Annotated in this window: 54 protein-coding genes and 2 tRNA genes (2 of these 56 cut by a window edge); all 56 read right to left on the bottom strand. The window is 32.1% G+C overall.

The genetic code is table 11. The annotated features are described in order from the left end of the window. Positions 1-449: the start of a UDP-glucose/GDP-mannose dehydrogenase family protein gene (locus N3D17_01770; protein MCX8082116.1), read on the bottom strand. 874 nt of this gene lie to the left of the window's left edge; only the first 449 of its 1323 coding nucleotides appear in the window; it begins with the start codon at positions 447-449; the stop codon falls past the left edge of the window. Between the two features lie 61 nt (positions 450-510). After that, positions 511-1548 (bottom strand): SDR family NAD(P)-dependent oxidoreductase, encoded by a 1038-nt coding sequence (locus N3D17_01765; GenBank protein ID MCX8082115.1) that lies wholly within the window; start codon positions 1546-1548, stop codon positions 511-513. Further along, a complete protein-coding gene (locus tag N3D17_01760; GenBank protein MCX8082114.1) occupies positions 1545-3056 on the bottom strand; it encodes a glycosyltransferase family 39 protein in 1512 nt (503 codons plus the stop codon). Before N3D17_01760 ends, N3D17_01765 begins: the two co-directional genes overlap by 4 nt. After that, the gene (locus N3D17_01755) at positions 3041-3796 is read right to left on the bottom strand and encodes a class I SAM-dependent methyltransferase (GenBank protein MCX8082113.1); all 756 of its coding nucleotides are present in this window, start codon (positions 3794-3796) and stop codon (positions 3041-3043) included. Before N3D17_01755 ends, N3D17_01760 begins: the two co-directional genes overlap by 16 nt. Next, on the bottom strand, positions 3793-4509 hold the full coding sequence (locus N3D17_01750) for a glycosyltransferase family 2 protein (GenBank protein MCX8082112.1): 717 nt from the start codon (positions 4507-4509) through the stop codon (positions 3793-3795). Before N3D17_01750 ends, N3D17_01755 begins: the two co-directional genes overlap by 4 nt. Positions 4510-4722: 213 nt before the next feature. Next, on the bottom strand, positions 4723-4980 hold the full coding sequence (locus N3D17_01745) for a type II toxin-antitoxin system HicB family antitoxin (GenBank protein MCX8082111.1): 258 nt from the start codon (positions 4978-4980) through the stop codon (positions 4723-4725). A gap of 5 nt (positions 4981-4985) precedes the next feature. Continuing rightward, on the bottom strand, positions 4986-6182 hold the full coding sequence (locus N3D17_01740; GenBank protein ID MCX8082110.1) for a glycosyltransferase family 39 protein: 1197 nt from the start codon (positions 6180-6182) through the stop codon (positions 4986-4988). Beyond that, positions 6149-6793, bottom strand: coding sequence for a polysaccharide deacetylase family protein (locus tag N3D17_01735; GenBank protein ID MCX8082109.1), 645 nt, complete (start codon positions 6791-6793; stop codon positions 6149-6151). The genes N3D17_01740 and N3D17_01735 overlap by 34 nt, the downstream gene beginning before the upstream one ends. Then, entirely contained in the window at positions 6794-7513 is a 720-nt protein-coding gene (locus N3D17_01730; GenBank protein MCX8082108.1) for a glycosyltransferase family 2 protein, read from the bottom strand. It abuts the gene before it with no gap. After that, positions 7494-8057, bottom strand: coding sequence for an acyltransferase (locus N3D17_01725; GenBank protein MCX8082107.1), 564 nt, complete (start codon positions 8055-8057; stop codon positions 7494-7496). Before N3D17_01725 ends, N3D17_01730 begins: the two co-directional genes overlap by 20 nt. After that, positions 8050-8775: a glycosyltransferase gene (locus N3D17_01720; GenBank protein ID MCX8082106.1), complete on the bottom strand. Its 726-nt coding sequence runs from the start codon at positions 8773-8775 to the stop codon at positions 8050-8052. The genes N3D17_01725 and N3D17_01720 overlap by 8 nt, the downstream gene beginning before the upstream one ends. Further along, positions 8759-9925, bottom strand: coding sequence for a dTDP-4-amino-4,6-dideoxygalactose transaminase (gene rffA / locus N3D17_01715; GenBank protein MCX8082105.1), 1167 nt, complete (start codon positions 9923-9925; stop codon positions 8759-8761). Before rffA ends, N3D17_01720 begins: the two co-directional genes overlap by 17 nt. Before the next feature lie 37 nt (positions 9926-9962). Next, positions 9963-11717 (bottom strand): glycosyltransferase family 39 protein, encoded by a 1755-nt coding sequence (locus N3D17_01710; protein ID MCX8082104.1) that lies wholly within the window; start codon positions 11715-11717, stop codon positions 9963-9965. Next, positions 11701-12930 (bottom strand): glycosyltransferase family 39 protein, encoded by a 1230-nt coding sequence (locus tag N3D17_01705; GenBank protein MCX8082103.1) that lies wholly within the window; start codon positions 12928-12930, stop codon positions 11701-11703. Before N3D17_01705 ends, N3D17_01710 begins: the two co-directional genes overlap by 17 nt. Positions 12931-12941: 11 nt before the next feature. Continuing rightward, a complete protein-coding gene (locus N3D17_01700; GenBank protein MCX8082102.1) occupies positions 12942-14663 on the bottom strand; it encodes a glycosyltransferase family 39 protein in 1722 nt (573 codons plus the stop codon). Continuing rightward, the gene (locus N3D17_01695; GenBank protein ID MCX8082101.1) at positions 14660-15346 is read right to left on the bottom strand and encodes a glycosyltransferase family 2 protein; all 687 of its coding nucleotides are present in this window, start codon (positions 15344-15346) and stop codon (positions 14660-14662) included. Before N3D17_01695 ends, N3D17_01700 begins: the two co-directional genes overlap by 4 nt. Further along, a complete protein-coding gene (asnB, locus tag N3D17_01690) occupies positions 15343-17247 on the bottom strand; it encodes an asparagine synthase (glutamine-hydrolyzing) (GenBank protein MCX8082100.1) in 1905 nt (634 codons plus the stop codon). The genes N3D17_01695 and asnB overlap by 4 nt, the downstream gene beginning before the upstream one ends. Before the next feature lie 70 nt (positions 17248-17317). Beyond that, on the bottom strand, positions 17318-18412 hold the full coding sequence (locus tag N3D17_01685) for a glycosyltransferase (GenBank protein ID MCX8082099.1): 1095 nt from the start codon (positions 18410-18412) through the stop codon (positions 17318-17320). Beyond that, positions 18412-19557 carry a glycosyltransferase family 4 protein gene (locus tag N3D17_01680; GenBank protein ID MCX8082098.1) on the bottom strand — a complete coding sequence of 382 codons (1146 nt, stop codon included), beginning with the start codon at positions 19555-19557 and terminating at the stop codon, positions 18412-18414. Before N3D17_01680 ends, N3D17_01685 begins: the two co-directional genes overlap by 1 nt. After that, on the bottom strand, positions 19554-20537 hold the full coding sequence (locus N3D17_01675; GenBank protein MCX8082097.1) for a GDP-mannose 4,6-dehydratase: 984 nt from the start codon (positions 20535-20537) through the stop codon (positions 19554-19556). The genes N3D17_01680 and N3D17_01675 overlap by 4 nt, the downstream gene beginning before the upstream one ends. Positions 20538-20549: 12 nt before the next feature. Next, entirely contained in the window at positions 20550-21275 is a 726-nt protein-coding gene (locus tag N3D17_01670; protein MCX8082096.1) for a glycosyltransferase, read from the bottom strand. After that, a complete protein-coding gene (locus N3D17_01665; GenBank protein MCX8082095.1) occupies positions 21268-21765 on the bottom strand; it encodes a hypothetical protein in 498 nt (165 codons plus the stop codon). The genes N3D17_01670 and N3D17_01665 overlap by 8 nt, the downstream gene beginning before the upstream one ends. A 145-nt stretch (positions 21766-21910) precedes the next feature. Further along, positions 21911-22831 carry a GDP-L-fucose synthase gene (locus N3D17_01660; protein MCX8082094.1) on the bottom strand — a complete coding sequence of 307 codons (921 nt, stop codon included), beginning with the start codon at positions 22829-22831 and terminating at the stop codon, positions 21911-21913. Beyond that, entirely contained in the window at positions 22828-24021 is a 1194-nt protein-coding gene (locus tag N3D17_01655) for a DegT/DnrJ/EryC1/StrS family aminotransferase (protein ID MCX8082093.1), read from the bottom strand. The genes N3D17_01660 and N3D17_01655 overlap by 4 nt, the downstream gene beginning before the upstream one ends. After that, entirely contained in the window at positions 24018-25487 is a 1470-nt protein-coding gene (locus N3D17_01650; protein ID MCX8082092.1) for a B12-binding domain-containing radical SAM protein, read from the bottom strand. Before N3D17_01650 ends, N3D17_01655 begins: the two co-directional genes overlap by 4 nt. 2 nt (positions 25488-25489) lie before the next feature. Beyond that, positions 25490-26437, bottom strand: a complete 948-nt coding sequence (locus tag N3D17_01645) for an NAD(P)-dependent oxidoreductase (protein MCX8082091.1) — start codon at positions 26435-26437, stop codon at positions 25490-25492. After that, positions 26430-27938, bottom strand: coding sequence for a hypothetical protein (locus N3D17_01640; protein MCX8082090.1), 1509 nt, complete (start codon positions 27936-27938; stop codon positions 26430-26432). The genes N3D17_01645 and N3D17_01640 overlap by 8 nt, the downstream gene beginning before the upstream one ends. Next, positions 27919-28854, bottom strand: a complete 936-nt coding sequence (locus N3D17_01635) for a glycosyltransferase family 2 protein (protein MCX8082089.1) — start codon at positions 28852-28854, stop codon at positions 27919-27921. The genes N3D17_01640 and N3D17_01635 overlap by 20 nt, the downstream gene beginning before the upstream one ends. Beyond that, positions 28836-29771 carry a 1-deoxy-D-xylulose-5-phosphate synthase gene (locus tag N3D17_01630; protein ID MCX8082088.1) on the bottom strand — a complete coding sequence of 312 codons (936 nt, stop codon included), beginning with the start codon at positions 29769-29771 and terminating at the stop codon, positions 28836-28838. The genes N3D17_01635 and N3D17_01630 overlap by 19 nt, the downstream gene beginning before the upstream one ends. Position 29772: 1 nt before the next feature. Beyond that, positions 29773-30606 (bottom strand): transketolase, encoded by an 834-nt coding sequence (locus N3D17_01625; protein MCX8082087.1) that lies wholly within the window; start codon positions 30604-30606, stop codon positions 29773-29775. A 12-nt stretch (positions 30607-30618) separates the two neighbouring features. Next, positions 30619-31599 carry a kinase gene (locus tag N3D17_01620; GenBank protein MCX8082086.1) on the bottom strand — a complete coding sequence of 327 codons (981 nt, stop codon included), beginning with the start codon at positions 31597-31599 and terminating at the stop codon, positions 30619-30621. A gap of 9 nt (positions 31600-31608) precedes the next feature. Next, entirely contained in the window at positions 31609-33144 is a 1536-nt protein-coding gene (locus tag N3D17_01615) for a hypothetical protein (GenBank protein ID MCX8082085.1), read from the bottom strand. A gap of 125 nt (positions 33145-33269) precedes the next feature. Next, complete coding sequence (locus N3D17_01610) at positions 33270-34535, bottom strand: ABC transporter ATP-binding protein (protein ID MCX8082084.1); 1266 nt, start codon at positions 34533-34535, stop codon at positions 33270-33272. A 6-nt stretch (positions 34536-34541) separates the two neighbouring features. Then, positions 34542-35369: an ABC transporter permease gene (locus tag N3D17_01605; GenBank protein MCX8082083.1), complete on the bottom strand. Its 828-nt coding sequence runs from the start codon at positions 35367-35369 to the stop codon at positions 34542-34544. Between the two features lie 51 nt (positions 35370-35420). Next, positions 35421-35894, bottom strand: coding sequence for a hypothetical protein (locus N3D17_01600; GenBank protein MCX8082082.1), 474 nt, complete (start codon positions 35892-35894; stop codon positions 35421-35423). 101 nt (positions 35895-35995) lie between these two features. Continuing rightward, entirely contained in the window at positions 35996-36313 is a 318-nt protein-coding gene (locus N3D17_01595; protein ID MCX8082081.1) for a nucleotidyltransferase domain-containing protein, read from the bottom strand. Further along, a complete protein-coding gene (locus N3D17_01590; GenBank protein MCX8082080.1) occupies positions 36291-36680 on the bottom strand; it encodes a HEPN domain-containing protein in 390 nt (129 codons plus the stop codon). The genes N3D17_01595 and N3D17_01590 overlap by 23 nt, the downstream gene beginning before the upstream one ends. Before the next feature lie 203 nt (positions 36681-36883). After that, positions 36884-38428, bottom strand: coding sequence for a glycosyltransferase family 39 protein (locus N3D17_01585; GenBank protein MCX8082079.1), 1545 nt, complete (start codon positions 38426-38428; stop codon positions 36884-36886). Beyond that, complete coding sequence (locus N3D17_01580; GenBank protein MCX8082078.1) at positions 38391-39374, bottom strand: GDP-mannose 4,6-dehydratase; 984 nt, start codon at positions 39372-39374, stop codon at positions 38391-38393. Before N3D17_01580 ends, N3D17_01585 begins: the two co-directional genes overlap by 38 nt. Positions 39375-39624: 250 nt before the next feature. Beyond that, on the bottom strand, positions 39625-40554 hold the full coding sequence (locus tag N3D17_01575) for a ribose-phosphate pyrophosphokinase (protein MCX8082077.1): 930 nt from the start codon (positions 40552-40554) through the stop codon (positions 39625-39627). Then, positions 40551-41300: a sugar phosphate nucleotidyltransferase gene (locus tag N3D17_01570; protein MCX8082076.1), complete on the bottom strand. Its 750-nt coding sequence runs from the start codon at positions 41298-41300 to the stop codon at positions 40551-40553. Before N3D17_01570 ends, N3D17_01575 begins: the two co-directional genes overlap by 4 nt. A gap of 35 nt (positions 41301-41335) precedes the next feature. Continuing rightward, positions 41336-41406: transfer RNA gene (locus N3D17_01565), tRNA-Gln, on the bottom strand. 63 nt (positions 41407-41469) lie between these two features. Continuing rightward, entirely contained in the window at positions 41470-43023 is a 1554-nt protein-coding gene (locus N3D17_01560) for a GspE/PulE family protein (GenBank protein ID MCX8082075.1), read from the bottom strand. Beyond that, complete coding sequence (locus tag N3D17_01555) at positions 43001-44599, bottom strand: hypothetical protein (protein MCX8082074.1); 1599 nt, start codon at positions 44597-44599, stop codon at positions 43001-43003. Before N3D17_01555 ends, N3D17_01560 begins: the two co-directional genes overlap by 23 nt. 11 nt (positions 44600-44610) lie before the next feature. Continuing rightward, positions 44611-45669: a HEAT repeat domain-containing protein gene (locus N3D17_01550; GenBank protein ID MCX8082073.1), complete on the bottom strand. Its 1059-nt coding sequence runs from the start codon at positions 45667-45669 to the stop codon at positions 44611-44613. 80 nt (positions 45670-45749) lie between these two features. Beyond that, a complete protein-coding gene (locus N3D17_01545) occupies positions 45750-47636 on the bottom strand; it encodes a hypothetical protein (protein MCX8082072.1) in 1887 nt (628 codons plus the stop codon). A 58-nt stretch (positions 47637-47694) separates the two neighbouring features. Beyond that, a complete protein-coding gene (locus tag N3D17_01540; protein MCX8082071.1) occupies positions 47695-49245 on the bottom strand; it encodes a hypothetical protein in 1551 nt (516 codons plus the stop codon). Positions 49246-49249: 4 nt separating this feature from the next. After that, positions 49250-50005, bottom strand: coding sequence for an Amuc_1100 family pilus-like protein (locus tag N3D17_01535; GenBank protein ID MCX8082070.1), 756 nt, complete (start codon positions 50003-50005; stop codon positions 49250-49252). Continuing rightward, on the bottom strand, positions 50002-51726 hold the full coding sequence (gene pilM / locus N3D17_01530) for a pilus assembly protein PilM (GenBank protein ID MCX8082069.1): 1725 nt from the start codon (positions 51724-51726) through the stop codon (positions 50002-50004). The genes N3D17_01535 and pilM overlap by 4 nt, the downstream gene beginning before the upstream one ends. Before the next feature lie 31 nt (positions 51727-51757). Further along, positions 51758-51829 (bottom strand) — tRNA-Met (locus tag N3D17_01525). Positions 51830-51865: 36 nt separating this feature from the next. Then, the gene (locus tag N3D17_01520) at positions 51866-52174 is read right to left on the bottom strand and encodes a cell division protein ZapA (GenBank protein ID MCX8082068.1); all 309 of its coding nucleotides are present in this window, start codon (positions 52172-52174) and stop codon (positions 51866-51868) included. Then, positions 52161-54158, bottom strand: coding sequence for a phenylalanine--tRNA ligase subunit beta (gene pheT / locus N3D17_01515; GenBank protein MCX8082067.1), 1998 nt, complete (start codon positions 54156-54158; stop codon positions 52161-52163). Before pheT ends, N3D17_01520 begins: the two co-directional genes overlap by 14 nt. 51 nt (positions 54159-54209) lie before the next feature. Next, on the bottom strand, positions 54210-55235 hold the full coding sequence (pheS, locus tag N3D17_01510; protein MCX8082066.1) for a phenylalanine--tRNA ligase subunit alpha: 1026 nt from the start codon (positions 55233-55235) through the stop codon (positions 54210-54212). Continuing rightward, a complete protein-coding gene (gene nadD / locus N3D17_01505) occupies positions 55192-55833 on the bottom strand; it encodes a nicotinate-nucleotide adenylyltransferase (protein ID MCX8082065.1) in 642 nt (213 codons plus the stop codon). Before nadD ends, pheS begins: the two co-directional genes overlap by 44 nt. After that, positions 55808-57064, bottom strand: coding sequence for a glutamate-5-semialdehyde dehydrogenase (locus N3D17_01500; protein ID MCX8082064.1), 1257 nt, complete (start codon positions 57062-57064; stop codon positions 55808-55810). Before N3D17_01500 ends, nadD begins: the two co-directional genes overlap by 26 nt. Positions 57065-57085: 21 nt before the next feature. Beyond that, on the bottom strand, positions 57086-57671 hold the 3' portion of the coding sequence (gene proB, locus N3D17_01495) for a glutamate 5-kinase (GenBank protein ID MCX8082063.1). Its footprint extends 218 nt past the window's final position; only the last 586 of its 804 coding nucleotides appear in the window; its start codon lies beyond the right edge, outside the window; the stop codon is at positions 57086-57088.

The following is a 57671-nucleotide window of genomic DNA, read 5'->3' as shown; positions in this document are numbered from 1 at the left end:
GTAGGAGACATGAGTTCAAGAGTCCTTTTTACCCACTCTCCTGTAAGAACAGGTACAGTACTTTTTTCAACAATCAATCTATAAATGTTATCTTTAGAGATTTTTTTTATTTTAGTGAGTGCTTTTGCGATTTCAATAGTAACATTTTCCACATACGAAAGGTCCGCTCCACCATCAGGTGTTGAAGGAGTTCCAACTGCAATAAAAATTACTTCACTTTTTTCAGTGAGTTCTGCTACAGAACCAGTTAGTGTTAATCTTCCATTTTTTAGAGTTTCTTTTACAATATCCTCAAGTCCTGGTTCATAAAAAGGAATGTCAAAGTTTTTAATTCTCTTTATTTTTTCTATATCATTGTCTGCACATATAACATTATGGCTAATTTTAGCAAAACAGGCAGCAGTTACAAGCCCTACATGTCCTGCCCCTATTACTCCTATGCTTCTCATTTTATATCTACCCTCTCTTTATTATCCTTCTCTTTTTGAGGAAGAGGATAATTGTGAAGGTTTATTTATTAATCGCTTTTATCAGTTCTATATTTTCTTGTGCCCATCCAATTAAATTTTTTATCCCTTCCTTTACTGATATTCTTGGTTGCCAGTGTACATGTTTTATCAGTTTTGTATTATCACTTATGAAAATTTTCTGATCACCAGGTCGCCAAGAGAAAAACTTATAATCAATATCTTTTCGTAGTTCTTTTGATAAGAACTCTATAAGTTCAAGAAGTGAAAAAGTATTTTTTATCCCTCCGCCTATGTTATATATCTCACCTTTTGTCTTTTCTATATTATTTATTGCAAGCAGATATGCATTTATAAGGTCTCTTATTTCAAGCAGGTCCCTTACCTGTTTCCCATCTCCATAAAGGTTTATTTTTTTATTTAATAAACTTTTTATAACAAAGTGTGCTACCCATCCCTGGTCTTCATTTCCATACTGGTGAGCACCATATATACATGATTGTCTGAACACAATTGTTTTAAGTCCATAGATTCTGTAATAGTCCCTTACATACTGGTCCGCAGTTCCTTTAGAACATCCATAAGGGGAGTGAAAATCAAGGTTTTCGTTCTCTGAAATACCTTTTAGATTTCCAGTAAAAGAATATCTTGTTTTGCATTCTTTCAATTTGATATGTAAAAGTTCACCATATACCTTATTTGTGGAAGCAAATATGAGTATCGCATCAGGAGATTGTTTCCTAATTGCTTCAAGGAGATAAAGAGTACCAGTTGCATTTATTTCAAAGTCCTCTACTGGCTCTTTTACTGAACTTGTAACTGCTACCTGAGCAGCAAGATGATATACTTCATTGCATTTTTTAACTACCTCTTTTATCTTTTTATAATCCCTGATATCGCCTTTTATAAATTGCATATTTTTATATTTCAGGGATTTAAGCCATTCAAGGTTATATTCAACTCCATTTCTTGAAAGGTTATCATATATAACTACAAAATTATCTGTATTTGCTAAAAGATGATTTGCTAAATTAACTCCTATAAATCCTGCTCCACCAGTTATAAGAACCTTTTTCTTCATTTTTTTATAAAATGGTAAACCTCAATAAAATAATATTCTTTTTTCTCTTGTCCTTTTAAAACATCAAGAAAAGAATAGTTTTTTATTAATTTCATCTCTTTTATTTTAACAGATTTTCTCTGTACAAAGAAGTTTTTTATATCTTCATCCCAGTTCTGCTCTTGGCGATTATATTTTAAAATAACCCAGAAGCCGTTATATATTTTATAGATTTTTTCTAACTCATCAGCATTATGTATATCTTTAATTGGTAAATGTCCTTTATAATACCAGTCCCATGGACTATATGGTTCAAAAAATTCAGTAAATCTTGTTTCGCGTCCTTCATTCATTATAATTACTTCGCCTATAGTTTCTTCTCTTGTAATGGTTTCAGTTATCTTCTTATAAGGAATTAATTTGCTTACATCGTGATATTGTAAACTATTGTTGGTGTAATAGTAATAGAGAGAGGGCATTAAGCATAGAAGAAGGAAAAAAGAAAAAAGTATTTTCACTTTTGCTTTTTTAAGACATTCTACTCCGGAAGCAACAATAATAAAGAAAAATGGTTGAAGATGGATAAGATTTTGCGGAATGGTTGCTTTCACAGAGAAGATTAAAATGATTCCGAGTATAATAACAATGGAAGAGAATTTCTGAAGAATATTTTTCTCTTTTCTGAGTCCTATTATAAAAAATATAAAAAATAATAAAATACCTGGTATGACAAACTTAAAATTTAATGGTGATAATGTCTCTCCAAAAAGAAAGTAGAAGAATGTATAGACAATTCTGAGAAAAGGATTTAATATACTGTGAGGGGCTGTTTTTACAAAGGCAATCTGTGAAACTAAAGGTCCTGATAGATAAGGAAGATAAAATAAAAAGATAATAACATATGGAATAATAAACTTTCTAAAAGAAATCTCCTTTCTATAAAGCAATAGAATAATTACCTGTGCTGCTATAATGAGCATTCCATAGTTATGGAGATAAAGAGTAATAATAGAAGATAGTATCCACCATGTAGCATACACATTTTTATTTGTCTTTTTATACCGGATAAATGTAAAAATGGAAAGAAGCGAAAAAAATGTAAGAGTACTGTACGATTTAACTATTTGGGACCATAGGACTTGTGCTGGTGAAAAGATAAAAAGAGAAAGTGGAAGTAAGTAATTTTTTATATCTACTTCTTTCAAAAGTTTATAAAAAATGATTATAGCAAATGCTCCAAAAAGAAAAGGCATAAATCTTAATCCAAACTCGCTATTAGTGAAATGAAATATAATCCTTATAACAGAATAGAATAATGGTGGATGGGCATCATTTTTTATAATCCACCTTATCATATCAGAAAATTCAGGAATTTTACTTAGAGATATTGCTAAAAACTCATCACACCAGAAACTCTTGCAAGATAAACAATATACTCTTAAAATTATTCCAGTTATAATAAGTATATATAACTTCAATGACATTATTTTTTCTGCTGCTTTCTTACAAATTTTTATATTTTTTTCCATAAGTTTATTATACTGATATTTTTTAATTTACTTTTTTTATTAAAAGAAGAAAAGTCATTAATTCTTTTATTTTTCAATAATTTAAAATTAGTAAATAACATTAAAATCAAAGATTTTTCGCTAAAATGGAATACCTGAGCAGGGATATGGAGTAATGACCTGCTTTTTCCTGTAAATGAAAGGATATTGGCAAGAAAAAACAGATATGGTGGATGATAAGGTGTTTTGATTATTAAGTATCCACCAGGTTTCAGAAGTTTAACACAGGTATTTACATAAAATACAGGGTCTTTCAGGTGGGCTATAGCATCAAACATTGTAATTACATCAAAGGAATGTTCAGGTAAATTTAATTCTGGCAGGGGTTTATCATAAACAATATAGCCCTTGCTTCTACAATAATTTATAGCAAAAGGTGCAATATCCTGTCCATATACATCCCATCCTTTCTCTTTTGCAACTTCAAGTAATATGCCAGTGCCACAACCTACATCTAATAGTTTTCCTTTTTTATCAATGTACTTTTCAATCAGTGTAAATAATTTTTCTATATATTGTTTTCGCTCCTTGTAATATCTGATATACCACTGTTGAAAGTATTTTTCACTATATATAATCTCTGGGGTCTCGGGTGCAGGATGGAGAAATGCAACACTACAATCTTTACATCTATATACCTTATACTGTTTTTCTTTCCATATCAACCGTCCCTGATTTTTACACAGCGGACATATTATCATTGGAAAAACCTGTATTTAACCAACACCCATATAGCAACTAAACCATCATACCATCTTATCTTTTTCCCTTCTTTTATCTTTCTGGGTTTATAAGTTATTGGGACCTCATATATTTTATACCCACTTTTCAATACCTTCGCTGTTACTTCAGGACAGAATTCAAAACCCTTGCATTTCAGATTTATTCTTTTTATTATCTCTGTTCTGAACATCTTATAGCATGTAGGTTCATCGGTTATATTAGATCTGTATAAAAAATTTGTAAGGAGAGAAAGTAAACGACCTCCTAAATAGAAAGACAGAGATGATTTTTCTCCCTTACCGAGAACTCTTGAACCATAAATAACATCTGCTCTTTTCTCTTCCATTACCTTTAACATTTTTATCCAATCCATAGGATTATATTCTAAGTCCGCATCCTGTATTACTACAATATCTCCTGTTATATTTTTTAACCCTTCTTTTATAGCAGAACCTTTGCCTTCATTTTTTTCTTTAAAAATAATTTTGAGATGTTCCCTATCTTTATTTAGTTTATTATCAGGGTAAAGAGAATCTTGAGAAAATCGTTGTAAGATTTCTCTCGTTCCGTCAGTACTACCATCATCAACAACTATTATCTCTTTTTCTACAGGAACTTCCTCTACCTTCTTTATTATTTCAAGGATGGTAAATCTTTCATTATAGACCGGAATTATTACTGATAATTTCATTTTATTCAGAGGCTATTCCAGATTTCTATCGTTATCTCTTTATTAATTATTTCCTCTATTTCTGTAAGTATAAATTTGACTTGAGCGATAGAATATTCTTTATTAGAGGGAATTGCTAATCTATAGTTTTTATATATCATAAATTGATGTTTTGCGCCTGAAAAAGGACCTTGAAATCCTAACTTTTTAAGTTTCTGTATAAATTTTTTTCTTTTAATGGGAGATAATTTCTGCATAATCAAGTTCTCTATTCAGGTCTATATTACCTATAACAGGTAAGGGATGTTTCATTTTGAAACCGAGTAATACCCATGCTTCAAGAACGGATTGTAATTTTTCTTCACATTTCCTCAATGTTTTTTCAAAAGCAACAACTCCTTTGCATTCAGGAATTTTCCCCGCATAAGTTCCATCTTCTAATTTTTCATAAACTGCATGTTCCATTGCTTCTTTTATATATTCTGAAATAATAAACTTCACTTTTCCCTCCTTGTAATTACACCTCTATTTATTATACCAAATGTTCCATTAACTAACCAGAAGAAACCATATACTGAAAAGATGATGTAGAATGGCTCAAGAGGTATTCTATATCTAATTGATGCGAGAAAGATAATATGAAAGATAGTAAAAAGAATAATAAGAGAATGGATAAACTGTGCTTTTTTGTTTTTAAAGGTTAGTAAAAATCCTAAAACAAAGAAAGGCATCATAATCCCAAAACTCATTACACTTATTAGAAGGTATAATGGCTTTGTAAATTCAGAAGCATTTGGAATAACATTCCAGAACCTTTTAAATTTATTCTGTAATAGCCACAGGAAGCGAGCAGGATTTTCTTTTATAATATCAATGGTTTTTTTATAATAAGCAACATCCCTTTCTATTTCAGGCAATTTTTCTATTTCTACTGGGAAGTATCTACAGGGACCTCCATTTGAATAAGGGTTGTTACCTTCCCAGAAAACCCTGCCTCCCATTGTTGTTCCAGGTATAAACCTATCAAATACCAGATAATTTCTCAAAATCCAAGGGGATAAAGTAAGTGAGAAGAAAAAAGAAATAAATAAAATTTTTTTTATTTTAATTTTCCACTGTTCTTTGTCACAGAGGAGATGGATAAGAGCGATGGGTAGATACAACTGCATTGTGGGTCTGCAGAGTCCTGCCAATCCCAGAGAAATACCTGCTTTTATCCATGAAGATGTTTTTTCTGTAAGATTTATTAGGTTATAGATAACAAGAAGTACAAGAAAAACAAAAAGCGTTTCTGTAAGTAAAAATCCATTATAAAAGATGAAAAAAGGATATATAACTGATATAATACCTGACCATAAAGCGACCTTTTCAGAAAAGAGTTTTTTTGCTGCGAGATAGGTCAGACATACAGTTATAGAAGAAATAAAGCATTGAAATATACGGATACCAAAAAGATTGAATTTAAGAAAATAAAGAATACTCAGCAATAAAGGATAAAGAGGCGGTCTAAATCCCTTTAACTCTTCACTAACAAAAAAACCATTGCCTGACAGAAAATTCTGGACTATTCTGTAATACTCAAACTCATCCGCAAAATAGACTTCATTCTTAAGTGTGAAAATAAAAGCAATTCGTATCAAAAAAGCCGTAAGAGATAGGACTAATATTTTTTTCCTCTCTGAATAGTTTTCCATATCTTTAATTTGAATATCATAAAATTATTATGGCCATAAATCCCTGTTCGTATAAGTGTATAATTAGTGTTCTTTATTTTTTTACCTTTTGGAGGAGTTACAAAAGCCCCTTTATACCCTGCCTCTTTAACTTTTTCTATAACCTTTTCATTAAGGTCTCCATAAGGATAACAGAAATATAATACCTCTTTACCTGTTTTATCTTCTATTATCTTTTTTGAAAAGGAAAGCTCTTCCCATAAACTTTTTTCATCAAGGAGAGTAAGATGTGGATGTGAAAGGGAGTGTGAGCCAACTATAGTACTGTTATCTGACATTTGACGAACTTCTGCCCAATTTAAAAACCTGTCCCTTTCTAAATCTTTATATCTAGGGAAGATATTATTTGTTCCTATATAGTTTACAGTTAAAAATATTAAAGGTTTGATGTTAAATTTATCTAACAGAGGTATTGCATACCATAGATTATCAGCATATCCGTCATCAAGTGTTATTAGTGGTTTTAATCCCTTTTGTAAAAGATATTCAATCTGTTTCTGAAAATTTTCAGGAGAAACAGTCAAAGCATCATTCTTATAATACGGATTAATCCTGTGATATGCCAGTATCATTTAAAATTTTATCCTCTTAAATCTGTATCCTATAATAAGAAAAATCATCTTCAGTCCTAAGATAAATGCCTTTCTCATACTTCCTGTTACAGATGACTGCCCTACCCTCGGTTTATAGTTTACCGGGATTTCTATAAATTTTGTACCCGACTTTATTACAAGTAAGGTAAGTTCAGGTCCGAAGTGTTGTGTGCCAATTGTAAAATGTTCTTTAATTTTTTCGTAAATATGTCTCTTGATAAGTCGCATAGTACAACCAACATCTGTAAGGGTTGTAGTATTATATAAAAATTCCATAAGTTTACCTACAGCCCAGTTGCCCCATTTCAAGAAAAAGTTCATATTTGCACCTTCCCATATCAGTTCTCTTGTTGTTCTTGTTCCCAGTACATAGTCAAAATCATCACTATAGGCAAGAAGTTTAATTACATCTTTTCCTGAAAATGTACCATCCGGTTCAGAGATTATAAGGTAATCACCGGTTGCTTCTTCCAGCCCTTTCCAGATAGCATATCCATACCCCTGTTTTTTTTCATATACCAGCCGTGCTTTTGTTTTCTTTACTTCTTCATCTGTACCTTCTATGGCATTATTATTTACTACCACTATTTCATCTACAAATCCCGATGCAAAAAAATCCTCTATAGCTTCTTTTATAGAGCCCTTCTCATTATATGTTGGAAATATCACACTTACCTTTCTATTTTTCCACATTATCATCCTCTAATCTCTTTATTAATTTTGCTGGGACACCAGCAACCACAGAGTTGCTTCCTACATCAGAATTGACAACACTTCCTGCGCCTATGAGGGAATTTTTATGAATTTTTACTCCTGGAAGTATAATACTTCCTGTTCCTATAAAAACCCCACTTTCAATAATTACATTTTTTGTAGTTGATGGATAATATTTTTGTAAAGGATGACTTTTATATCCTACATTCATATGTGTAAGTATAGTTACTCTCTCAGCAATTGTTACATTGTCGTATATTGTGATTTGTCCTGCTAAATCCAACATTGTTTCTGCTCCAATAAAACAATTGGAACCTATTTTAAGTCCTTTAAGACCCGTTCTGTAAAGATTGATAAAGGTTATGTTTTCTATAACAGTACCTTGTCCAATTTTTACTCCAAAAAGTTTTAGATATAATACTCGGAGAGGAGATATAAACATCAGATTAAACAATAGAAGACAGAAATTTCCTATTATATATTTCAGTGCTTTTGAGAGTCCAATTTCTTTTATAGCCGGTTTAATCATTAAAAAAACTCCTTCTATAATTTATTAAATTAATTAGATATGTAATACTATCCTTAACTATACAAACAGATGATTTCTTTTTAGGTTGTTTTACAAATAAAACAGGAATAGTTTTAATCTTTAACCCATTTTTCCAGCATAATGCTGCAATCTCTGTATCCCAAAACCAACCATCATTCTTAATTCTATCAAATATTAAAGAGATTTTACTCATTTTGAAGAATTTAAATCCAGCTTCTGTATCTTTGAGTTTAATCTTAAGCATACTTCGTACAAGATAGTTATAACCACGACTAAGAATAAAACGGTGGAGATTAGACAGTGTTACCTTATAATATCTTTCTCCAATTACTACGTCTGTTTTTTCTTTTTCGATTTCATATAAAACATTGAGTATATAATTGATGTCTATTTCTAAATCAACATCTATGAAACCAGCTATTTCATACCGAGCTATTTTAAGTCCATCCATAACACATCTACCTCGTCCCATATTATTTTTATGAAATATAGTTTTAACATTTGGTATAAGTTTCTCTATATTTTTAATCATTTCTACAGTACCATCTGAACTTTTGTCATCAATAAGTATAATTTCCCAAGGATATTTTAAAATATCTAATATGAAAAAAATCTTCATAACATTAGAATACAAATGAGGCATCTCATTATAGCAAGGTATAATAACAGTAATACCTTTTTTATATTCTGTTTTCACAGCACTTTTCTCCTTTGAAAAATTTTTCTATATGATAAACAATATAATCTACATCTTTATATTTCATTTTTGTATTTAATGGCAATCTTATTATAGTACTTGCTACTGACTCTGTTATAGGTAAATCTCCATTTTTATATTTATAAATAGGATTAGTTTTAATATATGGAGAAAGATGTAATGGAAGATAATGGAAGGAAGCTTTTATACCATTCTTGTTTAAGTATATTAATAATTCGCTACGAATTTGCTGATTAGGTACTCTTATTGCAAAAATATGCCAGTTTGTTTCTTCCATTAAATTTTTATTAGGTAAAATTAAAGGTGGAGATAAAGATTGAAGTTTGTTGTACATATATTCAGCAATTTCTTTACGTTTTTTGTTGATTATCTCCAATTTGTTAATTTGTTGTTCTAATAGAACAGCAAGAATATCTGAAAGTAGAAAATTAGAACCTTCTGATATCCATTCATATTTTTCTATTTCTCCTTTAAGAAATTTTGAACGGTTAGTTCCTTTTTCTCTTATTATATCTATTTTTTCAGATAATCCTTCGTTAGAAGTAACAATAGCTCCACCTTCTCCACATACAATATTTTTAGTTTCATGGAAACTAAAACATCCTATATCTCCCCATGTACCTAAATATTTTTCTTTATATTTTGAACCAAATGCATGGGCTGCGTCTTCAATTACTGAAAGATTATATTTTTGAGCGATATTCAATATCTTCTCCATTTTACAGCCTAAGCCGCCGTAATGTACAGGAATAATTACCTTTGTTTTTTCGTTAATTTTGTCTTCAATTAAATCAGGATTTATATTCATAGTATTTATTTCAATATCTACAAAAGCTGGTATTCCACCTTGCCGAATAATTGCAGTTGCGGTAGATACAAATGTAAATGAGCTTGTTATGACTTCATATCCTGGTTGTAATTGTAGGGCATATAACCCAAGTTCTAATGCAGATGTACCTGAAGATGTTAAAAAAACATAAGGGATATTTAAAATTTCTCCTATTTTTTTTTCAACTCTTCTTGTTATTTCACCGTTTCCTCCACCTCCTTTTCCTCTAAGTATATATTTTGTTACCGCAATAATTTCTTTTATTCCCCAATCAGGTTTATTTAAAGGGTATATTTTCATTTTTAAAATTTACAAGTTATTATATTATAATACATAATTATTTATTAGCTTTCCAGATTATTACTATAGGATTAAAATAGCAATAGTCTGGAGGTATAGGTTCATAATTATTAATAAATTCTATGTTAAGTATAGAAGGCGATTTCACAAAAATTTTTAGTTTTTCATAATTGTCTGATAAATAATTTTCTATTTCTCCATATCTGGAAAAGCGCCAGTCAAAGCTGCTGGTTACAAAATATACAGGGATATTTTTTTCAAATTCTTTTTTATTTTCTATTATAGTCACTTTATATTTTGCGAAGGAAAAAGGAGTAGTTCTAAAAGCCACAGGTGGTTCTTTAAGTCCAATACTTGTACCTTCCGGTATATTTTTATTTATCCATTCTCCGGCTATGTATCGGGGATTATCTGTTGTGAATAATTGTAGATGGGCGAGTGTATATAATATTGTATAAAGAAAACAAAAAGCAAAAATGCTTATACTGAAAGGAACAACTTTCTTTATTCTGAAGATTTTTGCTAAACTACCCCCGATAATTAAAGTTATAAAAGGAAGAAAGAATATAAATCGTAAGAGATAGTTTGGATAAGAAGTACCGAAGAGAATAAAACCAATAACAACTGGAGATATGACTAACAATTCTTCTTTCTTGAGTTTCCATAAAGAAATTGCCATACATATTAAAAACAATATCCATAATGGAGTTCCAAGATGCATTTTCAATACCGTAGTTAGATAATAGTAATAATTATATAAGGAAGGTCTATACTGAACATCCATTCTTGTAAATTTATATTCAGCGACAACTTCATTAATAGAAGATAGAAAATAAGGATTGGTAATTAAAAAAACGCCTGTAATTATTAACATAGATAGAAGAAAATTTTTTGTAAACGATAAATTGTTTTTTGATTTATATAAGATAATAGTTAAAGGAATTAAAAGAGAAATGAGTATGCCATAAGGTATTAAGATAGATACCGTCAATCCTGTGAATATACATCCTAAAACAAAATCTTTGTTTTTCCAATTTTTATTTTGTAATGTCTTTAGAAGAAAATATACTGCAAGTAAAATCCAGAACAGTGAAAATACATGAGGTCTTGCAAAATGATTCCAAATTACAATTCCAGGAGTAAAAATAAATAGTAAAGAAGATATAATTCCATGTAATTGTCCTTGTAACCTATATCCAATTAGAAAAATAAGGAAGAATGAACCCAAAGATAACAATATATTTACGATTCTTAATGCGATAAATATTTTCCCTATCTCAGAAGGATTTAATAGGTAGTATCCTATATCTTTTTTTATGTTTAGAATACCAATAAATTTCAATATAGCAAGGTACAGCCCCTCGGAATATATGTAAAACCCTCCATATGCAAAGTATGAGGGATTGAAGTTAAATCGTTTGGGCTCCATTCGTTCTAATGGAATTAAAACCCCTTCATCTGGTATTCCAGTGCGTAATAGATAACTTCTCATCCCGTTTATTATGTTTCTTTCTATAAAAATTTGTTTATTATTATATAAAAATGGAATTTTTTCTTCAGGATTGTAAGTAGGATAATATTCTGCTACTGCAGTTTTAACCATTTCTCTTATTGTCTTACGTTCTCTTATCAACGTTTCTATATTATCCTTTACATTTTTTTCGTTTTCAAAAACAATATCTCTTACTTTTTCCCCAGGTGTTAAAAAGTTTAGACCCATTGAATTTATTAAAATACAGAGAATACTTCCTGCTAATAAATAAACGAAATTAAAATTACATTTCTTTTTCATAGATTTTTTTATTTTTCATCATAATACTTATTTTATATATAGCATAACATCCTATAAATAGAACTATTGGCATTAAAGGTTCACGGTATCTTATAATGGTTTTAAAAAATAGAATGATTGGAAGAGACCAAAAGATAATTATAAGATAAAATAATAAAAAGTTCTTCCATTGTTTTAAAGATAATAAAAATCCCAGTCCAGCAAGTATAAAAATTGGTAGATTGGTAATAAGTGCTATTCTTGTATGGTATGGCTTATAACTTTCTCCCGGTCCTGAAAATGTATGTGGTGTTAACTTCCAGAATCTTAAAAACCTATCTTTCACAAGTTGCCAGTATATATCAGGATGTGTTTTTATAAATCTTAATGCTTCTCTGTAAAAGAATTTATCTGTTTCTATCTCTGAAAGTCCTTTAATTTGTTGAATAATTGGTTCGTTGTAGTATCCTGTAGGGTCCCAATACCCGGATGGTTGATATATTGATTTTTCATTATTGGCTATATAACAGACGATACCTCCTTCCGTTGAAGTTAAAACGAATGTCTTATGAATTCTGTAGTTTCTTAAAACCCATGGAGATACTGTTATAATAGTTGTTACTATATAAAAAAGGAATTTTCTTAACAGTTGTTTTCTGTCTGTTATAATTAGCCAGATAAATACAATGGGTAAAAATACAATGAAAACAGAGCGAGTTAAAATACCTATTCCTGTACATAATCCAGATATTATGAAAAAGAATATATTATTTTTTTTATTCTTGCTTTTAATCAATAGTAGAACTATAAGTAAAAGTACAAATGTCTCTAATGTAACAGGTGCAAGGTATCCAGTCCAGAAGATAGAGGGAGGATAAATAGTATATATAAAGGCACACCATAAGGCCGCTATTTTACTTTCCAAAATTTCTGAGGTGAGAAAAAATAAAAGGATACAACATAATGAACTTAATAAAGCAAGTCCAATCTTTGCGGCAAAATAACTGTGTCCAAATATCTTATATATACATCCAAGAAAAAAAGGAAAAGCAGGTGGACGCCAAGAGTAAAATCTTACGCCATCGGGAAAATAAGGATTGTTAACCCAGTAGCCCTGTCGTGTTGCTAATTTCCAACCGAGTTCATCCCACCAGTCCCCCCATACATCCACAGTATTATTTAATGTAAGAATAAACCCAATCCGAAGGATTAATGCAAAAAAGAAAATTAACATTAATTTTATAACTAGTTTTTTCTTCTCCATATTAAGATTACAGGATTTGGGTGACACCAGTCATAGGGAATATCTTCTGGATGTTTAAATTTAATTCCAAATATAGAAGGTTCTTTTTCAAATTTTCTCAAAATTTCATAATTAGAAAGAGTATCTTTTATTGCTTTTATTCCATGTCCTCTCAACCACTGATATTCACTTACAACAAAATACTCTGGTTTTATTTTCTCAATTTCTTTTTTGTCTGCTGTAATTGAAATATTATATTCAAGAAATCTAAAAGGAGGAGTTCTCCAAGGTGAAGGTGCTTCTAAAAGTCCTATTTTTTCTTTGGGTGAGATATTTTCGTTTATCCACATACCTGCTTCTATACGTGTGTTTTCCATATTAAATAGTTTAACATAAGCACCAGTGTAAAGTGCAGTATATACTCCAACAATTATAAGATAGGATGTAATGATTTTACTAAATCTAACACGAGAGAACAATAAACCTGTATATATTATAAATAAAGGATATAGGAAAATACTGTAATGGACCCATTCTGCTGTTGTAAAGGCAAAATAGAAAAAACCAGGTAATATAATAAATAAAAATATAAAAGATAATCTGTCAGGTTTATGAAACAATCCTGCTATAAATCCTGCTAATAAAGTAATCCATAATAAAGTTCCCATACCATATCTGAGAGTGTTAAAAAGGAATATAGATATGGCACTAAAAGAAATATTTTTATGCCAGTATGTCCTTAAATATTGAAGTTCCTGTAAGAATTCTTTATAGGAAAGGAGCACATATGGATTTGTTAAAAAGAACACAGCAAGGAATATTATGTACGATAAAAAAATGTTCTTTGTTTTCCATACAATACTTTTTCTGGCAAATAAAACGAATAAGATGACAGCCCAGTAGATATACCCATAAGAAAGTAATGTTCCAAATGATAATCCGGAAAATACAGAGGCGATAAATATCCATTTTTCTTTTTCGGATTTATAAAATTTTATCAGAGCATATATAGTAAGTAAAAACCATAGCATTCCATAGGAAAATGGTTTAAGATAATGAGACCACATTACAAAACCAGCAGATGCCCCATAAAATAGAGTCAGTATATAGACGAGGAATTTATTTTTGAATAGTTCTTTGCAGATTAAGAAAAATACCATAATGGAAATTAGAGCACCTATTGCACCACAAAATCTACCCCATATATAAAGTTTTCCTATCTCATATGGATTGAAAAAATAGAATGACATATCTGAAGTAATAGTAATGATTTTTAATTTTGAAAGAAGATAAAATAAAACACCCATTGGATATAGATAGACACCTCCATATTCGTAAAAATGCGGGTTAAAATCAAGATGGGATGGTTTCATTTTACTTAATGCACTTAAGACCGCTTGTTCGTCTGCCCCTGAAGAACGAGTGAGATAACTCCTGCAGGAATTAATAATATCTTTTGAAATGGTTCTTTTTCCATTAAAATCTAATGTTATTTTCTCCCCGAGATTATAATCCTGTTTATACGGAGCACCATAGTATACCTGCATTTCTCTTATTTCCTGGTGTGTTGTTAACATTACAGGCGTAAGTTTTTCTATAGTTTCTTTATTTTCAAAAACCATAGAAGATACTTTTCCACTCGGTGTGCCCCAATTTATTCCAGAGAAATGAAGATATATAAATAGAAGAAGAAAAATACCGAGGAAATATTTTTCTAATTTCATCGTTTAATCCTGTATTTTATAAGATAAAAAATTGCTTTTATTCCATCCTTCCAGTTTATTTTTTTCCCTTCTTTTCTTGGAATATATTTTATAGGAACTTCTTCAATCTTATATCCTTTTTTTAAAATCTTACAGGTTATTTCTGGTTCAATTTCAAAACCATTTGTATGGAGATTTAAGGATAGCAATAATTCTCTCGGGCATAATTTATAGCAGGTTTCCATATCGGTTATCCTGCTCCCAAATAATATATTTGTGAGGTTGGTGAGAAATCTATTAGCCAGAAAGTTTATAAATGGCACTGATTGTTTTTTAAGAAATCTTGAACCATATATAACTTTATACTTGTCGTTAACTAATTTAAAGATAGAAGGTATATCTTCTGGATTAAGTTCTAAATCCGCGTCCTGAAAGATTATATATTCTCCTGTTGCATATTTTAGTCCTTCTCTTATAGCAGCACCTTTACCTTCATTTTTCTCTTTAAAGATTATCTTACAATTAGTAGATTGACACACTGGATTGGAAAATTGGAATTCTTTGAGAAGTGTTCCTGTACCGTCTGTGCTTCCATCATCTATAACTATGATTTCTTTTTCTAATGGAAGAGAAAAAACTTTTTCTAATACAGTAATAATTGTATTTTTTTCATTATATACAGGTATTATTATTGACAGTTTCAAAACGATTCTCCTTCTATAAATATTCTATACCAGAGTTCAAAAACAAGTAAATTCCATAACCGTGCTGTATGGTTTTTCTTCCCTTCTATATGCTGATAAATTATATTTTTTACTGCTTCAGGATTAAAAAAGTTTCTTTTTGCAAAACTATCAGAAAGAAGATACGAACATAGATAATCCTTTAATTCTTTTCTGAACCATTCTCCTATAGGAAGTCCAAACCCCATCTTTTCTCTATTAAGTATCTCTTCTGGTAAAAATCCCTGTAGTTTCTTTTTTAAAATATATTTAGATGTCCATCTTTTGAATTTAATTTCAGGTGGGAAAGAAGCAATTGTTTCAACAAACTGCTGGTCAAGGAAAGGACTTCTTGTTTCAAGTGAATTAGCCATAGAAGCAATGTCCATTTTTACTGTAAGAACATCTGCTAGGTATAAATGAAAGTCAGTATAAATCATTTTTTCAAGCAAATTTAATGTTTTAGTCGCTTCCCAGAAGTTTCTTAAGGGAGATAGGGCATCTGTATTATGTAGTTCTGACTTAAACCAGTTAGAATAAATCTCTTCTTTATGTTCTGAGGCAAAGGAAATAAGCCGTCTTCCATATGCATAGGCGTCTCCATATTTTTCTGTTTCATCCATCCATTTCCATATCCGAAAAAAGGTTGAATCGGGATGTCTATTATACCCATCCAAAAGTGTTTCTATCAACCATTTTTTTATAACAAATGGAATAATAGAAGTACCAAATTGAATATTTTTCATTAAAATCATCTGCCAGTATCTTGTATAACCAGCAAGGTTTTCATCTCCTCCATCTCCATTAAGGGCAACCGTAACATATTTTTTTGTCTCCCTCGCTACATAATAGGTAGGTATCATTGATGTATCAGCAAAAGGTTCATTGTAATGCCAGATGAGCTTCGGGAGTATCTCCATAATATCTGGTCTTACAATAAACTGGTGGTGTTCTGTGGCAAATCTGTCAGCAACAATTTTTGCATATTTCAGTTCATCAAATTGTTTCTCATTAAAACCGATAGAAAATGTCTTAACAGGCCTGCGGGATAGAGAAGACATAATTCCTGTAATTGTAGAAGAATCAATGCCTCCTGAAAGAAACACACCTAAAGGAACATCTGCTATCATCCTTATTTTTGTTGACTCAACAAGTTTTGACCAGAGAAGGTCAGAATACTCATATTCGCTTTTAAGTTTTATCTTTTGATGAAAGTTTATATCCCAGTAATTTTTAATTTCTTTTATTTCTCCATTCTGCCATATAAGATAATGTGCAGAGGGTAATTTTTTAATCTTTTTGAATATCGTACCAGGAGAAGGAACTGCCTGATATGTTAGGAATAAATCAACAGCGAGAGGGTCAATTTCTTTTCTAACAGAAGGATGTAAAAGCAGTGCTTTAATCTCTGAAGCAAATATAAATCCTTCGGGTAATTCGCAATACACAAGTGGTTTTTTACCTATTCTATCTCTCGCAAGAAAAAGTTTTTTCTCTTTACCATCCCATATAGCAAATGCAAACATTCCTCTTAAGTAATTAAGACAATCAATTCCTTTTTCTTCATAAAGATGGAGTATAACCTCACTATCTGATTTACTTCTAAATTTATGCTCTTGTTCTTCCAATAATTTTCTTAACTCCTGAAAGTTATAAATTTCCCCATTACATATCAGAAATATACTTTCATCCTCATTTGATAAGGGTTGTTTTCCTGTGATAAGGTCTATTATTTTAAGTCGTCTGTGTCCTAATCCTATAGTATCTTTTATATAAAAACCACTCTCATCGGGTCCTCTATATTCCATAATGTCTGTCATTTTCTTAAGTAATTCACTATCTACCGAGATATTTTTATTTATTATTCCACATATTGCACACATTTTTTATCCCTTTTCATTATTCATAGTTTCTTCACTTTTAAGAGGATAAAAGCAGGGTAAAAGTGAAATACTATTTATACCCCAATGCCTCTATATACAAGGTTTCATATTCCCTTACCATTCTTTCAAGCGAAAATCTCTCTTTTATTAAATTATACCCTGCCTCTCCCATTTTTTCTTTTACTTCAGGAGTTTTCCAAAGGAATAATATCTTTTCTGCAATATCTTTTACATTATCCTTTACAGGTACCAGGAATCCATTTTTTTCATCTATAATCAGCTCAGCAATTTCAGGTATATTTGTTCCTATTACTGGTTTTTTCAGTGCCATCGCTTCAAGTACTATATTAGGCATTCCCTCAAACAAAGATGGGACAACAATAACATCACATAAAGAGAATATAGAAAGTATGTCTTTTCTATAACCGGTAAACATAACATTTCCAGAAGTTCCATTATCTTTTACAAACTTTTCAAAGGTATTTCTTAAAGGTCCATCTCCGACAAGTACAAACTTAGTTTTGGGGAATATTTTTATTACTTCAGGAACTGCTTTGAGAAGATTGATAAGACCTTTTTGTTCTGTAAATCTTCCTCCTGCTCCAACCCAAAAACCCTCTTTTTTTATTTCAACTCGGGTATTTATATTTCCGAATTCTTTTAAGTCCACTCCATTATAAATCACAGTTATCTTATTTTCAGGTATTTTTTCTGTTTTTTGATAAAATTTTTTCACCGAATTGGAATTTCCCACTACTTTATATGTATATTTAAGTAAAATTCTATCCGTCCATTTGTGATACCACCTTTTCCATATATCTACACACCTTTCAGAAGAGATTATTACAGGAACTCTCCCAATTATACCAGAAATCCGTCCCCAAGTGTTAGAAGTAAACATAAAGGTATGAAGAATATCAGGACTCTCTTTTCTAATTATTGAGATTAAACGGAACAAGAAAAACACATCTATTTTCCACTTCTTTCCTGCTATTATAACATTTGTTTCCTTTTCAAACTCTTCTTTTAACCTTCCACCTCTCAAGGCAATAACTACATGTGAAAACTTTTCTTTATCCATATTCTGGATAAGTTTCAATAACTGTTTTTCTGCCCCTCCTATTTCTAAAGTCCCAATTACATAACATATTTTGATTTTTTTCATTATGTTACCAAACTCTTATAAACCTCTAATGTTTCTTTTGCACATTTTTCCCAACTGAATATTTTACTTCTCTCAAGTCCTTTTTTTATCATTGCTGATTTAATAGTATCATTATTTAAAATTTCTATGATTTTATTACATGCTTCTTCCTTATCATAAGGACTTACAGTGATACCAGCATCAGCAACTATTTCAGGAAGGGAGGACACATTAGAAACTACCACAGGACAGCCACAACTCATTGCTTCAAGGGCAGGAAGACCAAACCCCTCATAAAGAGATAGGAAGAGAAATAGTTCAGCCCCTGCATAAAAATAAGGCATATTTTCAACAGGGATTTCTGTTAAACAAAAAACATCCTGCTCTATTTTTCTGTCTATAGAAATTTTTAAAATATCATTCTTCAAATAATCAGTACCTGCTATAATTACAAGTTTTTCTTCAATTTTCTTTTCTTTCAGCATTTTATAAACATCAAGTAAGAAAGGAAGGTTTTTTCTTTTTATAGATGTCGCTACTGTAAGAATGTACTTTTCAAATGGAAAATGTTTTTTTAAAAATTGTCTTGCTATTTCCTTTTCAATAGGTTTAAAAATAGATGTATTAATTCCTAAATGCGTAACTCTGATTTTATTGTCAGGTATATCATAAACCCTTATAAGGTCATTTTTAGTGGAAAGTGAAGGAGTAATTATAATATCTGCTCTGAGGGCACTATCTTTTATATATTTGTACCATTTATCTTGATAAAATCCTGGGTTTATTTCAAACGATAGGTCATATACTGTATATACTGTCTTTATCTTTTTGAAACAGGGTAAATACCCCCCACAGAATCCATGGTATACAGATATGGGGTTTTTGCTTAAAAAGAGTTCTATTAAAGGAAATTTTATTTTTTGCTCTGTTATTTCTACAATTTTAGAAGGTAAAGGTAGAAATCTAAAGTGAAATTTATCAGAGGTAAGTATTTCCTTTATATGTTTAATTCTGCTGTGATATTTTCTTATAAAATAGCCATAGATTATATATTGATTCTCCGGTGCGACCTTATATAGTGCATCCAAAAATTGAGGTATCAGATAGTAAATTCCTCCTTTTTCCCGTGAAATAAGTCCCATTCCAGCATCAATGCATATATTCATTTTTTCTGAAGTTTCTGTATTTCTTTAAGGTCATTTTCAACCATAAGTTTTACAAGTTCTTTAAATTTTATTTTAGGTTGCCAGCCAATTTCTTTTTTAATCTTTGTTATATCTCCTTTAAGTTCATAAACCTCAGCAGGTCTGAATAAAGAACTATCTATTTCAACATATTTTTCCCAGTTCAGTTCTGCTGTTTCAAAGGCAAGTTCAACAAATTCCTTTACAGAATGTGTTTCTCCTGTTGCTATAACGTAATCTTCTGGTTTGCTTTGCTGAAGCATTATATACATTGCTTCTACATATTCAGGAGCAAATCCCCAATCTCTTTTTGCTTCAAGATTTCCAATCTTTATTTTATCAGTAAGACCAAATTTTATCATTGCAACTCCCCTTGAAATTTTTTTTGTAACAAATTCAAATCCTCTCCTCGGTGATTCATGGTTAAAACATATGCCGCTACAGGCAAATATGTTATAAGCTTCTCTATAATTTTTTGTAAAATAATAGCCAACTACTTTTGAAATTCCATAAGGAGATCTTGGATTAAAAGGAGTACTTTCTTTCTGAGGAGTTTCAAGAACATGTCCGAACATTTCACTGGAGGCAGCAAAATAAAATTTACAATCTGGTTTTCTATTTTTTATAGCAGATAGAATATATGTTGTTCCATTTATATTTGTATTCAATGTGGAAAATTCATCTTCAAATGAGTAACTTACAAAACTCTGAGCGGCAAGATGATAACATTCGTCTGGTTTGACCTGTTCAACTATATTATAAATACTGGCATAACTTTCCATAGAACCACAGTGTAAATATAATTTATCTCTAATGTGTTTTATTCGCCATAATCTATGTTCCGGATCTTCAAAAGCAACTCTTCTTACAATACCATGAACTTCATATCCTTTTTCCAGCAATAATTCTGCAAGATAAGAACCATCCTGACCCGTAATACCTGTTATCAATGCTTTTTTCATAATTTCCCCTTTTTAATATAGTTCATTTTTACAATAATTTCTGATATTACATATATACTGTGCCAATTTTAGAGCGCTATAATGTCTATCTCTTGCGAGAGAAATAAATAGATGATGGTCTTTATATGTATTTCTCGAAAGATATGTTTCATCAGGTGATGATTTATCTGCAAGGTAATGTCTATGTTCAAAAATTACATCAGACATGTAAAAAATTCTGCTATATCCAAGTTTTCTTAGTTTGATAAAAATATCAAATAAATGCGTTTCTATAAGAAATCTCTCATATCCATAATGAGAAAATCCATCCAATATCTCACATACTTTTCTTGAAATTCCTGGGAAAGTAGGATGTTTTTTGCCTTTATGCAGGTCATTTCCATAGATTAGATATATTTCATCCTGAATATCTTTTATACGATTCAGAATTAAAATATCCCAATTTGCGGTTTCAAACACGGCATCGTCATTTATATTTATTAAACAATGTCCTTTTGATTCTTTATAACAGGTATTTAAAACCTTTCCCATTTCCTGGCGAGGTCCAGTAATCTTTTTTAGAGTTATTTCGTTTAATGTAATATCTCTACTCTGTAAATCATCTTCATCAATATATAAAACAATTTCTATATTTTTATAGTCATATGTTGTTTTTATTATGCTTTCAAACAACCTTTTTAATGCCCATACTCTATTTCTTGTAGGTAGTAGTAGAGAAATTTCTGGAATTTTATTCATTGTTTAAAATCTCTATATTTTCTGGATGGACACCACTTCTTATCAGTTTTTCAAATTTTTCGTATGAATTAATAGAGGAAGTGACTAAAACCGCACCATTATAACCACATAGTTCAGAATAATGTTTTACATAATATCCCAAAAATTTTAAGCCACTAACATTGTCATATATTCCCTTAATTTTTATCCCGCTTCTTTTCATAAGCAATATGATTATTTTGGCTGTATCGCTTATGCCCACCAGAGCTACTTCTTTTTCTTTAGAATTTTTCTTTTTATTTATGAAGTTATAGCATTTTTTAATTAAGGACTTGTTATTACAGTAAATAAGTATTGTAGTAAAGATGATGTTTTTGATAAAACGGTAAAGATGCCTTATCAGAAAAAAATAATAGAAGATTTTTTTTAGTTTCTTTAAACCATTTCTTTCTTTACTATCTGTATCTGTTGAACTTATTGTTATGCTATATTTAGTTTTTATATTTCTCATTTTTCTTCTGAAATATGCGGGTATGTCAGACAAAGAAAGAATACCGTGAAGTATAATGCTAAATTTAATATTTTCAAACATTTGTACACTAAAACTATTAATTAAAATAAGAAAAATTCTTATATTCGTTAGCATATTTTTAGAATTATCTCATAAACCATTGTAAAGTTTTCTTTATTCCTTCTTTTATTTGTGTTTTTGGCTTCCATCCTATATTTTTAATCTTTGTTATATCAAGGCATCGCTGTAACATTCCATCAGGTTTAGATATATCAAATACTATTTCCCCTTTATATTTTATTTCCGACTTGATGATATGCGCTATTTCTGATATTGATACAGAAGTTCCTGTTCCGATATTATAAATTTCACCACCTTCCAGGTTTCTCATTAAAAATATACAGGCATCTGCCATGTCATCTACATATAAAAAGTCCCTCGTGGGTTTGCCTGTTCCACCGATTGTTACTGATTTCTCATTATTTCTTTTTGCCTCATAAAACTTTCTAATTAAAGAAGGGATAACATGTGCCTCTTCGTTAAAATGACTTCCTCCGGGACCATAGATATTTCCTGCTATAACAGGGATGAAATTAGAACCGTACTGTCTGTAATAAGAAATACACATTTTGATTCCTGCTATTTTAGCGATAGCATATGGTTCGCTCGTTGGTTCAAGTGCTCCTGTTAAAAGATATTCTTCCTTCATGGGTTGTTTACAGAACTTTGGGTACATACAGGAACATCCTATATAAAGTAGTTTTTTTACCTTATAAAGGAAAGAAGAATGAATGAGATTAGCAGATATAAGAAGATTTTGATATATAAAGTCAGCCGGATATTTCATATTAGCATATATTCCACCTGTTTTCCCAGCACATACAAATACATATTCAGGTCTTTCCTTCTTAAAAAGTTTTTCAACTTCTTTTTGATTTATAAGGTCTAATTCGTTATGTGTTTTTAAAATAAGATTTTTATAGCCGAGAGATTTAAGCCCTCTGGTGATAGCAGAGCCGATGAGTCCTGTATGACCTGCAATATAGATTAAACTGTCTTTTTTCATGATTTTTTACTAATAAAATCCCTGAAGATTTTGATGATATAATCTATTAAACTTTTATCTATATTCTGGTGAATTCCTATATGAATACCATTGTTTCCTATATATTCAGCATTTGGAAAATTACCTTTCTTATAGCCCAAAAATTTGTATCCACTACACTGTGTTGGTATAGAAGAAAAGAGGTCTCTTGTATCTATTCCGTTTTTAGTGAGAAAATCAACGAGTTGGTTCCTGTTAATATCAACCCCCTTTTTAATAATAACAGGGAAAGCATGAGGACCTATCTTTTCATAAGGTTCTTCTTTAATTGTAAAAAAGTAGTCAGAAAATTCTTTAAATCTTTCTATCATAAGATGTAAATTTCGCCTTCTTGCACTCAAAATTTCCTCATATATATCTAAATTACCAAGACCAATTGCTGCTTCAACTTCATTCATTTTTGATGAAAACCCTGCGCGTTCAAAGACAAATCTTATATCTCTACCTTCTTTAAATCTTTTCCTACAGTATGCTTCTGATGTGTTTAATGTACAGACATTACATTTACATGCTCTCCCATGGGACCTTAATGACCTTAAAATTTCAGCAAAATCACTTCTATCAGTTGTTATAATTCCTCCTTCTATTGTTGTTATTATATGTGCTACATATAAACTAAAACCAGCCATATCTCCAAGACATCCTATTTTTCTTCCTTTATATTCTGCTCCATGAGCTTCAGCAGCGTCTTCAATAATAAACAACTTATATTTTTTTGCGATATTGATTATCTTATCCATCTCTGCTGGTTTTCCCATAAGGTGGACAGGTATAATTGCCTTTGTTTTCTTGGTAATGGCACTTTCTATCTTCTCTGGGTCAATATTCAATGTCTCTAATTTTATATCAACAAAGACAGGTGTAAAACCTGCCTGTAAAACAGCATTGGCAGTAGCAATAAAAGAAAGAGCAGGTATTATTACCTCATCGCCTCTCTTTGCTCCAAAGTCATAAAGAACTGCCAGTGCAAGTGCCAGTGCATCTGTGCCAGAACTTACTGCAACTGCTTCTTTTGTTCCTGTAAGTTCGGCGAATTTTTTTTCAAATTCCCTTACATATCTACCACTTGAAACTCTTCCTGTTTTTAATATCTCTTCTATCAATTCTTTTGATTTTTGGGTGATAGATAATGCTCCAAAGGGTACTTTCATTTTATGTGTTTCCTTTCAATCTTATGTTCAAGCATCTGTTTTATATGCTGGACCACTTTGCTACCAAATTTCTCATTTATCATATCCAGATATTCCTTTCTACTGTAATATCTGATAAATGCTTCATCTCTGAATTTTAAAACCTGTTCTCCTGTAAGATATTTCGTTGGTAGTGGTAATGTCTCATAAGAAAGTTGAGCATAACCATCCCATCTGTCAGGTAGTGTTATTCCTTTTTTAATTGCTTCATAGTAGAGCCCAGAACCAGGATAAGCCATAGCTGCATAGAAATTTACATATTCACAGTTCAGTCGCTCTGCCATTTGTAATGTTTCTTCCATTGTTTCAAGGTTATCATCAGGAAGTCCAAATATAAAATTACCTAATACATATATACCGGCATCTTTCGTCATTTTTATTACATTTTCAATTTTATCCTGCTGTATTTTTTTAGAAACCCCTTCCCTAACTTGTTCATTTGCTGATTCAATACCATAACATAGCCAGTTCACACCTGTCTGTTTTAGTTTCCTCAATATGTTTTCATCAACCGTATCAATTCTCGCATAAGCCCATATATTTAGTTTGTATCCTCTTTCAATTATAAGGTCACATATTTTTTCTACCCTCTTTTTGTTTAATACAAATAACTCATCTGCAATTTTAAGATGCCTGATTTTATATTTTTCAACAAGCAGTCCTATCTCATCAACTACCTTTTCACAGGAACGGTATCTTATGCCTGGCTTCTGATTATAAACAGCGTGGATATTGCAATAATTGCAGTGGTATGGACAGCCAAAACTTGTATATATAGCAGCATAAGGGCTCCTGTTTTCAATATCTCCAAAACAGTGCCAGTTGTGTGCCCTATATTTTTCCATAGGTAAAAGGTCCCAGGCAACAAAAGGAAGCATATCAACATCTTTAATCAATTCTGCTGGTTTATTGGCTTTTATTTCTCCGTTTTTTCTATAGAATAGCCCTTCAATCTCATCAATTTTTAAGGACTTATCTTTTAGCATCTTTAGTAATTGTAGAATGGTATAAAACCCTTCTCCGTAAGCAATATAATCTGTTTTTTCTTCCTTTAATGTCTGTTCAGGTAGCGCAGAAGGATGAATACCACTTAATACTATTTTTACATCAGATTTTTTCTTAATATTTTCTATTAGTTTCCTTGTCACAACCATTTTGGGAGTGGATGAAGCAGAAGGATTTGTTCCCATAACCACGATATTTATCAATAATGGAGTATTTTCTAAAATCCTGTCCGCAGTTTCTTCAGGAGATAATTCTTCTGCATCAGCATCAATGATTTTTACAGAAAAACCGAGTTGTCTTATGAAAGAAGCGGTTAGTCCACACCATAAGGGTGGTTCTATACCTGCAAGTGACTGTCCCAATTTTCCATATGTGGCTGAACGGACACCGGGATTGACCAGAATCAAATCAATGTTTTCCATAATCAGATATTTGTAAACTGATTTTTTCTTATAATCTGGTATCCTTTTATAAGTTCTTTTATACCTTCTTCTACAGATACTTCTGCTTTAAAACCGCTCTTTTCTATTTTTTCATTGCTTACAATATAGTTTCTTTTATCAGGGTCTTCTCCTACTTCTGCTTCAACAAAATAAAAGTCAGGTATCTGTTCTTTTATCTTCTGACAGAGTTCAATCTTACTTAAATTTGCATTACTTAATCCAAAATTATATGGCTGGTTTTTCATTTTATCAAAATTTGTTAGACAGTGTAAAAAAACCTTTGCGACATCTCCTATATAAACATAGTTTCTTTTAAAATGCCCCTGAAAAAGGATTAAACTTCTATCTGTTACCGCTCTATAAACAAAGTCATTTACAAGCAAGTCAAGTCGCATCCTTGGGCTTATACCGAAAACAGTGGCTAATCTTAAAGTTATAGAATTCCCGGAGTCAAGAATTGCTTTTTCTGCTTCTACTTTTAATCTACCATATAAAGAAATGGGATTTAGTGGTGTTTCTTCTGTGCAATAAATTCCTTCCTGTCCTATACCATATCCACTATTTGTTGTTGGGAAGATTATAATTTGGTCTTTACTTCTTTCTTTTATGATGGTTTTAATTGCATTGAGGTTCACTTCTTCTGCTGTAATTGGGTTTTTTGCACAGGCAGGTGCACCTGTTATACAGGCAAGTGGGAAAATAATATCCACTCTTCTTATTAATTCTTTCAATAAATTTTTGTCTCTTACATCTCCTCTTATGATTTCAAGATTTTTAAAGTGGCAACAGTCAAGAAGTGACGTCTGATTATACATAAAATTGTCAAGAACTATAATTTCATAACCTTTTTCTAAGAAAAAGGGGACTAAAACAGAACCAATATATCCTGCTCCACCAGTAACTAGAATTTTTATTTTTTTATTATTCATAACTACTCCTTTTCCATATATAACATCCATTTATATTACCTATCAAAATAAAATTTTCATATAGATACTTTGCAATAGCAGGATATTTATCTATAGTGTAATATCCCATATTTAATAAACTTTTATTAGTAACATCTATAAAATATTTTACTTTATTGGATTCAAGGTCGTAAAGAAATAATTGCTCTGCTTCAGGGAACTGTATAATTTTCCGGATATCGTAATAAACAAAACCATTAACCGGTTCTACTGATGAAATAAACCTTGTTCCTGGTTCTCTTTCTGAGAATATATATATTCTCGGATTTAATCCCCAGAGTACTATTTTTTCATTCTGCGGAACATTTTCCTGAATATAATTTATCAATTCAATATCTTTATTTTTTTCATATCTTGCTTCCCATTTTTTTTCTTTTATGAATCTTATCCATTGCTTATGAAAGTCAATACCATTCCAGTGTAAAAGAGATTGGGAAATAGAAAGTAAAATTAAAAGATAAAAATATTTTTTGACTTTACCGAAAGTATATATCTGATGGAAGTTATAAAATCCCTTAACTGATAAGAGAAAAATAAAAGGAATGAGAGGAATATAGTAATGAGGGAAAGGCAAGCCATGCATAATTGCCCATAGTAAAGTAGAGAAGAATAAAAGAACTATATCTATATTTTTTAGAAAAAGGGATTTGTTAAATATTACAGGTATTCCAAACATTAAATATACTGGATTAAACAATAGTAATCTACCTAACATAGCAAGGGTATGATAAATCTTTCTCCATAAAGGGATTGTTTTTGAAATAAAAATGGCATATTTAACATTCCATAACCAGAAGTCAGATAGTAATCCTTTGTGAAACAGATAAAAAATAAAAAAAACAGGTACTATTGAAGAAGCAATAAAAAATATTAGAGGTTTTAATCTTACTTTTGTGTAATAGTATGAAAGAAAACCACAGGATAATATAGAAAATATACTAAATGGTTTGAATAGTAAAGTGCTTCCAGCGATAATTCCTGCTAAAAAAACCAATTTATTTTTATGAGAAAAGTATAAAAGTAAATAAAATGTTATTAGTATAAAAAATGTAAAGAAAGGTTCCCTGCTGCCTGCCATATTCCCGGGGTAAAAACAAGCAAGGAAGAATGGATATAAAAAGGCTATAAAAGCAAATTCTCTTTTTATATCTTTGAGAAGTATTTTATATATCAAAAATGAATTTAATATAATTAAACATAAAAGTGTTAGATGGAGTATTAATGTGTAGTGTGTTGCAGAAATTTTTACCATAAGTAAATAAATCCAGAGTAGGAATGGACCTTTTGGTTCAAAAACATCTTTATATATTAGTTTCCCTTTTGCGAGTTGTATAGCTGATGCGAATAACCCTGCCTCGTCAATAAAGGCAAAATATGAGAAGATATAGGGAATCCATAAGAATAATAAAGCACATAACCATATTGAAAAGAAATAAATTTTTTTATGATGTATCGTTTTCATTGATGTTAATTAAACTTTCAACGATATAATTAGGCCTATTTAGAACCTCTTTCCATATTCTTCCCGTATAAACACCAACAATTCCTATAGAGAAAACTATAATTCCAGACAGGAAAAATATAATCACGAGCCAGAATTCTAAAATATGTAAAATTGACAGGATTAAGAAAATTATTCCAGAAAAAAATAAAATAATTCCAAATATAACGATGTATAACAGAGGTAAAATTGAGAAAGAAGTTAGTCCACTTATAAATTCCATAAATGGTCCCATACTTCTTAAAAAGGGGAAATGTGTTTTACCTTTTACTCTTTTTTCACGGACATAATAAATATAGTCCTGTTTAAATCCAACCCAACCTACTATTCCCCTTACATAAGGGTCTTTTTCTCGTATTTTTAAAATTTCGTTCAGTGCTTTTCTTGATATGAGTTTGAAATTCCCTGCTTCTTGTAATAATTTAACTTCAGAGATAAATCTGATAATTTTATATGCAATCTTTGTAAGAACAATTTTAATTTTACTTTCACCTTCTCGTTTTTTTCTTATTGTATGAACAATATCCATTCCTGCTTCCCATTTTTTAATAAGTTGTGGTATTAATTCTGGAGGGTCCTGTAAGTCAGCATCAAGAGTTATAACAGCATCTCCTCTGGCATAATTAAGCCCTGCAATCAGCCCTTGATTATATCCAAATCTTCTGGAAAGATTTATTATCTTTATTCTTGTATCTTCTTCAGCATATCTCTTTAGAATTTCAAGCGATTTATCAGTAGAAGCGTCATTAACGAAAATTATTTCATACTCATAACCTGTATTTTGTATTGCATTTTTCGTCCTTTTTATAAGGTCTGGGATGTTTTCTTCTTCATTCCTGAATGAGAACACAATGGAAATCAGATTTTTTGTATCCATTTAAGAATTTCCTTTACAATGGTCTTTATATCCAGTCCACATATCTTTTGAATATTCTCCCTTCCACCATACACATAGTAATATCTATCATTTATCCCTATCCTTTTAAGTGGTAGTTTTATGTTATTGTCAGCGAGAAATTCAGCGACCAAACTTCCTATACCACCGGCGAGAAAATGTTCTTCAAGGGTAACAATCCCTTTTATATTTTTAACTATAGAAGATAACAATTTTTCATTTAGAGGTTTTATTCTATACAGGTCAATTACACCAGCAGAGATGTTATGTTTTTTAAGTTCTTCAGAGACATCCATGGCTCTGTGAACCATATTTCCCGTTGCTATGATGTAAATATTTTTACTTTGTTTAAAGACGGTTAATCCATCAGAAAAATTTTCATTTTTAGTATAGATATCAGGTAAAAGTTCTCTGTCCAGTCGGATATAGCACGGGGAAGATAAATGATAGGAAATATCAGCCAATTTACCTGCCATTATACTATCTGTAGAGTTAAAAACTACCATATTGGGTAGTGCCCGCATAATTGTTATATCTTCAGTAGAATGATGAGTGGGACCTGAGTCGTGATAACTAAAACCTGCTCCTACTCCTACGGCAACTACAGGAACATTCATGAGGCTTATACATATTCTGGTTATTTCATAACATCTTGCGGTAACAAAGGGCATAATGGCATAAATAAATGTTTTCTTCCCACTTAAAGCAAGCCCTGTTGCTAAGGTAACCATATTTTGTTCAGCGATGCCAACATTTATAAACTGTTCCTTCAGATTATTTCTGAATTTATCAAGGGCGGGTGCTCCCATATCCGCACTTATTACCATTATATTTTTATCTTTTATTGCAAGTTCATATAATCTACCAAAAAAAGCATCTCGCATTGATATTTTATTCATTTTAAGTTCCTTTTTTTAGTAATTCACATATTGCTAATTCTGCTTCTTTACCTTTCGGTGCTACACCATGCCATAACGGTTTGTTTTCCATAAAACAAACACCTTTTCCTTTTATTGTATTGGCTATAATAACCAGTGGTTTTTGGGTTTTATTTGCCCGTTTATGAACTTTTGAAAGAACGGAAAAAAGCTCTTTAAATGAATGGCCATCAATTACAGCAGTATCCCATCCAAAAGATGCCCATCTTTTATCCAGTGGTTCTAATTTCACGATTTTTTCTGTGAAGTCCATAACACATAGTCCATTTCTGTCAACTATGGCAACTAAATTGTCTAACTTATGATGACTTGCAAACATAGCAGATTCCCAGATAGAGCCTTCATAACACTCTCCATCTCCAAGTAGTGTAAATATCATATGGTCTTTCTTATCCTGTTTGGCTGCTAATGCCATGCCTACTCCTATTCCAAAGCCCTGTCCAAGAGAACCTGCTGTAATTTCTACTCCTGGGATATCATGCTGTAAATGTACTCCGAATTTTCCATCTGCCTTACAAAAATTATCTAGCCATTCTATCGGGAAAAATCCTGTATCAGCTAAAACAGCATATAAAATAGGGCTCGCCTGTCCTTTGCTTAAAATAAATCTATCTCTTTTTTCCCATTCAGGTTCATCTGGTTTGTAATTAAGAATTTTCCCGTGATACAAAGCAACAAGAATTTCCACACAGGAAAAAGAAGAGGTTACATGGCCTGTCCCTGCTTTAATACACATATCAAGCACTTTTTTTCTCATTTCACATGCTTTTATTTCTAACTTTTTTATATCATGCATTTTATCTCCTTATCACTCTTGATATACAATTATTTGACTGCCATAATTTTCAAACCTAAATGGAACAAAAAGTCCACCTATCTCTTCTTTTATTCTTTGGTGTAATTCTGGAGGAGCAAAAAATAGCATAAATCCACCTCCACCTGCTCCTAATAGTTTGCCTCCTATTACTCCTGATTCCCTTGCTTTTTCATATATATTGTCAATATATTCATTAGATATTCTTTTGGTTAGTTCTCTTTTTAACTTCCATGTCTCATCAAGCAATTTCCCAAATTCTTTTATATCTTTTCCACCAGCGAGTATGTTTATTGCCTCATCAACCATCTGTTGAATTATTCTTAATTCATATTTCTTTTTGTCAATACAAGAAATCTGTTCTGCTGCAATTTCTGATGCAATTCTTGAGAATCCTGTAAAATAGAGTAGTAAGTGTCTTTGAAGTTCTTCTTTTCTTTCTGATGGAAGAATAATTGGTTCTACTGTGAAACTATCGTCTGGATGGAAAGATATTTTATTAAGGCCTCCAAATGCTACTGCAACCTGGTCCTGCGAGCCAACATTTTCTTTCAGTATCTCCTGTTCAATATATATCGCTTCTTTTGCTAATTTTTCTTTGGATGCCATAGTCCCTTTTAATGCATAAAGAGCATTCAGAAGTCCAACTGTAAAAGATGAACTTGAACCCAGTCCTGTTCTGGCAGGTAGGTCACCATCATGGTGTATCTCAACCCCTTCATCTATTTTCATGTACTCTAATACTGCCTTTACAGCAGGATGTTTAATCTCACCAATAGATTTAACATTTTCTATTAAAGAATATACAACCCTATGTTTGTGTTCAAAAAATGGAGGAAGATATCTACAACTTATATAGCAATATTTATCTATTGTAGTAGAAAGTACAGACCCTTTATTATTACGGTACCATGCAGGATAATCAGTTCCTCCACCGAAGAAAGATATTCTAAAAGGAGTTCTGCTTATAACCATTATATCCTCTCATAAAATTAAAATGTTCTCTTTTTTTACTCCATAGTTCATTAATTTGCTAATCTCTTTTCTTACTTCCCTTTCGTATCTTTTCCAGTTTACTGTAGGGATATCAAAACTTCCCACTTCTACTTCAGGTGTTATTGCAATGATTGTCTTTCCATTAAAGGTTTCACATTTATCTATCTCTCTTATATTTATTTTGAATTTTTTAGCAATATATTTAATAATTTTCTTTAAGTCCTTGTTCCCTACCACAACTACTGCTGTCTCTTCTTTAAGATTATTATAAAATAAACTAAGGCAGTTTTCTAATATATTTTTGTTATAGGAATAAAAAAAACGTAGAAGAAAAAAATAAAACCATTGAGGTGCTTTATATAACTTTTTTATTAAAGGAACAACAGGGTAAATACTTTTTTTATTCAAATTACTTTCAGCCAAAATTTGTTTTCTATTCTTGTTTATTTCGCCTTGAATTTTTCTCGGAAGAGATTTTATTGCTGGCATGAAGGAGTTTATAAAGAGAAATTTCCAGAACAGAGTATTTATCTTAAAATAGCAATCCTGGTATTTCTTTAAAAAACTATTAAACGAAGGTGTTTTTTTGATATTGTCAGCTCGCCATTCTTCTGCTGGTTTAAATTCTGCTAATAAATTGTCTGTATTCGTTGTTATACCTGTTCTGAGTAATTTTATTGCAGGATTTTCTACAAGGGCTAAAATCCTTCCATTAAAAATAGAAGAAAGTGCTGTTGTTGACATTTCTAGACCATCATTAGGTCCTCTATGGTCTATTTTACTGCCTCCCTGTCCCGGATGCCAGGTGTGGTATAGAAATTCTTCTGTATGCCAGATTTCTCTTTTGCCAGCGTTTTTCAGACGGAATGTCATATCATATACACCACATACATGCCCTAAATAATCAATATGTTCATCAGCACCACCTATATCTATTAAGTCATCTCTTTTTGCACACAGGCAGGCGCCATAATTGAGAAGATGTATAGGGTCAGATAATTCAGATACAGGTGTTTTACCATCCCAGCGGAATACCATTCCTTCAGAAGTAATTTCATCAATAGAAGGATAGTTAAATGGATAAAATTTCCTTTTCTTGTTCCTTATCTCATCTATATGTAAAACAATATTGTCATTTTCATTAAATGTCTTGATTATTGACTCTATAAAAGTGCTTCTTACCATCGCATCGCTGTCAGGAATAACTATAATCTTTCCTCTGCTCACAACAATACCTAAATTAAACATTCTGTGTTTATGATGGCAGAAGTCCTCCGGGGTTTCCATTACTATCCACTGGTCAAGAACAGGTATTCCTTTTTTTAATGAATTATTGAGTTTATCCATAAGTTCTTCGGGGATTCTGCTATAATACTCAATCCATATAATTTCATATCTATCCCTCGGAACAGTTTGTTGATTCAAATAATCCAGAATATGAAAACTATGTCTCACAGACCAATCAATGAGAATAATACTCACTTCCGGGTTTTTCAGATTATAGTTTCTATATATGATTTTCATTGTTCTTTGAGTAGTGTTTATCTTTCATATTAAATGTCAAAAGATATTTCATCAGTTGATGGTTTATTCTTTCCAATTTACATATTGTTGAGGATTTATAAATAAAATTTTCATAGTATTTTTTCTCAGTCAAAAAATCTATTAGGTATTATATAAATCCCATCTCTGGGATTCTGTAGTTCCCAGTTCGTTTCAAATGGTCTGCAGTCCGTTATTTCAAAGTTCATTGCATCTTCCCATATATCAATCTCGTCCCTATCTCCACTTTGAATTCTACCTTTTCTTAAAACAAGTTCTATTCTATAGTTCCCAATTGTCAGGTTTGTCGGTCCTATTTCTATTCTTAGGTTCATTACTTCCGTCTCAAAATATTTATTATGTAATTCTGCGGAAGCACCAGAAAATATCATTATTCCATTTTTGTCATATATCCTGAATACAATATGGTATTTTTCTTCAATTTCACCTTCAAGATGAACAGATAAAATGATTTTTTCATTGTATTTAAATCCTATCCTCGGATTTCCTTCTTCATCAAATAATTCGGTTTTAACAAAGTAGAATTTCTTGTTTCTTATTTCTTCTTTATCTCTTATCCTTAAAGAGGAAATACCTCCATATTTCTGGATAAATGCCTCTTCATATTCTCTTGTAATTTCATCACTATTTCCTGTTTTCTTTATCTCCCCTTTTTCAATCCACATAACTTTATTACACAATCCCCTTACAGCAGACATATTATGACTTACAAAAAGGACGGTTCTTCCTTCTTTTGCTACCTCACCCATTTTACCGAGACATTTTCTCTGAAAGGCAATATCCCCTACTGCTAAGACCTCATCCACAAGTAGAATTTCTGGTTCAAGATAAGCAGCAACTGAAAAGGCAAGTCGGACATACATACCTGCACTGTATCTTTTAACAGGAGTATCAAGAAACTTGCCTATTTCTGCAAATGAAACAATATCATCAAATTTTCTGTCTATTTCTTTTTTCCTCATACCTAATATAGCAGCATTTAGATAGATATTTTCTCTCCCTGTTAATTCAGGATGGAAACCAGTCCCTACTTCCAGGAGTGAACCAACCCTGCCTCTAATTTCAACATAGCCATATGTAGGTTTTGTTATTCTGGATAGAATTTTTAAAAGGGTGGTCTTCCCTGCTCCATTTCTTCCTATTATACCTATAACCTCTCCCTTCATTATTTCCAGTGATACATTTTTCAATGCCCAGATATAGTTAATTTCTCCTTCTCTTTTAAAAGTTTTTTTGAAAGGGGTAGAGATAAACTTTACTATTTCATCTCTCAGTGTTCGGTAAGGCAATTGTTCCCCTATTCTATATCTTTTACTCAAGTTTTCTATCTTAATTGCAATCTCTCTATCCATTTTTCTTTATACAATATCAGCAAATGTATCTTCGGTCTTTTTGAAATATAGCATACCTAAAAGTAGAATAAGCATAACAATTCCAGTAGAAACAGATAGCATCTTCATATCAGGTTTTATACTTCCCAATAATGTCCATCTGAAACCCTCTATTACACCTACCATTGGATTCAGTCCATAAAGTGCTTTCCATTGTTCAGGAACAACAGAAGATGGATAGGCAATAGGAGTAGCAAAGAGCCATAATTGTACAAGGAAATTCATTGCATAACGAACATCACGATATTTCACATTTAGGGCAGATAACCACAACCCTACACCTGTTGCTGTTATAATTGCAAGTAGAAGGAAGAATCCAGCATAGAAAATTTTAAAAGAAGGTACAATCCTATAAAATATCATCATACCTACCAGTATTATAAATGCAATAATGAAGTCAAGAAGATTATGAAGAACTGATGACAGGGGTAATAAAATACGGGGGAAGTATACTTTTGTTATTACCCTTTGATATTCAACAATACTGTTAGTTGCATTTATTAAACTGTTAGAAAAATATGACCATGGGACCAAAGCACTATAAGCAAAGATTGGATATGGAATATTATCTGAAGGGATTTTTGCAAATTTGCCAAAAAATATAGCAAATATAATCATTATAGAAAATGGTTGAATAATTGCCCATGCAATACCTATGGATGTCTGTTTGTACTTCACTTTTATATCTTTCCATATAAGAAATAGAAGTAATTCCCTGTATTGCCAGATTTCTTTTAATGTTTCCCAGCCAAATTTGCTATCTGCTCGTATTCTAATTATCTGTTCTTTATCCATTGTTTAAATTATTTTAAACTATTTAAACTAATTTGTCAAGGGGGGACAGGATTATTTTTTCAGAAAAGACCTTAAGATGTCCATATTTTTAGTAAAGAGTTCTGATTTTTTTAATAGGCCTTCAACTTTTGAGAGCCGGGTAGAATAGTGTTTGTTAAGTTTTTTATCAGATGTTTTAACTGCTTTTTTTATCTCTGCTATTGTTTCCGTAAGAAGACGGTTCCTTTTTGTAAGTCCTGTTTTCAGTTTTTCAAAGATAATACCCTCTATATCTTCATTGGCTGTGTATAAACTTCTTGCATAACCTTTCCGCCATATTTTTTTCACTGCATTCCAGTCCTCTAATGTTTTAAGATTTATACTTATATTGGCTTTGCTTACACCTAATTTTCTACTTATCTCAATTGGTGAGAGTGGTTCAGGTTCTATATAAAGAAGTGCATATATCTGACAGACAGTTCTATTAAGTCCTATACTTTCTCCTAAATTGCCTATGGTTTCTATAAATTTTTCTGTGATGTCCATTATGTTTTTTATCTTTCTTTTGCTTATTCGCCCGTCTTGTCCTGACGGGTTTTAATCATATACCTCACAGTTCAAAAAACTTTTACTATAAATTTTTCTGTTTATAACAAGGAGTAACTTTCCTTAAGAATATCCTTAAAGTTATCTAACTCGTCTGGTTTTGCTACGAGTAAATCAATTCCAATTTCAATCCGTTCTGAAAAAAAATAGAAATATGGTTTCACTCTTTCAATCGGATGTACTTTCTCTGTTTGCGCAATTACAAGAAGGTCTATATCACTTATTCCTGTTTCTTGATTTTTGGCGAGAGAACCAAATATTCTTATATCTTCTATTTCAGAAAATTGTTTTTTTGCCTCTATGGCGATTGTTCTCAATTTTTTTAAAAGTGCCTCTCTATCTATTGATATGCATTTCACAGAATTTAATGATTTTATCTGCCGCATCTATTGCCTCTTTTGCCTGTTTTTCTGTAAAATAATCAGATGGTTTACCTGATGGGAATCCATTTGGATACCTTGGGGGGATATAATATAAATCAAGTAATTTTCCTGCATCTTTTATATTCTCGGATATTTCTATTTTTTCTGATATTAAGTTTAACATTTCTGTTATTGAATGTCCCCATAAGGTTAATCCAATCCTCATACCTATGCTTTTAACAATTTTTTCTGCTGATTGTTGTGAAGTGAAACATACCCATTCATAGTATTTATTTTTAAGGTCTTCCTTTGCTTTTTCAAAATCCCTTTTTCCCTGTTCGTACCAGTCCTTCCATCTGTTCATTTTAATATCCTGCAAAATCTAAGAAATTACGGTGTAAAAGTTCATTTTTTACTTTACATTTTTTTGTTTCTTATGTCAAATTAGGGATATGGATGTATAGGAATGATTTCTTTTCTCTTTCTCCACGAGGAGAGGAAGATAAAAGAATAGTTTCTCTCCATTGAAAGAGAACTGAAAAGTGAGGAGATAATAAAGATAATCTCTTAGTAAGTAGAAGATATATTATTTAGCATATCTTTTGCAGGTGTAAAATCAGGATTTAGTTCCAGTGTCTGTTTTAAAAGATAGACAGCAGTATCTTTATCTCCCCGTATTAAGAATGTATTTGCAAGTAAAAAACTTGCTCTGAAGTCATAAGGAAGTAATTTATAGTATTGAAGTGCTTTTTTATGTGCACTGTATATATTGTTTTGCTGGATGTCATACTGAATATTTTTAATACTTAAGTTAGCAAATCCCTTCCATGATACATCAGGAATTAAAGGACCTGGTTTTGTGTTGAAGAAAAAAGCAAATATACCTGCAATCAGACAAATAATAACCGGTTGTAAAAGTTTTTTCTCTTTCAGTTTTTCAATACACCAGACAATAAGACATCCCGCAGAGATAGAAAAACAACTAACTGCTGGAAGACGGTATCTATCCGTTATAAAAAAAAGAACTACCCATAGAACATTGGAGATGGTAAAGGTGATAAATATAAAATTTTTCTTCCAGTTTCTGAACAGGATAATCAGTCCTGTAAAGCCAAAAGGAACAATAAACCCAAACTTTACAAAAGCAATTTTTAATACGGGTATAATTTTCTCCATTATGTAAACATTAAGATTTTGAGGCCATTCATAACTTGTAAAAAAGAGTCCCATCTTGATGAAAAAAAGTTTCCAGAAGGCAATGGATAAAGGACTTAATAATTCTCCTTTAGGATAATGAAAAAGTCCGAGTGAATCAGCACTGTTGCCTATTTTCCAGTTTATAGGTCCATTTGTACATATCGGGACAAACTTACCACTTACATAGTAATTTCTTATAGTAACAGGAATTATTACTAATGCAGAGATAAATAAAATTAAAGAGAAAATGTATAAAGGTTGCCATTTTGCTTTTATTTTCAGTGGCAAAAAATTTTTTGCAGGGTATAGATAAAGTCCTATAAGAAGAAAAGGAAGAAAGATGGCAATAGTTGGTTTTGAAAGTGCTGCAAGTCCTAAAACCATGCCTGTGAAAATCCATTTTGTAAGAGAAGGTTTTTGTAGAGAATAGTAGATGAGAAATATAAACAGGATATATAAAAAACATATTAATCCATCGCTTAGAATAGCAGAAGCGTATACAATAGAGGTTCTATAAAATGCAACTAAAAATGCGGCAATAATTCCTGCCCATTCATTATAAAGTGTCTTTCCTATATAGTACAACAGAAAGCAGAGAAGAACATCCATAATAAGTTGAATAAGGGATATTATTATAAGGTTCCCCGATGATAAAAGATGATATGCAGCAAGAAAATAAGCATATAATGGAGCCATATAGAAAGGAGCACCATTCACATACCATGGATGTTTTAAAATCTGTTTTGCCCATAAAATAAATGTTTTCTGGTCATAGCCGTCCATAAGCAAAGGGTTAAAGTAAGCGGTATCCTTGAATAAATAGAGATAAATAAATCTTAAAATGAGACCTGCAAGGAGTATTATATAAAGTAAAGTTCTATATGTGTTTTGAGATTTCTGATGCTTTTTTGACATCTTCTATACAGTCCTTAATAATATCTTTTATGTTATACTTAGGAGAAAAACCTGTAATGTTTCTGATTTTTGAAATGTCAGGAACTCTTTTAATCATATCTTCAAAGCCCTTTGAATAAATATCTTGAGGATTAAGAAAGATAACTTCTGAGGAACTACCTGTCATATTTTTTATCATCAAAGCAAGGTCTTTTATAGTTATTTCTTCTTCACTGCCCATATTGAAAACGTCTCCGTATGCTTCTTCTTTTGTTATAAGTTTTAATATCCCTTCTATTATATCTTTTACATGGATGAAGCATCTTGTTTGTTGTCCATCTCCAAAGACAGTTATAGGTAAATTATTTAGTGCCTGTTTTATAAAACGAGGGATAACCATACCATATCTATCACTCTGTCGTGGTCCTACTGTATTAAATAGTCGTACAACTATCACAGGAAGTTTCTTTTCTTCATAAAATGCAAATGCAAGGAACTCGTCTATTGCTTTTGTACAGGCATAACTCCATCTTCTTTTCTTAGTTGTCCCTATAACAATATCTGCTTCTTCTTTGAATGGGACATTTTCATTTTTCCCGTATATTTCGGATGTAGAAGCAAGAAAAATTTTTTTGTTGTATTTTGCACAATATCTTAAAACATTGTATGTGCCTTCCACGTTAATTATCAGTGAATCAACTGGATTTTCCATTACTCTTTTTACACCAACAACTGCAGCAAGATGAAAAATAAAATCAGATTTTTTTATTAATTCTTCTAATAATGCAGAGTTAAGGATGGTGTCTATAAAAAGATGAAGATTACTTTTGTTTAAGATATTTTCCACATTACCAATAGAGCCGGTAGAAAGGTCATCAATAATCGTAACATCTTTACCTGATAAAACAAGTGTTTCTGCAAGATGAGAACCAATAAATCCACAACCACCTGTGATTAGATATTTCATTTTTTCCTCTTTTATATTATAAAAAAAATTTGACAAAAACAAAAATATATTTTTAAATGAAGAAAAATTTGAAGTTAAAGGAGGTGAAAAAAATGGCAAAAAAATGTGCAGCAAAAAAGGCAACAAAAAAAGTTGCTAAGAAATCTGTAAAGAAAGCTGCTAAGAAAAGAAAATGAGAAGGAAGAAGAGAAAATTAAAATGGCGTTCTAAAAAGGCAAATCATCGTAAGAGACCTACAATGGGCTGAAGTTTAGATGAAGAGTGAACTAACAGATGTTTCAAGATGTATTCGTTTAATTGCTTCAGCGAGAAGCCCTGATACAGATAGTTTTACAAAGTGATGTGGTAGTATATCAGTTGCAATGGTATCTGTAATGATGACCTCTTTGAAAAGAGAGGAAGTAAGTTTATTGGCTATATTGTTTGAAAATACAGCGTGTGTACAGGCACCATAGATAGAAGAAGCACCTTCATCAAGTAATTTATGAGCTGCTTCAACCATTGTATTTCCAGTGGAGATTAGGTCATCAATAATGATGGCTTCACAGTTTTTTACATCTCCTATTACATGAACTGTCTCTACCATATCGGGACCTATACGTCTTTTATCTACAATTGCAAGACCTGCCTCAAGTCGTTTTGCAAAAGCACGAGCTGCTTTTACTCCACCAACATCAGGTGCTACCACTACAGGGTTTTTAAAATTCTTTCCTTTTAAATAGTTGACTATTACGGGTGCTGCAAACAGATGGTCTACAGGAATATCAAAAAAACCTTGTATTTGAGGAGCATGTAAATCCATAGTTAAAATTCTATCTGCACCTGCTGAAACAAGGAGATTAGCAACAAGTTTTGCTGTAATTGGAACACGTGGTCTGTCCTTTCTGTCCTGTCTGGCATAACCGTAATAAGGTAACACAGCAGTAACTCTTTTAGGTGATGCTCTCCTGAAAGCATCCAGTGTGATAAGAAGTTCCATAAGATTTTCGTTTACAGGTGGGCAGGTTGGCTGGATAACAAAAACATCTTTTCCTCTTACATTCTCTTCTATCTGTAAACATATCTCTCCATCTCCAAATTTATATATATTAATCCTGCCTAATTCTTTACCTAAATGTTCAGCGATTTTTTTAGATAAATCAGGATTTGCATTCCCTGAAAATATAAGACAATCATTCATCTGTTACCTCCTGTTATTGATAGAAATTGTTTTGCTTTTTCTATATCTTCCTGAGTGTTAATTCCGAGGCATTCATCGGGTGTTTCTGTGGTATATGTGCCTATAGTTTTGCCATTGGCGGAAAGAAGTTTAATAACATCTGTTAGATAATATTCATTTTTTATCGGGTCAGGTTGAACCTTTGAAAGTGCGTCAAAAAGTGGTTCTTTTTTAAATACATATATTCCTGCATTAATCTCTTTTATGGACTTTTCTTCCTGTGTAGCGTTAAGTTCTTCTATTATAGAAAGCACCCTACCCTTTCCATCTCTTTTTATTCTTCCATAGCCAGTAGGATTGTTTACAAAGGCAGTGAGGATTGTCCCGTCATTCTGTCCATTTCTATGGATAGTTATAAGTTGATTGAGAGTGTTTATAGTTACAAAAGGGACATCTCCACACAGAATAAGGATATCTCCTTTATAATTAGCAAGTTTTTCTTTCGCCTGTAATACTGCATCTCCTGTTCCTTTTAAAACAGTTTGTTCTGCATATTCTACTTTTTTATTTTTTAATTGTTCAAAAACATCTTCCTTTTTATACCCCACTATTACAATTATTTTTTGTGGAGTGAGTTTTTCTATGGTATCGAAAAGATATAAAAGAATTGGTTTACCGAGAAGTTTTCTCACTACTTTTTGAGATTCTCCACCAAGTCGTTTACCCTGCCCTGCTGCAAGTACAATTATTGCAAGATTTAAATCCATGAAGCACACTCCTTGTCACTGTACATTTATGATTACTGCCCGGCGAGGATTTGAACCTCGAACCTCGGCTCCAAAGGCCGGTGTGTTACCATTACACCACCGGGCATACTAATATTTAAATTCTGGATTTAGAGAATTATTTTAATATATTTTTAATGAAAGAAAAAATTTATACTTCTTGAGTAACTCTTAAAACTTCAGATACAGTTGTTAATCCTTCCTTTATTTTTAATGCCCCATCCATTCTTAATGTCACAAGTCCTTTTTTTAAGGCGGTTTTTTTAAGTTCAGTAGCAGAGATTTTTTCTGATATAAGCCCCCGTATTTCTTCATCAATAATAAGAAGTTCAAAAATCCCCTTCCTTCCGTAATAACCTTCATTCAGACACGTTTTACATCCCTTACCAGAGATATATTTTATCTTAGCAACAACATCTCTTTCTGAAAAAATTTGTTGTAGTTCTTTTACAGGTGGTTGTGTTTCTTCAGAGCACCAGGGACAGTTAAGACGGACAAGTCGTTGTGCCATTACTCCTACCAGTGAGGATGCAATGAGATAAGGTTCTATACCCATATCAATCAATCTAATAATAGCACTTGTTGAATCATTTGTATGAAGAGTACTGAAAACAAGGTGTCCCGTGAGAGATGCCTGAATGGCCATTTCTGCTGTTTCTCTGTCTCTTATTTCTCCCACCATTATGATATTAGGGTCGTGTCTTAATATAGATCGCAATCCATTGGCAAAAGTAAGTCCTACTTTTGGATTAACCTGTATCTGATTTATGCCTTCTATATTGTATTCAACAGGGTCTTCTAATGTAATAATATTTATATCTGGATTGTTTATCTTGGATAGTGCTGCATATAAAGTTGTTGTTTTTCCACTTCCTGTAGGTCCTGTTAGTAGAATTATCCCATGGTCTAAGTGTATTAGTTCATTGAATTTTTTATATGTGTCTTCAGAAAATCCCAGCTCATTAAGAGTAAAAAGAAATGTGCTTCTATCGAGCAACCGAAGGACAACTGACTCTCCAAAGAATGTAGGAATGATGGAAACACGGATATCTATTTTCTTACTATCTACTTTTATAGAGGTTCTTCCATCCTGGGGGATTCTCTTTTCTGCAATGTCCAGATTGGATATTATTTTTATTCTTGTTACTATAGCAGGATGGAATTTCCTCGGTAGAATGAAGATATCATGTAAGATACCATCAATTCTATATCTTACTTTAAGGACAGATTCTCCAATCTGTATATGTACATCACTTGCGCGCATAGATATGGCTTTATATAAAATCTGATTGACCAGACGGATGATAGGTGCTTTGTTGGCAAGGTCAAGGAGATTCATACTTTCAATATCAATATCTTCTTCAAGATGTGTCATCTCTTCAGAACTGAGGTCATCTATTACCTTCTGGGATGTAGTTGGATGGTAATAATATTTATCAAGGCATTTTTGTATTGTTTCTGTTGAGGCAAGAGCAATTTTTATATCCCTGTTAAGTCGTGTTTTTATTTCACTTATATCTATCTTTAAAAGGTCATCTGTGGCTATAAGTATTTCGCCTCTATCATTCTTTAATGGGAGAATACAGTTGTTTTTTAAAAAGGAGAAAGGGAAAAAAGATAATAACTCTGGGTCAACCATCTCTTCAGGATTTTCTATCCAGAGGACTGACTTACGTTCCATTTTATTTTTTAATTTTATCTCCAATAATACTCTGTTCTTTTTCTTTTTTAATTGCCTCTGCTTCCTCAAAGGTTGTTATAATGTTTGGTGTAATAAAGATAAGAAGATTGGTTTTTGTGGATTTTTTAGAATTATATCGGAACAACTTCCCAAGTAAAGGAATATCTCCGAAGAAAGGAACCTTTTTTACAGTATTTTCTGTATCATCTCTTACCAGTCCACCTAAAACCACGGTTTTTTTATTGGGAACTATTAGTGTTGTATCTACTGACCTTTTGGCTGTTGTTGGTGCTTCTTCCAGACCACCTTCAATGACTTTTGTTACTTCTTGCGATATCTTCAATCGGACATATTTATCCTGACTTATCTGGGGGGTAATTTTCAGTGTAATTCCAACATCCTTATAATCATAACTTTTTATTATGTCCCCTGTGGAACCCGTAGTGCTCTGAATAAATCGTGTCTCCTTTAGATAAGGTATATTTTCACTTACGTTTATAACTGCTTCCTGGTTATCACTGGTAACTATCTGAGGTGTGGAGAGGATATTGAACTCTCCTTCTTTTGAGTAAAGGTTAATAAGTGCTCCTATATCCAGTGGATATGTAAGAGTACCTTTATATACACCTATTGAAAGTCCCTCAGGAGCAATACCTGTAGTAGCATATGATTGGATATATCCAAAATTTGTTCCTGCTCCTCCTGTAAATCGTTCGTCATCAAAGGTGTCTGTTGCAGCCCATTCTATCCCCATTCTTTTTGTTGTTTCGTAGGATACCTCTGCAATAAGTGCTTCTATAAGAACCTGATTTGTTAGCACATCAAGTTCCTTTATTATTTTTTCTATATTAGGAAAGTCATCAGGGTCAGCATTAACAATAAGAGAGTTAGTTGCTTTTGCTGCTACTACAGATGGTTGAACAGGAGGTGCCTCGCCCCTTCTGATGGTTTGTTTTGGTCTGGTAAGGAGCTGTGTTAAGATTTTTGCAACTTCTTCAGCATCAACATTCTCAAGACGGTAAATTTTTAAAACATCTCTGCCCGGGGGAGAAGGAATGTCTATCTTTTTTACGATATCCTGAATTTTAGCGATGTTTGCACCTGTATCAGATATAACGAGAGAGTTGGTTCTACTATCTACTGTAATCTGTCCATTTTTTGTGATATAAGGGGAAAGTATCTGGGCAAGAATATCAGGAGGATAGTGTTTAAGAGGAATTATCTGGATGATAAAATCTTCCATTTTATCAGAAGGAATATCTCCTATATTGATTTCACGCATTCTTATCCTTGCTTCTGTTGAAGGGATTATAATGGAGAGAGAATCTTTTTTAATAACTGAATATCCATAAAGATTCAGAATGGTTTTAAAAATTTTATCTATCTCTTCTGCAGGTACAGGTTTATTAGCATATACAGTTATAGTTCCTTTTACATTTGGGTCTATAACATAATTTTCTTTAGTAAAGTCCCCTACAAATTTTATAAATGTTTTAATATCTACATTATTGAGGTTAAGAATAAGGTCTTTTGCAGGAGATTCTACTATTAAAAATGTACAAAATATCCCTACTATTATAATAAATGGACATTTTTTCATAGGAAGAAATTTTAAGGAAGTGGTAATCCACCACCGCCAATACCACCACCAATACCACCACCAATGCCACCACCGCCTCTACCTTCGCGGTCATATGATTGTTTCGTTCGGATGTTATCAAGTGCTGTAAGGATTTCCTGTCTTACTGATTCATCTTTTTCCACTCTGAGACGTTCTAAAAGTTTTATTAGTATGTCATCGGAAGAATCCCTTAGTCCTATGGTTTTAATTGCCTGTTTTCTGATTTCAGGGTCTGGGTCATTCAAATAATCCAGTGAAAGAGAGGCACTTACACCGAATAAATTCTGTTCATATTCTCTTCCACCCCTGTTTCTTGTGTCACCACCATAGTTTACGTACCACTCAAGTGTATCCTGGATTGCTTTTTTTACTGCTGGCTCTTTCTCATATTTAAGACGAACAAGCATAGTTCTGATAGCAAGAAGGTCCCTCACTTCTGCCAGTGCTTCTTCACTACTTCTTCTCCCCTCTTCAGAGGTGGAGATTCTTTTTCTTGCAAAAATTTGGGTAGCATACTTTCTTACAAGCGGGTCGTTGTCCTGCAAATATTTTAATAGTGTAGAATCGGTTCCAAATATCATATCAAGTCCCACAGAGGCAATATCCCTTACTTCAGGGTCTGGGTCAGATAGTAATACATAAAGGTCAGGTATAAATACTACCCCTCCCATACCTGTTGAACCTTCAGTTTCGCTTCCACCTCCTTCTTTAGATATAGCAAGTAAACTTCTTATTCCTCCTTCCTGTCCGCCACCTGTCCCTTCTTCACCTATCATACTCAAAGAAATTGACTGGATTGCTTGTTTTCTAACCGTAGGGTCAGGATGTCTTAACATTCCTCCTAATACAGATGCCATAAAATCCCTTATTACACCCTGTCGTTTTTCTTTATCTTCCTCATCACTCCTCCATTCGCTTGTAGAAGTGGTTCTTGAACTGGAACCGGTACTTACTCTAGAAGTTGTGGAGGATGTCTGTGCAAAAATAGGGGAAAAAGATGATATACATAGTCCTGTAATAATAAGAATGTTTAATATTTTTCTGTTCATTGGTACCCTCCATATTTTCTCTTTCTTAGTTTTATTATACCCATTTTTTCTCTTATATGAAACAGCATCAAACATAGACATCAGAACTTTTCAAGCAGACCTGGTTTTATCTCCTTTTCCGATTTTTCTAAATCAGGTTTGGTCAGTGTTTCTGCTTCTTGATAGGTAGTTACAATATGTGGAGTAAGGAATAATAGTAGTTCACTGTTAGTAGTGGTATAAGTCGGTTTTTTAAACAGATACCCGAGTATAGGAATTTTTCTGAGGAAAGGTACTCCTGTTTCTTTCTTTTCTTTTCTCTGCTGTATCATCCCGCCTATTACAAGTGTCTGACCATCAAATACAGTAACATTTTGAGTTGTTTCTCTGGTTGATATTATGGGTAATTCTGTTGAGTAGTTAAGTCCTGCTGCCACCGCCTGAAGTTTTCGTGTCTCTACAAGACGTGAGTCATAGATATTCATAGAAAGGAAAACAGTTCTGTTTCTCTGTATGATAGGAGTGACTTCAAATTCTGTTCCAACTGTTTCCTCATACACGTTAATGGTTCCTCCACTGGTTGTTGTGGTAGTGGTGGTACCAGTTGTAGTTGTTTCATATTCCGGTATAATATAAGGATAATTCTGAATCACTCTTATGATTGCAGTAGTTCCATTAAGACACATAATCTTAGGTGCCTGAACAAGTTTAACTTCGCCCTGTGAAGCCAGTGCACTTATGAGAGTGTTAACGTCCTTATTTGATAGTCCAAAAGAGAAGGTATCGTCAGGTAAAGTTGATGACATACCAGGTGTATAAGTAGGAGTTATGCCAAACTTAGGACCCGTCAGTGTTGCATCTATTGCTTCTACTAATCTTGAACTTATAAGCCAGTCAATGGAAAATGTATTTGTTCCAGAGAGTGCTATTTCAATAATTTTTGCTTCAAGAAGTACCTGGGATATGGGCATATCAAGAGAAGATATAACATCCTGTATCTGCTGAAGTAAAGTTGGATTAGAAACATCAACAAGAATGGAGTTGGTTCTCGGGTCATGTACTATCGATTCCATCTTGAATGTTTCTCTCAGCGATTTTGCAATCAGTGAAGCATCTCCATAAAAGATATTGAATACTCGCCTGCTTTTTTCTTTTAGTACTTTTGTCCTTGCATTATATTCATCTTCATTCATTATCTTTATTACTTTATCTTCTTCTAAATATTTAAGTTTGTTTGCCTCGCATATAAGGTCAAGCACCTTTTGTAAAGGTAGGTCCTGAACATTTATTGTAACCCTTCCTGTTATACCCTTGCTGATTATAATGTTGGCTCCTGTAAGGTCATATATCAACTTTAGTGTCTGTTCCAGGTCAGCATTATTAAGATTCAGTGTAATAGGAGTTTTGCCTATTTCACCGAGGATTGGTTTTTCTTCATCTTCCCTTTTCTGAACAATCTGTTCTACTTGTAATCTTGCCTTATTTGCAAGACGGATTGCTTCTGAAAATTGTTTTTGCTCATATGCCTGCTTAGCCATAGATATTGTAGACCTTGGTTCGGTCATTTCAAAAGATGGTATCTGATGTTTTTTCTCTGTATCCTGTAGATATTCATAAGCATCAAGAAGGGCTTTTTGAGATGCCATAGCGAGTGTTTCAAACTCGTCTTCTTTAAGTACATCTACCTCTGTATCTTTTCCTTCTATTGGATTAAATGTCTGTTTAACACCACTTTTACCTAACTGTGTTTCAGCCACCTTTATGTACCGGTTTATTTGATTTTGTCTGTATGAAGGATTAATTCCCTGTATGGATTTGAAGATAGAAATGGCTTCTGCATAATTCTTTGCATAATAAGCATTTAGGGCTTTCATATACATAAGGTCAATATCAGACCGTGTCTGTTGAGCATGTAAAACCCCTATGGCGGTAAAAGTGAATATAAATATCATCAACACCAGTTTAGATCGTATACCTCTTTTTTTCATCTTTTCCCCCTGTTAAATATAATACCTCTTATAATTATTAAAATCAAGTTTTTGCTTATCAATCAACGGGTATTTCGTATATAATTCCTTCTTTTGAAAGATAGAGTTTATCCTTTTCTTTTCTTATGATTCTGAAGCCCTCAACCACATCGCCAATTGTCACTCTGTATGTTTTATTTTTACCTTCTATAAACAGATATTCAACACCTTCTATCACTAACCGTCCTCTGTATGTTAAGTCACATCTTTTTTCTGGCATAATAAGAGATTCCGCCGGTTTTTCTACCGGTTGTATTTGAGATGGTCCCTTATCTCTAAGAATAGGTTGTATCTGGGACTCCTTATCTTTTAGAATAGGTTTATAAGATGGGGGTTGTGGTTTAGAGATAGAACTTAATTTTTCTGCCTCCATTTTCTTCTCTTCCTTAATTACACTGACAACCTTTGAAGGCCTTAATATAGATATTACAGATGGTTTTGGAGCGAGAGATATACGTGTAATCTCTGGTTTTTCAAAAACCTGCATAGTTAAGAGTCCTGGTGAAAATGGGTCTCTTTTTCCTTCTATATCTATCTTTTCTTTCTTTAATGCAAACTTAAACTCCTCTTCAGTTAAAGGGATTTTCTCCTCAGTACGAGAAATAGGAGCTGTTTTTTCTTTAGATACGTCTTCTCCGACTATATCTGACAGACGTTTCTGTGGGTCCTGAAATCTCTCTATAAAAAAGAATATCTCATAGATCCATGCTATTAAGAGGATAAGAAAAACAAATTTAAATATATTTCTTCTTATAAATGGTATTAAAAGGAATGGTTCTTTATATTTAACTGTGGTTTTTTTATCATTTATAGAAGGAGCAGGTTTTTCAACCTTTGTTTCTTTCTTCTTTCTTATAGATGAAGAGATAAAATGCTTTATATTTCCTGATGCAAAAGAGAGATTATTCTGTGCTTCTTTTTCTGTCTGCTTTGCTTCTCTGGAAAGAGCAGAAATTTTTGCAGTAATAGCAGCAGGTAAAGGTGTCTCTAAATCTTTTATATACCCTGGAATTTCTTTCTTCTCTTCTGCCTGTTTTAATATTTCCTTTCGTCCCTTATTCTGCTCATAAAGAAGTTTTCTTCTCTTGATAAATTCAAGAAGTTCCTCTTTCCTTGTTGTTTGATTGGAATTTGTTACAGAAGGAGTTAAAGTGGAGGTGCTTTTCTTTCTTTCTTCTTTTTGCCTACTCTCTTCTCTCTTTTTAAGTGCCTCTAATTTTTTCTGTTGTATCTCTTCCTTTCTTTTTTTTCTTTCTTCGTCTTTTTTCTGTTTCTTTTCCAGAATGGCTAATGCACGTTTCTTTTTTATCTCTTCTCTTATCTCTTTTATTTCTTGAAGTTTATCTCTTCTCTTTTTCCGTCTGTTGCTCCCTTCCATATGTGTTTTCTCTATTTCTTTAGGAATCGCTTCTTTATTGACTGGAGGTATTGATTCTGGATTACTATTGAGAATAGGGGGTATTGTCTTTTCAGAAGGCATAATTTTTGTTTTCTTTTTCTCAATAAAATTCAGCAATTGTTTTTTCTTTTCTTCTCTTATAATATCAGCTTTTCTTTTCTTTTCTTCCATTCTCTTATCCTTCAGATTCTTTTGTTCCTTGTTTCTTTATAATTACAGCGTTAAGTCCTGCTGATATTTTAAATAAACCTTCGTTTTCTTTTGTTACAGAAAAATTTTTTAATAAGAAATAAGAAGAAGGATTTTCGATATATTTAAGGAATCTCATAACTTCATTACTTGTACCTTTTATTCCTAATTTTATAGGTAATACTTGATAGAATGCTACCTGTTGAGGTTCTCCCGGGGATATATTTTCTACATAGGTTACTCCTGCATCAATGATAAGTCCTATTAAATCCTTTACTACTTCAAACTGTAATGCTAATTTTGGAATCTGTTCAGGAGGAACAAGTCCTGTTGTTTGAAAGCCGAGAGAACCGGGCAATAAAACATTTCTCTTCTCTGCCTTTTTATAAAGACGGTCCTGGGAGAAATAAAGAAATTCTTTGTATTCAATTGATGGATAAAGTGTAAACTCTGGGACCACAGGATATGTAGTGGAAAAATTGTTTAAAAAGAAATTGAACTTCTTTTCAAGATATGTTTTTTCTTTTGTTAGTTTTGCTATCAGTTCAGGAGAGGGTGCTTCTTCCTTTCCTGTTTCATAGGCATTTATCTGAGAATATTTGGTTTTTATTTCTTCTTCTAATTTCTTTATCTCCATCCGTGTCTTTTTTGTCAAAAAATATCCTGCTACCATTATGCCTATCACTACTATTAGAGAAAGTAAAAGCGAAAATTTTTTTAAAAAACTTTTTATCTTTTTCATTTGATTTCTACCAGTAAAGAAAATTGAAGTTTATCTTTTGTTTGACTAACTTCACAGGAACTTATATTAACCGATTTTATAAAATCAAGTTCAGACAGTTTAGTCACAAATGTTCTAAAATCACTGAATGCTGTCTTTATATCTGTTACTATTACTTCTCCATTTAAAGTAAATACTTTCTCTTCTTCTATTTTTATATCAACTGCTGGCTGTTGTTCCGCACTCCGCGCGACTGCTTCTGGAACAGGCGCTGGTGCAGAAGGAGGTCCTGGTGGAGGAACTCCAGGTGGTGTGGGTGGTCCCGGTTGCGGTCCCGGTGGTGCAGCTGGTGTTTCCTGTGGCGTTGATGCAGGTGCACCTGCTCCCTGTCCAGGTATAAAAGAAACGATATATATTCTACTATTTGGAAGAGCACTACCCAGTGTTACAATACGTCTTAACCAGATATCCTTTTCATTAATAATTTTTTCTATAATTTCTACCTGTCCTTTTATTCCTGCTATCTCTCCTTTTAATTTATCTACCTCAGGTTTATACTTTTCATACTGTTTTAGAGAAACATCCATTTCGGTAAGTATACCTTTTAACATTGATTTCTCTTGGTTGAAAAAAAGAGTTGGAGTAATTGCTATGAGACCTGCCATAACAGCGGATAGATAAATATAAGGTCGGTTATATCTAAATTCACGAACCCTTTCTACTTCTTCAGGAAGCAGGTCAATATTTACCGTTGTTTTCCTGATTTTTCTTAAAGCAATGCCTAATAAGATAGTAAGTTCTGTTTCTGAAGAGCGAAGTTTAGTATATTCTTCATCAACCTCTATACCAGAAAGTACATTAAAGTAAAATGTGGGTATTCTAGATTTTTCCTGAAGGAAGTCCTTAAATCCTTTTAAGAGAACACCTCTGCCGCATAGATATAGTTCTTCCAATTCAGGCCCTTTCTGAGTAAATCTCCAGTAGTCAATAGAATTTTGTATTTCTGTATGTAAACTTTCAATACTTGTTTTAACCCCAGGAATTTGTATATTGCCTGTGATTTTTTTCCCTTCTGCTTCAGCATAAGAGATTGATTCTGATTCAGATATAGCATTTGTTATTGTATCTCCTGATGTAGTAAGTGAACGTATGAGCATTTTTTCGCGGTAAATAATAATAAAGTTAGAAGAAGTGGCACCCACCTCAAGAATTGCTTGACATTTCTCGGGAGAAAATTTTGGTGAGGACATAAAAATATTAAGGAGAGCAAAGTGGTCTACATCGAGAAATAAAGGGTCTATACCAAAGGTAATCAACCTGGATAGGAAATCACTTATAATATCTTTCTTGACTGCCCCTAATAAAACATTATAGCTCTGTGCGGTTTCACTTATAATTTGAAATTTCCACTCTACCATTTCCAGAGGGAAAGGTATCTGTTGTTGCACTTCATACTTAAGTATATCTTTCAGTTTTTTTAATGGAACTTTAGGTACAGTTAAACTTCTAACAAGTACACCTCTTCCAGGTAGTGATACATAAAATGATTTTGCATGTTGATTTTTTATAAAGTTTTTTGCTTCAGTACTTATAAATTCTTCTCTTTCTGCAGGAGAAACAGGGATGTCCATTTCATCGTAATAGGAGATAATTGGTCCATGGCTGGAGATTTCCAAATCGCACACTCTGATTTTAGTACTTCCGATATCAATAGATAGTGCTTTTCTACTACCCTTTATCACAATTACTCCTTTTAAATTAACACCTTTATAGTTGCGGGGGACCGATTTGAACGGTCGACCTCCAGGTTATGGGCCTGGCGAGCTACCACTGCTCCACCCCGCAATTATTTATTCTATATAACATCTCAGAATTCAAATTTTATAATACCTTCCTAAATCTGTCAAGATTTTTTATATTCTCTTTAATTTTTTCTTCAATCAGGGAAATTTTTTTACTTATACTTTCCAGTTTGTTCTTTCCCTTTTGAATCTGTTTTTCTTTGTCAATTATCTCTTTTTTTAATTCAATTACATACAGAACAAGAATATCTATTTTATCTAATGTTGGATATTCAGAAGAGAGGTCCTTTAATCGTTTCACAATTTCGCTATGCATCTTTATAATCTCTTCAGATGCAATATCTGACTGTATCTTATATTTTTTGCCGAGAATTTCAAGTTTCTCCACCTGCACCTCTCAATTGTCCCTTAAGTTTCAAAGAGATATTCTCTATAATTTTTCTTGAAAAATTCACAATGTCTTCATTTGCCAGTGTTTCTGTGGCAGACCTGAAAAACACAGAGAAACTTATGCTTATACTATCTTTTGACATATTGTTATCTCTATATAAATCAAAAAATTCTATTTTTTCAACTGGGAGGTTTAAAGATAATATGGTATTTTCTATTTCTTTCCATTCTATATCTTTATGGAAGATAAATGAAAAGTCCCTACGTGAAGAAGGATATCTGGCTGGCTCTTTGAAAAAAGTTTTGAAACATACCTTTCCCATTATACTTTCTAAATTTATTTCACCACCATATACTTCATTTTTAAGGTCAAATTTATCCCTGAGTTTGTCTGAAAGAATGAAGAGATTTCCTATGGATATACCATCAAGATAGATTTCAAGATTGTTTTCTATTGAGAACAATCCCTCTTCTCTTTTAAATTCTATATTATTTATATGAAGTTTGTTTAAAAACTTTTCCAATTTTCCCTTAAGGGTGAAGAAATCTCCTGAATTTACACTTATAAAAGCAATTCTGAGCTCTTCTTTGAAAGAAGACTCTTTCTTGTAATATATTTTACCTATTTCAAAAAGATTGAAACTTTCTGCTCCATGATAGATATTAAATTTTATTGTTTCAAGCATTTCAGGTATCAAACTTGTCCGTAGAAATTTAAGGTTTGAAGATATGGGATTTTCTATTTCTACAGGTGTTACTTTTTCACTCAACTCAATATTCTCTTTAGATGTAAGTCCCATATGGATTACCTCTGTGAAGCCCAGATGTATACATATATCCCGTATCTTTTCTAATTTTTCTATTTCAGGGGAGGAAGATGTTGCTTGTATAGAAGCATAAGGAATACGAGAGGGAAATGTTTCAAACCGTTTGTATTTAATAACGTCTTCAATTATATCAATGTCTTCTTTGATATCGTTTCTGAAAGAAGGGGGATTTACAACGAAAAATTTTTTATCTTTCTTATATTTGAAACCGAGAGAAGTCAACAAATCAATAACGAAGTTTTCTTCAATTTCAATTCCAGCAAGTTTATTCATTTTTTCCATATCAAACTTTATATCTGGTAATGAAATTTTTTTATCACTGGATTCGGATAGAGGACCTATATTACCTTTACATATCTTTTTTATAAGAAAGGTAGCCCTTGACATTCCCATCTTGCAAATATCTTTTGATATACCTCTTTCAAATCTTGCTGATGCTTCTGTAATAAGTCCCATTCTTTTACTCCCCCTTCTCACAACTACTGGACTGAAAAGTGCACTTTCTATCAGGATATTTTTTGTGTTAATATTAACCTCAGAATTTTGTCCACCCATTATTCCTGCAATAGCAATGACTTTGTGTGAATCTGCTATTACAAGAATATTCTCATCTAAAGTTCTTTTTTTACCATCAATTGTAACTAAATATTCGTCCTTTCTGGCTCTCCTTATCTCTATATTTCCCTCTATTTTATCAAGGTCAAATATATGCAGTGGCTGTCCTGTTTCTGCCATTACATAATTTGATATATCAACCACATTAAAACAGGTTCTATATCCAAGTTTTTCTATTTTATCTTTTAAGGTTTTATCTGTTTGTTTTACAGAAACGTTCTCTATGACACGACAGGAATAATAGAAACAATCATTTTCACTTTCAATTTTCACAGGTATACTTTTTTTAGAGGTCTCTTCAAATATTGAATGAGGTATTTTAATAGAACTATCAGTAAATGGCACGATTTCTCTCGCTATACCAATTAAACTTAGTAGATCACCTCTGTTGGCTGGAGTTTCAAGTTCAAAGATAACGTCGTCTTCACTTCGTTCTATTTCCAGAGGGTTTAAACCGAGAATCTCCAGATAATAAATTAATTTATCTGGAGAGATTTCTCCATCAATATATTCACTTATTAATTTGTAAGAGTATCTCATACCTACTCCAAGATTAGATAATTACACAGATTCATATAGTATTTGTCAATATCAGTCGAACTGTTTCAAAACCCGTAAGTCGTTTTGGAAAAAATATCTTATGTCAGTTATACCAAATTTTATTATTGCTAAGCGTTCAATTCCCATTCCAAAGGCAAAACCGGTGAATTCATCGGTGTTATAACCAACATTTCTGAATACCTGAGGATGAACCATTCCACATCCGAGTATTTCTATATAACCAGCATTATGACATGTTGAACATCCATTTCCTTTACATATATTACAGGATATACTTACCTCAGCACTCGGTTCTGTAAAGGGGAAAAAGGAAGGAGTAAATTTTACTTTTACATCACTTCCAAACATCTCCGTTATAAAATGGGTTAAAATACCCTTAAGATGGGTAAAGTTTATATTTCTATCAACCATCAGTCCTTCTATCTGATGAAATACAGGGCTGTGTGTAGCGTCAATATCGTCTCTTCTGAAGCATTTACCTATAGCAATAACTCTAAAAGGAGGCTGGGTTTTTTCCATAACTCGTATCTGTACAGGACTTGTATGTGTTCTTAAAAGAATTTTTTCTTTTTCATTAATATAGAAAGTATCCCATACATCCTTTGATGGATGTTCCGCAGGAATGTTTAGTGCTTCAAAATTATAATAGTCAGTTTCAATTTCAGGTCCTGTGACGACTCCAAATCCCATCTTTATAAATATCTCAGTTATTTCTCTGGATATAATAGTGATTGGATGTAAAGAACCTGTTTCAGGTATTTTTCCAGGGAAGGAAAGATTAATTTTACTTTTTTTTACCGTGTGTGTGTTAATCTTTTTTTCTTCATAGACATTATTGAGTTTATTTTTTAAGTTATTTATCAACATTCCTGCTTCTTTCTTACTTTCATAACCAATCTGTGGAAGTAGAGCGAAAAGATTATTAATTATTCCTTTTCTTCCGAGATAAGTTATCTTCCATCTTTCAAGTTCGTCATCTTCTCTGATAGTAGTCAGTTCCCTTTCGGCTTTTTCATTTACCTCTTTTATTTTCTCTCTTAATTCTTCTATTTTCATAGAGTTTATGGCTCCTTATATACTTAATTACGTTCTCTGGAACTAAATATTTTACACTCTCATTTTTAACAAGGCAATACCTTATATATGAAGAGGAAATATCAATTAGAGGAGAATGGATAAATTTATACTTCAGATAGGGTATTTTTAGAATTTTTTTTCTTTTCTCTTTTCGTGGGGCAACGAGGAAAATAACATTTTTTACGAGGTCTCTGTATCTATACCATGTTGTTAATTCGTAAAAAATATCTTCCCCTGTGATAAAGAAAATTTCTGTGTCAGGATTTTTTGATTTCAAATATAAAATAGTATTGTATGTATACGAAGGTCCATTTTTTCGTATTTCTATATCATCTACATCAAAAAATTTATTATTTTCTAAAGCAATTTTTATCATTTCAAGTCGGTGCTGGGCAGGTGTAAATGTTTTCCTTTTATGAGGTGGTATACCAGCAGGAATAAAAATTATTTTTTCTAAAGAAAATTCCTCTCTCGCTTTCTCTGCAATGATCAGATGTCCTATATGTATTGGGTCAAAAGACCCTCCTAATATTCCTATTCTTTTGTGTTTTTTACTGTCGGATTTGCCCATTACCATAAATGAGATATTTATAGGTAGTAAGTTCTACCAGTCCCATAGGACCACGTGCATGGATTTTGTCAGTACTTATACCTATCTCTGCTCCCATGCCAAATTCTCCTCCATCAGTAAATCTGGTAGAAGCATTGTGGAAGAGTGCAGCTGCATCTACTTCTTTAAAAAATTTATCTACTGCCGCTTTATTGTTTGTAATGATTGCTTCTGAATGCATTGTTCCATATGTATTTATATGGTTTATTGCTTCATCAAGTGATTCCACTATTTTAATAGAGATTATCAAATCAAGATATTCTGTAGACCAATCTTCTTCTGTTGCTTTACGTATATCTGGTAAAATTTCTAATGTTTTTTCACATCCTCTCATTTCTACTTTCGCTTCACTGAACATCTTTGCCATTAAAGGAAGGAAAGAAGGAGCGATATCTTTATGTACTAATAACGTCTCCATTGCATTACAGGTTGCAGGTCTCTGGACTTTTGCATTGTAACATACTTTCAGAGCCATATTTATTTCTACGTCCTTATCTACATAGATATGACATACACCTTTATAATGTTTGATTACAGGTATAGTACTTTCTTCAACAACAGTCCTAATAAGAGATTCTCCACCTCTCGGGATAATTAAATCAATATATTTATTAAGAGAGAGCAGCAATTTTACTGCTCTTCTTCCACCTGTACTTATAAGATGAACCATATCTTCGGAAAGACCTGTTTCTATTAAACTTTTTTTCATTAATGATACTAAAATTTTATTAGAATATCTTGCTTCCTTTCCACCTTTTAAAATAACGCAGTTTCCTGATTTCAAACATAATATACCTGCTTCAATAGTAACATCCGGTCTTGATTCATATATAATTCCTATAACTCCTATAGGTGTTCTTATCTTTTCTATTTTCAATCCATTTGGTCTTGTTGTTTTAGATATTTTTTCTCCTACAGGGTCTGGTAGATTTCTAACTACTTCTATTCCTTTAAGAATTTTAGAGATTCTTTCTTCCGTCAGGGTAAGTCGGTCAATAAAAGCGGAAGAATATTTATTTTTTAAAGCGTTTTCTACATCTTTACTATTGGCAGATAGTATCTTTTTCTGATTCCTGGAAATGTTTATAGATAATGTATCAAGAAACTTATTTTTTTGTGCAGATGTATAGTTTAATGCATTAAATGAGGAATATTTAGCTTTTTTTACTTTTTCAAGCGTCTCTTCTTTCCATCCCATATTTACCCTTTCCATTTTTTATTAATTACGTCTAGCAATAAAAAACGTCCCTATTTTTTCTCCTTTGAATGCCTTTTTTATACTCCACAACTTCTTTCCATTTAATATAATACAGTAAATGCCTTTTTCTGTAACATACTTTGCCGCTGTAACTTTACTTTTCATCCCTCCTGTTCCATATCCTGATGGGTTGCTGTTTTTTACTAATTTTTCTGCCATAGAAATGTTAGTAATCAGATCTATAACTTTACTGTTGGATTTTTCTTTTGGGTCAAAAGAGCTTAAACCATCAACATCGGTTATTATCATGAGCATATCTGCTGATATAAGGTCAGCGACATATGCAGAAAGGATATCATTATCTCCAACTTTTATTTCATCAACAGCCACACTATCATTCTCGTTGATAATGGGAACAGCGTTCAGTTTGAGTAGGTTTTGTATTGTTTCCCTGGCATTGTTTTTTCTCACAGGTACAGTAAAGACATCCCGCGTAAGTAAAATCTGCCCTACATTTATTCCCTCTTCCCTGAATAATCTGTCGTATATCCTCATTAACCTACTCTGTCCTACGCTTGCAGCTGCCTGAAGTTTAGAAATCTCTTTT

The organism is bacterium (assembly GCA_026414725.1).
Lineage (GTDB): Bacteria > Ratteibacteria > UBA8468 > B48-G9 > JAFGKM01 > JAAYXZ01.
Note: the sequence above shows the minus strand (reverse complement) of the source record. Positions and strands in the feature narration are given on the sequence as shown.

Excerpts from the sequence above, each read along its gene's own strand:
- N3D17_01765 (MCX8082115.1), bottom strand. The coding sequence starts at position 1,548 with ATGAAGAAAAAGGTTCTTATAACTGGTGGAGCAGGATTTATAGGAGTT.
- N3D17_01760 (MCX8082114.1), bottom strand. The coding sequence starts at position 3,056 with ATGGAAAAAAATATAAAAATTTGTAAGAAAGCAGCAGAAAAAATAATG.
- N3D17_01755 (MCX8082113.1), bottom strand. The coding sequence starts at position 3,796 with ATGATAATATGTCCGCTGTGTAAAAATCAGGGACGGTTGATATGGAAA.
- N3D17_01750 (MCX8082112.1), bottom strand. The coding sequence starts at position 4,509 with ATGAAATTATCAGTAATAATTCCGGTCTATAATGAAAGATTTACCATC.
- N3D17_01740 (MCX8082110.1), bottom strand. The coding sequence starts at position 6,182 with ATGGAAAACTATTCAGAGAGGAAAAAAATATTAGTCCTATCTCTTACG.
- N3D17_01735 (MCX8082109.1), bottom strand. The coding sequence starts at position 6,793 with ATGATACTGGCATATCACAGGATTAATCCGTATTATAAGAATGATGCT.
- N3D17_01730 (MCX8082108.1), bottom strand. The coding sequence starts at position 7,513 with ATGATAATGTGGAAAAATAGAAAGGTAAGTGTGATATTTCCAACATAT.
- N3D17_01725 (MCX8082107.1), bottom strand. The coding sequence starts at position 8,057 with ATGATTAAACCGGCTATAAAAGAAATTGGACTCTCAAAAGCACTGAAA.
- rffA (MCX8082105.1), bottom strand. The coding sequence starts at position 9,925 with ATGAAAATATACCCTTTAAATAAACCTGATTGGGGAATAAAAGAAATT.
- N3D17_01710 (MCX8082104.1), bottom strand. The coding sequence starts at position 11,717 with ATGAAAAAGAAATGTAATTTTAATTTCGTTTATTTATTAGCAGGAAGT.
- N3D17_01705 (MCX8082103.1), bottom strand. The coding sequence starts at position 12,930 with ATGTTAATTTTCTTTTTTGCATTAATCCTTCGGATTGGGTTTATTCTT.
- N3D17_01700 (MCX8082102.1), bottom strand. The coding sequence starts at position 14,663 with ATGAAATTAGAAAAATATTTCCTCGGTATTTTTCTTCTTCTATTTATA.
- asnB (MCX8082100.1), bottom strand. The coding sequence starts at position 17,247 with ATGTGTGCAATATGTGGAATAATAAATAAAAATATCTCGGTAGATAGT.
- N3D17_01685 (MCX8082099.1), bottom strand. The coding sequence starts at position 18,412 with ATGAAAAAAATCAAAATATGTTATGTAATTGGGACTTTAGAAATAGGA.
- N3D17_01680 (MCX8082098.1), bottom strand. The coding sequence starts at position 19,557 with ATGAATATATGCATTGATGCTGGAATGGGACTTATTTCACGGGAAAAA.
- N3D17_01675 (MCX8082097.1), bottom strand. The coding sequence starts at position 20,537 with ATGAAAAAAGCATTGATAACAGGTATTACGGGTCAGGATGGTTCTTAT.
- N3D17_01670 (MCX8082096.1), bottom strand. The coding sequence starts at position 21,275 with ATGAATAAAATTCCAGAAATTTCTCTACTACTACCTACAAGAAATAGA.
- N3D17_01665 (MCX8082095.1), bottom strand. The coding sequence starts at position 21,765 with ATGAGAAATATAAAAACTAAATATAGCATAACAATAAGTTCAACAGAT.
- N3D17_01660 (MCX8082094.1), bottom strand. The coding sequence starts at position 22,831 with ATGAAAAAAGACAGTTTAATCTATATTGCAGGTCATACAGGACTCATC.
- N3D17_01655 (MCX8082093.1), bottom strand. The coding sequence starts at position 24,021 with ATGAAAGTACCCTTTGGAGCATTATCTATCACCCAAAAATCAAAAGAA.
- N3D17_01650 (MCX8082092.1), bottom strand. The coding sequence starts at position 25,487 with ATGGAAAACATTGATTTGATTCTGGTCAATCCCGGTGTCCGTTCAGCC.
- N3D17_01645 (MCX8082091.1), bottom strand. The coding sequence starts at position 26,437 with ATGAATAATAAAAAAATAAAAATTCTAGTTACTGGTGGAGCAGGATAT.
- N3D17_01640 (MCX8082090.1), bottom strand. The coding sequence starts at position 27,938 with ATGAAAACGATACATCATAAAAAAATTTATTTCTTTTCAATATGGTTA.
- N3D17_01635 (MCX8082089.1), bottom strand. The coding sequence starts at position 28,854 with ATGGATACAAAAAATCTGATTTCCATTGTGTTCTCATTCAGGAATGAA.
- N3D17_01630 (MCX8082088.1), bottom strand. The coding sequence starts at position 29,771 with ATGAATAAAATATCAATGCGAGATGCTTTTTTTGGTAGATTATATGAA.
- N3D17_01625 (MCX8082087.1), bottom strand. The coding sequence starts at position 30,606 with ATGCATGATATAAAAAAGTTAGAAATAAAAGCATGTGAAATGAGAAAA.
- N3D17_01620 (MCX8082086.1), bottom strand. The coding sequence starts at position 31,599 with ATGGTTATAAGCAGAACTCCTTTTAGAATATCTTTCTTCGGTGGAGGA.
- N3D17_01615 (MCX8082085.1), bottom strand. The coding sequence starts at position 33,144 with ATGAAAATCATATATAGAAACTATAATCTGAAAAACCCGGAAGTGAGT.
- N3D17_01610 (MCX8082084.1), bottom strand. The coding sequence starts at position 34,535 with ATGGATAGAGAGATTGCAATTAAGATAGAAAACTTGAGTAAAAGATAT.
- N3D17_01605 (MCX8082083.1), bottom strand. The coding sequence starts at position 35,369 with ATGGATAAAGAACAGATAATTAGAATACGAGCAGATAGCAAATTTGGC.
- N3D17_01600 (MCX8082082.1), bottom strand. The coding sequence starts at position 35,894 with ATGGACATCACAGAAAAATTTATAGAAACCATAGGCAATTTAGGAGAA.
- N3D17_01590 (MCX8082080.1), bottom strand. The coding sequence starts at position 36,680 with ATGAACAGATGGAAGGACTGGTACGAACAGGGAAAAAGGGATTTTGAA.
- N3D17_01585 (MCX8082079.1), bottom strand. The coding sequence starts at position 38,428 with ATGTCAAAAAAGCATCAGAAATCTCAAAACACATATAGAACTTTACTT.
- N3D17_01580 (MCX8082078.1), bottom strand. The coding sequence starts at position 39,374 with ATGAAATATCTAATCACAGGTGGTTGTGGATTTATTGGTTCTCATCTT.
- N3D17_01575 (MCX8082077.1), bottom strand. The coding sequence starts at position 40,554 with ATGAATGATTGTCTTATATTTTCAGGGAATGCAAATCCTGATTTATCT.
- N3D17_01570 (MCX8082076.1), bottom strand. The coding sequence starts at position 41,300 with ATGGATTTAAATCTTGCAATAATTGTACTTGCAGCAGGGCAGGGTAAA.
- N3D17_01555 (MCX8082074.1), bottom strand. The coding sequence starts at position 44,599 with ATGAAAAAATGTCCATTTATTATAATAGTAGGGATATTTTGTACATTT.
- N3D17_01550 (MCX8082073.1), bottom strand. The coding sequence starts at position 45,669 with ATGAACAGAAAAATATTAAACATTCTTATTATTACAGGACTATGTATA.
- N3D17_01545 (MCX8082072.1), bottom strand. The coding sequence starts at position 47,636 with ATGAAAAAAAGAGGTATACGATCTAAACTGGTGTTGATGATATTTATA.
- N3D17_01540 (MCX8082071.1), bottom strand. The coding sequence starts at position 49,245 with ATGGAAGAAAAGAAAAGAAAAGCTGATATTATAAGAGAAGAAAAGAAA.
- N3D17_01535 (MCX8082070.1), bottom strand. The coding sequence starts at position 50,005 with ATGAAAAAGATAAAAAGTTTTTTAAAAAAATTTTCGCTTTTACTTTCT.
- pheT (MCX8082067.1), bottom strand. The coding sequence starts at position 54,158 with ATGAGATACTCTTACAAATTAATAAGTGAATATATTGATGGAGAAATC.
- pheS (MCX8082066.1), bottom strand. The coding sequence starts at position 55,235 with ATGAAAATAGAAGAATTAAGAGAGAAAATAAAAGAGGTAAATGAAAAA.
- nadD (MCX8082065.1), bottom strand. The coding sequence starts at position 55,833 with ATGGTAATGGGCAAATCCGACAGTAAAAAACACAAAAGAATAGGAATA.
- N3D17_01500 (MCX8082064.1), bottom strand. The coding sequence starts at position 57,064 with ATGGGATGGAAAGAAGAGACGCTTGAAAAAGTAAAAAAAGCTAAATAT.